The sequence below is a fragment of the Frankia alni ACN14a genome, from assembly GCF_000058485.1.
In the GTDB taxonomy this organism is placed as follows: Bacteria; Actinomycetota; Actinomycetes; order Frankiales; family Frankiaceae; genus Frankia; species Frankia alni.
The window spans coordinates 114722-171350 of sequence record NC_008278.1; the positions used below are offsets into that span (position 1 = coordinate 114722).

Genomic DNA, 56629 nt, shown 5'->3' on the forward strand with positions numbered 1-56629 from the left:
TAGCCGAGGCCGCCGCTGCCGTCGCCGAGCAGGCGCAGCGCGTAGGGCGTCTCGGCGTAGGTCGACAGGACGAGCACGGCGATCGTGCGGTGCTGGGCGCGGATCCGCTCGGCCGCGACCAGGCCCTCGTCGGTGTACGTGGGCGGCATCCGGATGTCCAGGATCACCGCGTCCGGCCGGCTGCGCCCGAGCCCCTGCAGGAGATCCTCGGCGGTGGAGGCCTGCGCCACGACCTCGGCGCCCGCGGCGGTCAGCAGCATCGCCAGCCCCTCGCGGAACAGGGTCGAGTCGTCCGCGATCGCTACCCGCACGGGTCCGTTCTCCTCGTCTCGCTGCTGGCTGGTCGGCCCGGTGCTGGTCGTCACGCTGTTGGTCGTCACGCTGTTGGTCGTCACGTTGTTGGTCGTCACGCTGTTGGTCGGCGGGACGGTGCCGGCCGAACGGTCAGCACGGGATGCTCGCCGTCAGCCGGGTTCCGCCGCCGGACGGGCTGACGATCACCAGTGCGCCGCCGAGCGCCCGGACGCGGTCGGTGAGGCCGGCCAGCCCCCCACCCTCGACCGCGGTGGCGCCGCCCTTGCCGTCGTCGCTGACGTCGATGCGCACGACGCTGCCGTCGTGGCGCACCGCGACCCGGGCCCGGCTGGCCCCGGCGTGCTTGACCGTGTTCGTGAGCGCCTCGCAGATCGTGTAGTAGGCGCCCGCCTCGAGGACCGCCTCGAACCGCGCCGCGGGCACGTCCAGCTCGACCTCCACCGGTAGCGCGGCCGTGACGACCTCCAGGGCCGGCAGCAGCCCACCCTGGCTGAGCACGGCCGGATGAATCCCCCGCGCGAGGCTGCGCAGGTCCGCGAGGGCGTGGCGCAGGTCCTCCCGGGCGGCCTCGATGGCGGAGATCGTATCGGGATCGGTGGCCTTCGTCCGGGCAAGCCCGAGTCTGGTGGCCAGCGCCAGCAGCCGCTGCTGGGCGCCGTCGTGCAGGTCGCGCTCCAGTCGGCGCCGCTCGTGCAGGCCGGCCTCGACCAGCCGGGCCCGGGAGGCCCGCACGGCGTCAAGCTGGGCGGCCACCGTGGCGTGCAGCTGGGCGTTCTCCAGGGCCATGGCGCTCGCGCGCACGGCCGCCTCGACCAGGTCGCGGTTGCGGCGCATGGCCGGTGCGGCGGCGATCACCGCCAGCGGCGCCCCGACCGCGGTCCGCACCGCCATGATCAGCTCCGGCGCGCCGGGTGGTGGTGGGGGCCGGACCGCCCCGTCGGCGTCGACGTGGTGGTCCTCCCCGGGCAGCCACAGGTGGATCTCGGCGGATCCGTCGTGCAGCGCCGCCCGCAGCGCCGCGCGGACCGCGCGCACGTCCGGCGGGGTGGGCAGCGTCGCGAGGAGCTGAGCGATGCGGGCCCGGACGAACACCCGGCGCAGCACCGCCGCCGCGAACGCCAGGGGGATCGTCAGCAGGGTGAGGGAGATGACGACGAACTCGGGCCCGACGTCGCCGTTGCTCGGGTTGTAGACGAAGAAGTTCACCGTCGCCGCGAGGACGAACGCCAGCAGCAACGCGAGCGCCACCGGCCGGAAGACCCGCCGGTCCAGCTCGGAGTACCGCCGCAGCCGCCCGCGGACGACGAGCAGGAAGGCGCCGGCGAGCACGAGGGTCAGGCCGTCGAGGATCCAGACCACCGTGTCGAACGCTCCGTGGCCGATCGGCTCGCCATACCACCAGACGTCGGGGTGCCCGGAGTAGCCGAACCACTCCGGCCGCCCGATGCCGATCAGCCCGAGGTTCGCCAGCGGAATGACGAGCACCGCGCTGCCCAGCAGCGCCCGTTCACCGTTGTTCTGCAGCCGCCCGGTCGGGTAGCGCAGCACGCCCCAGCCGAGGCAGACCCAGAAATGGGTGTAGGCGAACGTCGACACGAGCGCGGACGGGCCGGCGTCCCAGCTTGCCGTCCACGACAGCGGCCACAGCAGCCCGCCCAGGACCAGCGCCGCGGTGACGCTGCCCAGCGACTCCTCGCCGTTGAGCATGGCGGCGGTGAGCACGAACGCGAGCGCCACGAAGACGTTGAGGGTCGCGAAGAGCGGGCTGTGGCCGAAGGAGGGCCACTGGCACGCGATCGCACCAGCGGTGGTGGCGGAGCCGCCGATCGCCAGACACCACTGGCGGTGGCGGGCGGCGCACGCGGACAGTCGACCGGGCAGACGCGGATGCGGCACGTCAGTCGACGTTATGTAGCCAGGATCTCACCCGGCAAGCGTCGCACACGCCCATTGTCGGATTGCGGGTTACCCCCCACTCCCTGCCAGGAGATCCCCCGATGAACTGTGGAGATCTCCCCGAAGTCAGCGCGTGCGCGGCGGTGGAACCTGGTGGCACGGATCGGTGTCGTCGGTGATCGCATCCGGATGCAGGACACCGTGCCGTGCGGGGGTCGGCTGCCGCCGGGGGGCGGCCGGCCCCTTTTCGTCCTCTTGGCGACGCATCCCCCGAAATCACCCTTTCTTCGGTCCCCCGGACGAGTACCGTCAGAAGATGGAGACCGAGACGGCGAGCGACGCCGAACTCGCGTCCGCGCTGCGGCTGTCGGTGATGCGCCTTTCCCGACGAATGCGCCAGGAGCGGTCGAGTCAGCTCACCCCCACGCAGACCTCCGCGCTGGCATCGCTGGAGCGCCACGGCCCGATGACGCTCGGGGAGATCGCGGCGCACGAGCGCGTGCAGCCGCCGTCGATGACGCGTGTCATCGCGCATCTCGCGGTCGCCGGGCTGGTCGAGCGCCGCCCGCACCCCACCGACGGGCGGCAGGTGATCGCCGAGGTCACCGCGAAGGGGCGGTCGCTGCTCAGTGACGATCGCCGGCGCCGGGACGAGTGGCTGACCGACCGGCTCGCGGCGCTGTCGGCGGAGGAGATCGCCGCCCTGACCCGGGCTGCGCCGATCCTGGACGCCCTCGCCGGCTCGTAGCCGCGTCACGGTGGGACCCGGCTGCCTCACAGGTCGACCCGGCCACCTCACAGCTCGACCCAGCCGCCCCGCCGGCGGGAGGTGCCGGCCGCGGCGATGAGCCGGTTCGCGGTGAGCAGGTCGTGGAAGGTGGCGCCCCGCACCAGCCGCGCATCGTCGAGTTCGGTGGCCCGCACGACGTCGTAGGTGGCCTCCATCAGCCCGGGCCGGGCGGTCGGCGGGGTGGGCATCAGCAGGTCACGCACGCCGGCGTCGTCCTGGCGGCGGACGCGGCGGCCCTGGACGACGATGCGGCCGGCGTCTCCGCACACCGTGATGGTGGCGGTGTCCAGATTGCCGCCCATCCGTTCGTTGATCAGCACGGTGGCGCCGCTGGCGGAGAGCAGGGCCAGGGTCACGGGCGCGTCGGGCGTCAGCGTGGCGGCGGGCATCGCGGCGGGATCGGCGCAGACCGCGAGGATCTCCCCGCACCAGCGCATCGCGAGATCGATGATCTCGACTCGGCCGGTCGAGCCGGTCGGCGCGCCGACAACGGTCATCTGGGTGAGCCGGCCCAGCGACGCAACCGTGGCCGCGACGTGGGTCGCCGCCGGCCAGGCCCGCCCGTCCAGGGCCACCACGTGGGCGAGATCGCCCTCCTCGGCCAGGTCGGCGACGGCCCGCAGCGTCTCCGCCTCGGCGGTGGCGGGGCCGGCGAGCAGCACGTGCAGGCCGATCTCGGCCGCCCGCCGGGCGACGATGTCCGAGCCGGGCGGTGGGGTCTCCACGCAGACGGCCTCGATGTCGTCCGAGAGCAGGGCGAGCAGGTCGGCGTAGGCGCGGGGGACCCCCGCCTCGGCCGCCCAGGCCAGCGATTCCAGCGGCTCCGGGGCGAGCAGGCCGACGACCGCGACCCCGGCGTCGCGCAGGACCTCGGCCGTCGTGCTGTCGGAGCCGTCGGTGACCAGGGCCATCGCGAGCGGCAGGTCGGGCTGGCGGCGGCGGACGAGCCGCCGCAGTTCCCGCCAGCTCGCGGACAGTGCCGGATCACGCGGTGGCACCAGCTCGGGGAGCGTCGTCACGGCTCTGATAGTGCCCCCGGGCCGCCCGTGGTGGTCGGCGATGGCCGCGATTGCCGCGGAGAGCGGACAGCGTTGCCGCGTGTCAATCAGGGTTGACACCGCTTCATGTGTCAACGTAGGTTGACGGCCATGAACATGACCGCCACGAAGCTCGCCGGGGCGGCCTCCGACGACGACCCCCGGGTGGGTCTCGCCGCCGTCGCCTCGTTGCGAGCCCTGTTGGAGTCACTCGAGGAGCTCCAGGTCGCCAGCGCCCGGCACAAGGGCTGGTCCTGGCAGGAGATCGCCGACGTGCTCGGCGTGAGCCGGCAGGCCGCGCACAAGAAGTACGGGCGCCGATTCGGAAAGGGGAGGTAAGCGGTGTTCGAGAAGTTCACGCCGCAGTCCCGCGAGGTCGTGCGCGCCGCGACCCGGGTCGCGGCGGCCTTCGACCACGACCGGGTGCACAGCGGCCACCTGCTGTTCGCCATCGTCACCGAGGGCGGTGCCGTCGGGCGTGCCCTGACCGGCCTCGGGCTCGACGAACCGTCGCTGCGGACCGAGCTGCACGGATCCCGGGTGCTCTCCCGTGGCGGCCGGGAGGTGGACACCGACGCGCTCGCGGCGATCGGGGTGGACTACGAGGCCATCCGGGCCGCCGCCGACGAGCGGTTCGGCGCCGGCGTGCTGGGACTGACGATGGTCCGTAAGGTCCCCCGGCGGTCGTGGTGGCGGCGGCGCCCACGGGCGCGCGGTCCGCGCTTCTCCGCCGAGGCGGCGCGGGCGTTGGAACGCGCCGTGCGGTTCGCGGCTGCCCGCGGCGACGGGGATCTCACGCCGCTGCACCTGCTGCTGGGGATGCTCGCCGACCAGTTCTCGCTGGCCGCCGGGATCATCGTGCGCCGCGGGACGAGCCTGGACCAGGTCCGGTTCGCGGCGACGGAGGCGGCGGACGGCGCCGACCCGGGAGCGCGGGGCTGACCGCCCGGCTGTTCGTGGCCGCCGTGCCGCCGGCGGCGGTGACCGACGCGTTGTGCACCGCGGTGCACCGGGCCCGCGCGGCCGCCCCCGAGCTGCGCTGGTCGGCGCCCGACCGGTGGCACGTCACCCTCGCCTTCCTCGGCCAGGTGCCGGACGATCGGCGCGGCGACCTGGACGCCCGGCTCGCGCGGGTGGCCCGGCGGCACGGCCCGATCGCCGTCGAGACCGTCGGCGGCGGTCACTTCGGTGACCGGGTGCTGTGGACGGCGGTGCGGCCCCGATCCACGACGGCAGCTCCTGGTCCCACGACGGCAGCGCCCGGGCCCACGATGACCCGGTCTGGGCCCGCGACGGCGCCGGCCGGGGCGCTTGGGGCGCTTGCGGCCGGCGTGCGGCGGGCAGCCGAGCGGGCCGGCGCCGCCGCCGGGGCGGACGACCGGCCGCTGCGGGCGCACCTGACGCTCGCCCGGGTGCCCGACCGCAGCCACCGTGGGCTCGGTCCGCTGGTCGAGCTGCTGCGGGCCGACGTGGAGCCGCTGCCGTGGACCGTCGACCGGCTGGTGCTGATGCGCAGCGTCGACGGCGGCCCGGGCGCCGCCCCGGTCTACCGGGAGGAGGCGTCCTGGGCGCTCACCGGCCGATGAGGGCCGGCCTCAGGACGCCACGGCCGGGTCGAGCGGGCGGTAACGGTAGCCCACCCGGCGGACCGTCTCGATCCGGTACCGGTGCTCGGGGCCGAGCTTGCGCCGCAGCCGGGTCACGAGGACGTCGACCGTGCGCACGTCCGGGGAGGTCTCGTCGTCGGCCTGGTGTCCCCAGACCGACGACAGCAGCGCCTGCCGGCTGTGCGCCTGCCCGGGGTGGTGGACGAAGAAGTCCAGCACCTCGAACTCGAGGTAGGTCAGCTGCAGCGCCCGCCCGTCCACGGTCGCGAGCCAGGCGGTCCGGTCGATCCACACCCCCGAGCGGGGCGGGGCCTGGACGGGCGCGTGGTGGTCGGGCCGAGCCGGCGCCGCGCTCGCCCGGACGTGAACCGGGGCGGGCGCGGGCTGCCGGGGGAGGGTCGCCGCCGTCCCGACGGGCGTGCGCGGCGGCGTGGTCACCAGGCGCGGCCGGTACGGGAGGGTGGTCGTCTGCGGGGGCATCGCTGGCCTTTCGGTCAGTGGTTCTCCCGGTCGCCGGGAGCTGTGGGCGCGGGGCCGGGTGGGCTTGTGGAGCCGGGTGGGCCGTGGACCCTGGAGCCGTATCGGGCCTTGGAGTCGGGTCGGGCCTTGGAGCCGTATCGGGCCCTGGAGTCGGGTCGGGCCCTGGAGTCGGGTCGGGCCCTGGGCCGGGGCGGAAATCCTGAGCGGGCGGTGGCGGCGGGGCTGGTCCCGGCCTCGCTTTCGGCGGGCGCGGGCCAGGGGCCGGACAGCGCTCGGGCACCGCGACGATGGGGCGGCCGAGCTGGGGTGGACCGGGGCGCGACGTCGACGGTGCCGGGCGTCCTCGCCGGTGGCGTGAAGGGATGTGATGCCATCGCGACGACGGGTGCGCCTGATCGACTACGGGCCCGTGGCGAGGACGGCGGGCCCAGGCAGGCGGGGCCGGCGCACCGGGCCGGGAACCGGAGCCCTTGCGGCGCCGGCCGGCCCGCAGGCGCGGATGCCGGGTGGTGCGGCTGGTGGCTGCCTGTCAGACAGCCGGACAGGCAGCCGAGGCGACGCGGAGCAGATCGATATGGCTCCGGGTGACCAGGATCAGCCGCTTCAACACAAGAGCAACGGAAGCACACTGCTCCGGTCGCCGCCAAGAGAATAAAAGTGTGACTTGCTTCACATGGTGTTATGGGATGGATCGAACGGGTGGCAGCGAAGGCCTGGAACGGCGGGTCCGCGCGGATGCTCGGCGAGGGTCTCCGGGCGGGCGGCGGGGTCCGCGTCCATCCGATTCGGACCAGTTCGTCCGGAATCTGGCGCGTCGTGCCGCCGGCCCGAGCGAAGTCGATTTTTCCGGTGGGGAAGGCGGAATATACTGGTGGATCGTTCGGCATCCGCTGGTCGGGGACGCGACGCGGCCGAGAACAGGAGATCTCATGGCGCTGCCTGATTTCCTCGTGATCGGCGCGCCGGACGCGGGCATGGAGATCCTCCTCGCTGACCTGCGACGCTGCCCGGCCGTCTTCCTCCCCGCCACCGAGCTGACTCCGCCTACCGAGCTGACTCCGCCTACCGGGCTGACTCCGCCTACCGAGCCCACTCCGCCCGCCGAGCGAGCCTTGGGTACCGGGCTCACTGCGCCTGCCGCTCTCGCCCCGCCCGCCGAGCGAGCCTCGGGTGCCGCAACGCCACAGGGCGGTGCGGGGGCGTGGGGCCCGGAGGCGGCGCGGCGCCGGGCGCGGTTCGAGGCCCTGGTCGACCCGGCGCCCGCGGGCGTCCTACGCGGCGTCAGCGCTCCCTACCACCTGGCGGACTTCACGGCCCTGCGGCACCTGCACGAGGTGCTGCCCTACGTGCGGCTCATCGCCCTGCTGCGGGATCCGGCGGCGCGGGCCCACGCGCACTGGCTGCGCATGCGCGCGTCCGGCCTGGAGCCCATCGTCGACTTCGAGGCAGCCCTGGCGGCGGAGGCGGAGCGGGCCTGCACCCTCTCGTCCTGGCCGTGGCGGTATCTGGCCCTTGGCCGATACGGGGCCCAGGTGCAGCGCCTGTACACCCTCTTCGCACGCCAGCAGGTGCTGCTCGTGCCCTACCCCGAGCTGAGCACGGATCCGGCGAGGGCACTGGGTCACGTCCACCGCTTCCTCGGTCTCGGCCGCCACCGCGATCCCGCCGGTGTCGATCGTGCGTACCGTCCCGCCGAGGTCCCGGTCGAGAGGTGTGGCGACCTGGTCGCCCCGGGGTGCGCCGAGCCGGCGGTGGCGGCCGCTGCGCGGCGGCTCGATCCGGCCGTGGCCGCGCGGCTGCACGCCGGCTTCGGCGCCGATCTCGACCTGCTCGACCAGGTGACGGGACGGCGCTGGGCGCTCCGTCCGGCCCCGGACTGATCGCCGCACGGCTCTCTCGCCGGCCGAGTCGCCTGACGCCCAGCGCCGCCGGGTCAGCGGAAACCCTGGTGAGAGCGACCGAATCGGGCGCTCGGACGGCCTCGGGCACGGTGCGGGGGAGGACGCCCTGGATCTGCCCGGCCACGTGACTCGTGACTGGTGACTGGTATCCGTTTGTCGACTGGTGTCTGTTTGTGGGCTGGTGCCTTTTTGTGGGCTGGTGCCTGTTCGGCGACTGGTGGTCGTCGGTGGTCGTGACCCGGCCTGTCCCGTCCGCCGACCTGGGTCGGCCGACGGACGGGACCCGGCGTCACCCGGTGAAACTGAGGTCGATGACCTGGTAGAAGCCCTTGGGGGTGTCGGCGACCTCCCAGACGCTGAGCAGGACGTGATAGCCCTGCCGCTGCGGTAGCTCGATCGTGTGCCGGGTCGGGTTCGCCGGAACGAGGTCGTCGGCCGACCAGTAGGGCTGGCCGCTGTTCTGGACCTGATGGAAGGGGTTCGGCTCGAACTGGGCTCGGCTCAGCGGGGCGTTCGGATCCCAGCCCTCGCGGGTCAGGAAGTAGTTCCACCGTCGCGTCTTGTGCGGGGCGTGGAAGCTCCAGGTGATGGTGAGCTGCTGGCCGGCGGCGACGGAGTGCTTCTGCCAGTCCGATCCCGGCTTGTCCAGTTCGGCGGCAAAATCCTGGCCGGCGCTGGCAATCTTCCCGTCGGCGGGCGGGGAGTCGTTGCGGACATCGTCGGCCGCGAACGGATCGGCCAGCCCGGCCTGCGTGGCCGGGAAGAACTTCCCTGATTCCAGGCCTGCGGACTGCCATTCGGCCAGATAGATGTGCGCGCGGGAGGCCGGCTCGGAGACGGTACCGTGCCGCGGCGCCACTTTACTCTGAGTCATGGTGTAACGGTAGCGTCGGACCTCTTGTTTTGCATTCCTGGAACATGGGAAGCAGATGGCTTCCACGGTGATTTTCCTGGAAACTCGCCCGAGCCATTTCCGGCGTTTCCGCGGAATGCCCAGGACCGGGCTCGGGTGCCGCGTTCCGGTCGAGCGGGGGCGTCCCGGCGGTTCCGGCCCACGGGCGCCGGGTACCGTCGGGCGGGATGAGTGCGTCAGCGAACAGCGACCCCGCCGCGGGCATCGCCGCCGGGCCGGCCTCGACCGACCCGCCGGCGCCCCAGCCCCTGCCCTACGACGGCGTCGTCTCCGTCGCCGTCGGCACGGTGCTGTGGGCCGTCGCCGCGCTGGTCATGCTGGTGTTCCTCGGCGATCTGCGCGACGACGGCCATCTGTGGTGGCTGGCCACCGCGATCTGCGGCTTCGGGCTCGGGCTCGCCGGGCTGTGGATCGTGATCCGCCGCCGCAACCGGCTGCGGGGCCGGCAGGGATAGCCGGCCCTCGCCGCTCACGTCTCGTCGAGATCGTCCTCCGCCGCGCGGAAGGCCGCGCCCGCCGGGTCGCGCAGCTCCGCGGCGAGCGCGTGCCGCCGGTCCCACTGGCCGCCCCGCCAGGCCAACGCCCGGGCCAGCGCGTCCGGGCCGGCATCGGCATCGACGTGCACCTCGCCGCCGATCCCGCCGAGCACGCGCCACGGCACCCTCGTCGACCGGCCGGTCAGGTCCTCGACCAGCAGCGGGCGGTGCACGCGGTACGGGGTGCCGTCCGGCGCCCGCCGCGGCTCGCCGTCCGGTCCGTCCGGGCCCCACCCGGCCCCGTCGGCTCCAGCCCCGTCGGCTCCAGCTTCGTCGGCTCCAGCTTCGTCGGCGTCGGCCTCGTCGGCCGCGATCTCGCAGGGCGCGATCTCCGTGGCCAGCGGCACCCCGAGGACGTGGGCGACCTCGGCCGCACGGTCCAGCGGCAGCCGCAGCGCGCCCCGACCGGTACCCAGCAGGCCCAGCAGGTCGGGCGCGTCCACGACGACGGCCTGCCCACTCGGCACGACCCCCTCGGGGGTTCGCACGGTCAGCGGCGGGTCGAACCGCTCGCCGCCCGCGGACCGGTCCGGTGTCGCGAGCACCTGGGCCACGGCGTCGACCGCGGCGATGTAGAGCGTCCGCGCCGCCGGCCAGGGAACGTCCCGGTCGGCGTCGCCCAGCCGGTCGAGCAGGTCCATGACCGCGCCGAGGTCGCCGAGGACGTCGTCGAGGGTGAGCCGGGCGCCGAGGTGGCGCAGGAACTCGTCGTCGACGCCGGCCAGCGGGGCGGCGGGCGCGAACAGGCCGGCGAGCAGCGGATCTGCGGCGGGCAGCAGCAGCTCGCGCGGCGGCAGCACCCGGCCGGTGCCCGCCACGGGCAGCACCGCGTGGCGCGCCAGCCACCACCGGGTGTACGACGGTTCGGGGGCGAACACGGCCTCGCGCAGCGGCGGACGGGCCAGCTCGACGAGCGCCTCGGGCCAGGCCGCCGGGTCGACGAGTTCGAGGTCGCGCACCGCGACGAAAACGCCGATCATGGCTGGTGCGGGTGGCCCTCCCGCCGGTGGTCGGCGCAGGTTCGCCGATCCCCCCGGCGCGCCGCCGTGATCGTCCGCCGCGACGTCGTCGACCCAGACGTCGCTGTCGTCGAGATCGAGCAGGATCTGCTCGTCGGCGTCGAGCGGCAGGTCATAGGTGCGCAGCACGCCGAACGAGTGCAGCACGCCGACCCGCTCCAGCACCTGCGCGGGCCACGCGCGGGCGACCTCGGGCGACAGCGTCGAGAACGGAGCGTCCTGCGCCAGCACCCGGTCCAGCGGACCCCCCTCGACGAGCAGCTCCCCGGCGGGGGTGAACTCGCCGTCGGCGGCCGGCAGCAGCAGGTCCTCCAGCCAGCCGAGCTCCGCCGGATGCTCCTCACCCGCGTCGCGGACCAGGGCGAGCACGGCGGCGGCCAGCGCCAACAGGTCGTCGGGGTGGTCGTCCGGATCGGCGTCGAGTACCGCTTCGCGCACGGCCGGATCGCGCAGCACCCCGGCCGGCGTGCCCTCCAGGGCGCCCAGGGTGCGCAGCGCGTCGCGGGCGCTGCCGGCACAGGCGTCGGGATGGACCACCCGCAGCGGCAGCCCCGAGCGCACCAGGGCGACGATGTCCAGATCGGCGGTGGGCAGCAGGGTGCCGCGCGGGCCGGTGACCATGCGGGTCCGCAGGCCGTCGCCGGTCGGCCCCGCCGACGCGGGGGCGGCGAGCGCGTCGGCCGCGTCGGGCCCGTCCGTGCCGATCTCGGCAAGCGGCACCGGCAGTGCCCCCAGGGCGTCCCGGTCCGGTGCCGCGACCAGCAGCGGGTAGAGCCGTCCCCACCAGTCCGGCGGGCGGGTGACCCCGGACAGCAGCTCGACCAGCGCGGCGCTGTCCACTCGCCGGACGCCGAGCAGGTCCAGCGCGGTGCGCCACCGCCGGGCGGCGTAGGCCGCCGGAAGCAGGCCCGCCACCAGGTCAGCCCCGCCCGCAGCCGCATCTGTGCCCGCGGCCGCATCGCCCGCGGCGATCGCGTCGGCCGGGCTGGGGGGATCGAGCTGACCGGCGGGGTCGGCCGGGGGCCCGGGGGCGCGCAGCAGCTCGGTCACGGCGTCGGTGGCGGGGCCGAGGTCGGCCACCGAGCAGTCCCGGCCGCGCAGGGCACCGGGGAACAGCGCCGAGTCGGGCAGTAGCCGCAGCAGGGACTCGCGCAGCCGCCCGTCGACCTCGCCGAGGGGGAGCCCCGTCGGGACAAGGGTCAGGGCGGCCAGCGGATCGGGCGGCTGCCCGCCCGGCTCGCCCCGCCCGCCGGGCTCCAGCCCCGTGCCGAGGTACTCGGCCAGGAGCACGGCAGCCGCGGCCAGCTCCTCGGTCAGCCGATCACGCAGCGGGCCGCCGACGGTGTGCCGTCGGGACGGATCCAGCGGCAGCTCGACGCTGGCCAGCACCGGCAGCGAGAGGGGCTCGTCGGTGGGCTGCGGCGCCCGCAGCACCCGGGCCACGTCGTCCGGCCAGCCGCCGTCACGGACCATCACCCGGGCGGTGAAACCGGTCCGTCCCCGCTCCTCGACCGGACGATCGGCGAGCAGGGCGGCGGGAATCACGCCGCTGCGCGCGATCCCGCGCCACCGCTCGCCGTTCAGGTCGGCGATCTCGACGCGTTCGGTGACCGAAGTGTCCGCCGCCGGCCCGACGCTGCCCGCCGGTGTCGCACCCCGCCCGCCGTCCCGCCCGCCGCGCAGCCAGTGGCAGGTGACCGTCCGCACGGCGCCGTCCACGTCGACGACGATCTCGCCCGGGCCACCGAGCACCAGCGGCAGGGTGGGATCGAGTCCGGCCAGCAGCTCCTGCGCGAGCGCCGCCGCGGCGCCGTCGCGCAGCGGGAGCCTGACCACGGTGTCGTAGCCCTCCGGCGGCGGCCCGGTGGTGATCGTGAACGGCAGCCGAAGGATCGGCACGGCGCCCTCGCGCCGGGCGAGCTCCTCGCCCAGGCGCCCCGCCTGGCCGTCGCCGACACCGTCGCCGTCGCCGTCGCCGAGAGGGTCGAGGCCGAGGGGAACATCGAGAGGCGATCCGAGATTCGTTGCGTCGCGATTCGTTACGTCGCCGCTGGTTACGTCACCACCGTTCGGCGTGGTGACCGGTGCGGCGAGGGCCGTCACGGCCTCGATCACCCGGGTCCTCGACCAGGCCACGCCGGTCGCCGACGGGTCCGGACCGCCGCGGGAGACGATCGCGGGCTCGTCCGTCACCGCGAGGACCGCGGCGAAACCGGCGCCGAACCGGCCGACGGAGGCGCTGTCGCGTTTGGTCGAGGCCCGCAGGGTCGACAGCGCCTCGACACCGGCGGCCGACAGCGCCGCCCCGGTGTTGGCGATCTCCAGCAGGCCGCCGGGCCCGGCCTGCGGCGCGGTGGGATCGGTGCTCAGCCGCAGGAGCACCCGTGCCGGCACGCCGGCCTCGCCCGCGGCGTCGACTGCGTTCTGCAGCAGCTCCACCACGAGTCGGTCGTGGTAGGCGCCGAGGGCGGCGTCCTCCTCCGCGTTGGCGTCCTCCCGGAAGCGGGCCGGCGAGGCGATCCAGGCGTCGAGCACCCGCCGCCGGATCGCCGCGGTCCCGTACACATCTGCCGCAGCATGTGCGGCGGTCACTGACACCCGTCCATCCTCGTCTTCCCACGCCGCCCACGGCGGGAGCGGGTTGACCCGGATCGCGCGGCGGGCGTGGTCGGACCGTCACCGCTCGGACCGGGCCGACCGGGCAGGATGGGACGATGCCCGCCCGCACCCGCCGCCTGGACCCTTCGGCGGCGCTGCCCGAGCTCGCCGCGGCCGTCGTGCCCCAGTGGGAGCGTCTCGCCGGCGCCGTGGCCGATCTGACGGACGGCGCGCTCGCCGCACCGAGCGTCTTGCCCGGTTGGACGGTCGGAGAGCTGGTCATGCACGTCGGCCGGTCCGCGACCGCGCTGTCGACGGCCCTCGCCCCGGTGGCCGTGGACGGTCCGGCCACGATGCCCGCCACCGCGACGCGGCCGGTCGCGGCGGTCGACTACCTCACCGGCACCGGGGCGCGGGCGGAGGCGATCGCGGACACCGCCCGGGCCCTGGCGGCGCGGACCGGACCGGCCGAGATGCGCGCGGGGCTGGCGGGCGAGGTGGCGGCGGCCGCGGCCGCGCTGGCACGGGTCACCGACGGCGACCCGGTGGTCGCGACCCCGGGTGGCCCGATGCTGCTGACCGAGTTCCTGCGTACCCGGGCGGTGGAGGCGGTGGTGCACGGGCTCGACCTCGGCGTCGAGCCGCTGCGGCCCGCCTTGAAGGTGGTGACGAGGCTGTTCGCCGAGCTGTTCGTCCACCGGGTGCCCGGTCACACGGTGGAGCTGCGCGTGCCTCCCTTCGCCGCCGTCCAGGTGGTCGAGGGGCCCCGGCACACCCGCGGCACCCCGCCGAACGTCGTCGAGGCCGGGCCGGTCGCGTTCGTCCTGCTCTGCGCGGGGCGGTTGGCGTGGGCCGACGCCGTGGCCGACGGGCGCATCTCCGCCAGCGGCGAGCGGGCCGATCTGAGCGGCCACCTGCCGCTGTTGTGACGGAAGGGTGAGCTGCGGGGGAGGCTGCGGCGCCTGGGGCCGGCACGCGAGGCAAGGGCCGATGTGCGTCGTCGCTGCTAGCGTGGAGGGAGGTAGCTGCCGGTCGAGGCGGTGGCCGGAACCGGTCCGCCACGTCTCGTCACGAGTGAGGACGGGCCGGCGTGGACGCGGTCCCGCGCGTAACCCTCCGCATTTCTCCGGTGTCCCTGACCAGTCGAGGAGTCCTGGTGCCAGACGTCGCCGCCCGCTTTGGCGCCACCCCCGCAGCGGGGTCCGAGCTGTCCGATGATCCCGGTCCCCGGGATGCCTGCGGCGTCTTCGGCGTCTGGGCGCCCGGCGAGGACGTGGCGAACCTCGCCTACTACGGGTTGTACGCCCTGCAGCACCGCGGCCAGGAGGCAGCCGGCATCGCGGTCGGCGACGGCCGGACGGTCGTGGTGTTCAAGGAGCTCGGCCTCGTCGCGCAGGTCTTCGACGAGATCACCCTGTCCAGCCTGAGCGGCCACGTGGCGGTGGGGCACACCCGGTACTCGACGACCGGCTCCTCCACCTGGGAGAACGCCCAGCCGTCCTACCGCACGGCCCGCTTCGGCGGCCCGATCGCGCTCGGCCACAACGGCAACCTCACCAACATCGTGGAACTCGCGCGGGGGCTCGGCGCCGGGCGTGACCGGCTGCGCGCGACCACCGACTCCGACCTCATCACCGCGATGCTCGCCGACCATCCCGGGCCCACCCTCGCCGACGCGGCGATGGCCGTGCTGCCCCGGCTCGCCGGCGCCTTCTCGCTGGTCTTCTCGGACGCCTCGACCCTTTACGCGGCCCGCGACCCGCACGGCATCCATCCCCTCGTCCTCGGCCGTCTCGACGACCACCCGGACGGGGCGTGGATCGTCGCCAGCGAGACGGCCGCCCTCGACATCGTCGGCGCGACCTTCGTCCGCGAGGTCCAGCCCGGCGAGATGATCGTCATCGACGCGGACGGGGTGCGGTCGCGGAGCTTCGCCGAGGCGAATCCGCACGGCTGCCTGTTCGAGTACGTCTACCTCGCCCGCCCGGACACGGCGATCGCCGGCCGTTCGGTGCACGCCACGCGGGTCGACGTGGGCCGCCAGCTCGCCCGCGAGGCGCCCGTCGAGGCGGATCTCGTCATCCCCGTGCCGCAGTCCGGGGTGCCCGCCGCCGTCGGCTACGCGGAGCAGTCCGGCATCCCGTTCGGGGAGGGCCTGGTCAAGAACTCCTACGTGGGCCGCACCTTCATCCAGCCGTCGCAGACGATCCGCCAGCGCGGGATCCGGCTCAAGCTGAACCCGCTTCGTGACGTCATCGAGGGCCGCCGCCTGGTCGTCGTGGACGACTCGATCGTGCGCGGGAACACGCAGCGGGCGCTGGTCCGGATGCTGCGCGAGGCCGGCGCCGCCGAGGTCCACATCCGGATCTCCTCGCCCCCGGTGCGCTGGCCCTGCTTCTACGGCATCGACTTCGCCACCCGGGACGAGCTCATCGCCAGCGACGCCGGCGTCGAGGAGATCCGCGCCTCGCTGGGCGCGGACTCGCTGGCCTACGTCTCGTTGGAGGGCCTGGTCGCCGCGTCCCACCAGCCGGCCGGGTCCCTCTGCCGGGCCTGCTTCGACGGCGTCTACCCGGTGCCGCTGACCGAGTCCGACAAACTGGGCAAGCACCGCCTGGAGCCGATGGCCGGCGCGCAGACGACCGCGGACATGATCGCTGAGGCGATGCGTCGGGAGGTGACGCTCGGCATGAACGGGGGCGATCCGTCCCCGGACGACCATGACGACGCCGACCTGGTCGACGCCGACCTGGTCGACGCCGCCGGCCTCGCCGATGCCGCCGATCTGACCGACGCCGCCGACCTGACCGATGTTGCCGACCTGACCGATGCTGCCGACCTGACCGACGGCGTGGACCTGACCGGCAGCGCGCAGCGGCGCCAGCCGGCCGGGGCGAGGCCGGCATGAACGGCGCCGAACGGATCCCGGCCGAGGCTGCCATCCCGGCGTCGACGCCCTCGGGTGCCTCGTACCGAGCCGCGGGAGTCGACGTCGCCGCGGGGGACCGGGCCGTCGAGCTGATGCGCGGGCACGTCGCGCGGGCGACGCGCCCCGAGGTGGTCGGCTCGCTGGGCGGATTCGCCGGCCTGTTCGCCCTGGACACGGCGCGCTACCGGAAGCCGCTGCTCGCCTCGTCCACGGACGGCGTGGGCACCAAGATCGCCCTTGCCCGCGCCCTCGACACGCACGACACGGTCGGCATCGACCTGGTGGCGATGGTGGTCGACGATCTCGTCGTCTGCGGTGCCGAGCCGCTGTTCCTGCTCGACTACATCGCCTGCGGGGCCCTGGTGCCCGCACGGATCGCCGAGATCGTCTCGGGGATCGCGGCCGGGTGCGAGCAGGCCGGCGCCGCGCTGGTCGGCGGCGAGACCGCCGAGCACCCCGGGCTCATGGGTAGCGACGACTACGACCTGGCCGCGACGGGGGTCGGGGTCGTGGAGGCCGACGGCGTGCTCGGGCCGGAGCGGGTCCGGCCCGGGGACGTGGTGGTCGCGATGGCATCATCCGGCATCCACTCCAACGGCTTTTCGCTCGTACGGCACATCTTGTTCGGTCCTGTCGATTCTGGCCAGCCCGGTGGGGTCTCCGAAACCGCTGCGGCGGGTCTGAGGTCATACGTCCCCGCACTGGGGGACACACTCGGCCGGTCCCTGCTCACCCCGACCCGCATCTACGCGAGGGACTGTCTGGCCCTGGCGGCGGCGGTGGAGGTGCACGCCTTCGCCCACATCACCGGCGGCGGCCTCGCCGCGAACATCGCCCGGGTGATTCCCGCGGGCCTGGTGGCCACCCTCGACCGGGCGTCCTGGGCGGTCCCGGCGATCTTCGGCCTGCTCGCCGAGCGCGGCGCGGTGGCCCAGTCGGACATGGAGAGCACTTTCAACCAGGGCATCGGCATGGTTGCGGTGCTGCCGGCCGACGTCGTACCCGCGGCCCTCGCGCTGCTCGCGGAGCGGGAGGTGCCCTCGTGGGTCGTCGGCGAGATCGGGGCCGCAGCCGACGGGAACCATCCCGCCGGGGAGTCCGATGAGCGCGAGGGCGCCGGGGTGCGTCAGGCGGCGGCCACCGGCGGGCCGGGGGTGGACGCCGCGCCTCGGGCCCGGCTGATCGGGCGGCACCCGGCCTGAGCCGCTCGCCGGCGGGCGTCGCCGGCCTGCGCCGGTTCGCGGCGGCGGGCCGGCGTCCGGCCGGCGCCCGGCCCGGGCGACGCCCCCGCCGAAGCGGGGTCGCCGGCAGGGCGGGGCCGCGGTGGATGTCGCCCGGCCCGAGCCGCAGGCGCGTGTCGCTGCAGCGAGCCGCCCGCGCGAGTCTCGTTGCGGGTGCGCCGCCCGCGCATGTCGCGGCGGGCGAGGAGCTCGCCCAGCCGGGCCATCGGACTGCGCCTACACCGGCGCCAACGGTCCACGACACCGTCCGGCTGCTTCGGTCGGCAGCACTATCGGTCGTTGCGCGCCCGCGCGAGAGCGGCCGCGTGTCGACGGCCGCATGATCGGCGCGTATCGCAGCGGTGGTCCCGGGGGCACCCCACGACGTCGGGGCGCACGCGAGAGTAACGCTGCGCGTTTCGGCCGCGCACCGAGGACGGGCACGACGATCAGCGCCATCGCGCCTGCACGGAGGCAGCACGACATGGCGGTGGATGCCCGGACCGAAGCCCGGGCCGCCACCATCGGCGACGACCGCCGGGGTGAGCCTGCCGCGGCGGGACGGCTACCGACGTGACGCTATGTCAGCGGGAGGAACGGCGGTCGTCCTCGTCATCTGCGTAAGCGTCGTATCCGTAATCGTCATCTACGTACGCGTCGTCGCTGTTGTTCTCGCGCGTCGAGCCCGCGCCCAGATCCGCCTTCAATCGGTCGAGATCCATATTGGGCGAGTTGTACTTGAGCTCGCGGGCGACTTTCGTCTGCTTGGCCTTAGCTCGGCCGCGCCCCATGGCTCGACCCCCTCGAACATGACGACGGGGACCCGCCCCGGTGCTCTCACTGTCTCGTGCTTCCCGAGACTACAGGGACCGGAGGCTTCTCGGCACGCCAACCCGACAGTTGCCTGTCCTCGGACAAGATGTCCACGATCGGAAGCGCTCCGTGAGGCCTGCTGTCCGGCGGGTTCGAACGGGGAATCAGGGCCGCTCACCGGCTCGCATGCGGCGCGACCCGCCGTGCCGAGGTGTGCGCACCGTCACATTCCCTCGATCGTCCTGACCTGCGCGGACGTGCCGCGGCCCGGCCTCCGGGGCCGGCCGTGTCACCCGCCGCAGCCGCGGTCGACCCGGTGCGGCCGGTAGGAGTCAGCGCAGCAGCAGCCCCCGCAGTCGGCCCACCTCGGCCATCCGCCGCTCGGCGAGCCGCTCGGCCGCCCTCGTCGGCGTCACGCCCTCGTCCTCGGCGAGGCGGAGGACCTCGGCGGTGGTGTCGAAGATCCGGGCCGCCCGGGCCCGGGCCCGCTGCGGCGAATATCCCTCGATCTCGTCGGCGACCTGGATGAGTCCGCCGGCGTTGACCACGAAGTCGGGCGTGTAGAGCACCCCGGCTTCGGCGAGCCGCCCGCCGATCTCGGGCGTGGCGAGCTGGTTGTTGGCCCCGCCGCAGACGATCTCCGCACGCAGCCGGCCGACCGTCTCGGCGTCGAGCACCCCGCCGAGCGCGCACGGGGAGTAGACGTCGAGCTCGAGGTCGAACAGCTCGTCGGGGTCGGCCACGGTCTGCGCGGTCGGGAACTCGGCGCGCAGCCGGGCCAGGGCCGCCGGGTCGACGTCCGCGGCGATCACCGAGGCCCCGTCCTCCACCAGGTGCCCGACGAGGCGGCGGCCGACCTTCCCGACGCCGCTGATCCCCACCCGGCGCCCGGCGAGGTCCGCCGTCCCCCACCGGTGCCGGGCGGCGGCGCGCATGCCCTCGAAGACCCCGTAGGCGGTCAGCACGCCGGAGTCGCCCGACCCGCCGTGGGCCGGCGAGCGCCCGGTCACCCAGCGCGTCTCGCGGGCGATGACGTCCATGTCGTCGACGTAGGTGCCGACGTCGCAGGCGGTGATGTAGCGCCCGCCGAGGGAGGCGATGTGGCGGCCGAAGGCGCGCAGCAGCGGCTCGGACTTGTCGCGGGCCGGGTCGCCGATGATGACCGCCTTGCCGCCGCCGAGGTCCAGCCCCGCGCAGGCGGCCTTGTAGGCCATCGCCCGGGACAGCGCCAGGGCGTCGGCGAGCGCGTCGTCGTCGGCGGCGTAGGGGTGGAAGCGGGTGCCGCCGAGGGAGGGGCCCAGCGCGGTCGAGTAGACCGCGATGATCGCGCGTAGCCCGGCACGCCGGTCCGAGCACAGCAGCACCTGTTCGTGGTCGCGAACGGCGTCGAACAACGACGTCATGGTGCACCTCCTGGGGGACGGACCCGGCTTGGGACCCGGACCGTCGCGGCGCCGTCCGCCAGGCGGACCTGCGGGTCGGTGGCCGGCTGGGCGCGGGCGGCGGTGTCGGCCGGGTCCTGGCGAACCCTATGGCCCCGGTAGCGCGCACGGCTTGCGTGCGGACGTGCCAGGATCGAGGCATGCCAGGTTCCAGGGCATCCGCGTGGGTGTCGTCCGCGGTGCTGCGGCGCGCGACCGGGCTCGCCCCACGAGGTGGGCCGCCCACCGCCCGCGCGTGGCCGGGCCCGGGGCCGGACGCGGTCTGTGGGTGCTGAGATGGCCGTCGTCTCGCCCGCGGCGTACCTGCGCGTGTACGAGCCGCTCGCGGCGTTCCCGGCGGCGGAGCGGGGGCGCTGGCAGCGTTACGCGGCCGCGGGGCCGCCGTCCCGGCGGGCCGGCTCGCGCCGGGAGCGCGCCGTCGCCCTGGTCGCGACCATCCGGCCGACCCTCGACGTGGCCGACGAGTCGGCGTTCGTGCAGTGGATCGACGGGCTCATGTTCGTCTGCCCGTGGTCGACCCAGTTGCGGGTGTGGCAGGCGGCGTTGGAGTTTCGCGGCCTGATGCCCGAGCGGGTCGCCGAGGCGTTCCTGCCGCGGCGGATCACCGAGCCGGCCGAGATCGAGCTGGACCGCTGGAAGGCCCGCCGGCCGAGCCTGAAGGTCCACGTCCAGACGTGCACCTGGATGGTCCCGCCGCCGTGGTTCCTGCTGTTCGACCCGGCCGAGCGGTCGCTGGTGACCGGGGACACCGCCGAACGGTCGATGATCTACCGGACGACGATGAGCCTGGCCCGGCGCCGGGCGAGCCGCGCGGTGGAGGCGGTGGAGACGCTGCGGGGCGGTTCGAGCGAGGCCCCCGCGGTCGAGGGCATCGGCGATCTGGCCCGTTGGCTGGGGTCCTTCCATCCGCAGAGCAGGGTCGAACTGGACTACGACGGGCTAGTTGACCTGCTCGACGATGACATGCTTCGGCGCGACAGCTCGGTAGAGGACATCGTCGAGGCTGTCAGCGCGTTACGCCGTGGGCGAACAGACCTAGCGGTCGAAGCCTACGAACGGGTCCTGATGAGGTGGAGACCCTTGCAGGCGCGGGAATCCGCAAGCTGATCGACGCATTCCGTTAACTGAGAGTTGCCGTCCGCTTCGGACGAGCTGTGACTAGTCAGCAGATGGTCCTGACGTGCCATGTCCGAAATGCCCCCGAAGGATGCACGATCTGTATGGGACGGAGCGACGCTCTGTGACGGGAGGCCAACACAATGACGACACGAACGCCGGACGCCGAGCCGCTGCTGACGCCCGCCGAGGTAGCCACGATGTTTCGGGTTGATCCGAAGACCGTGACCCGGTGGGCGAAGGCCGGCAAGCTGACGTCGATTCGGACCCTTGGTGGGCACCGCCGGTACCGGGAGGCCGAGGTGCGTGCCCTGCTGAAGGGGGTCCCGAGCATCGGAGGCGACATCTAGATCGCGCCAACCCGGCGCGTAGCCGGAAGCACCTCCTTTCCCTCGTCCGGGCGGCAGTCGCTGCCCTTGCGAGGGTGTCGGTGGTCCGACCTCGTGGAACAGGGTCGAAGGTCCGAAAGGCTGTCCGTTCGGTTGAGAACCGGGCAAGCCGGCCGGTCCGGGCCCCCACCTTGGGGCCACGCGACGTAAAGGAAGTGTGAAGATCCGAATGCCGGGCTGCCCGGCCGGCGGGGAGGCCGTCGGGCGGGGTCCGGTTCGCGTCGACGTCCGCGTCAAGGGCCACCTGAGCACCGGGAGGGCGCAGGGTGGACCTGTTGGGGAACCGGCGGACGGCCCGATGGGCCGTCCGCCGGCCTCGGCGCACGCGGCGACGACGTCGGACGGGGCCGTTGCGGCCTGGCGGCGCGGTGCGCCGACTGCGGCGTTGCGCACCGCCTGCCGTGTACTGACCGCCGTGTACTGACCGCGCGTTCACCGAACGATGACCGGCACCCGGCGCCTGGTCTGGCCAGGTGGTGTGGGGTCGGGCGAGGGGCTGCACCATGGACCGTGACCGCCCCCAGAACTGGGTGGTTCGGTCTGCCGTGCCCGGGTTCCGGCCCGGCGTCAGCGCGTTCCGGTTCACGAACAGCTTCGACGTCCAGCCACTGCTGGCCCTGCGGCTGCCCGGCCTCCCCTGGGGCCTCGGGATCGGGGACGCCAGCCGCGGCCTGTGCGGCGGCATGATCTTCGCGGTGCGCGACCTGTTCGAGGCCGGCCTCGCCGCGCCGCCCGACGTCGAGTCGCCCCGGCGGGGCTCCCCGCTGTACGGCTACCTCGTGCGCCGCCTGGTGGCGAGCTTCGACCTGCCCCGCGGCGTCGCCCGGTACTACGGCCTCATGCGGGCCGCCGACACCTACCCCCAGCCGCGCCGCGGGGTCGCGTGGTGGCCCGGCACTGGCCGGCAGGACCGCCGCGGCTCCACCTCTGACCCTCGCGGCTCCACCTCTGACGGTCCCGGCTCTGTCCCCAACCGTTCCGGGTCTGTTCCGGGGCGGCCCGGCGGCGCGCTGGGCCGCCTCGGCGTCGGCCGCCGCAGCCTCGCCGACGAGTGGCCGCGGATCCGGCTCGATCTCGACTCCGGCCGGCTCGCCCCGATCGGCGTCATCACCGTCCACTCGGCGGATCCCCTGAAACTCGGCCTGAACCACCAGGTTCTCGCCTACGCCTACACCCAGGTCGACACGGCGGTGACCCTGCGTGTCTACGATCCGAACACCCCGCTGGAGCGGGCCGACGACGTCACGATGTCCTTCGACCTCGCCGACGCAGGCGGTGACGCCGGCAGGGTGCGCATCACCCACTCGATCGCGATCGGCGGCCGGCCGGTGCGCGCGTTCTTCCACTCCCGCTACCGCTGGGCCGACCCGCGCCCGGCGCTGCGCGCCCATGTCGCCGGCAGACCCTGACCGCACCCAGCGCGGACGGGTTTGTCGGCTGCCCTGGCCATCCCCTATGCTTGCAGTGCTTCAGACGATCGACGATGTGGCTGAGCGCCTGCTCCGCCCCGGCTGTGATCGTCACCGCGCCCCCATCGTCTAGCGGCCCAGGACGTCGCCCTTTCAAGGCGGTAGCACGGGTTCGAATCCCGTTGGGGGCACACCTCGTCGACCAGCCTCAAGTGCCCGCCTACCAGGCACTGTGGTCTGGTGTATCCCCTGGGACCGGCCGGCTGTGTCCGGCTCGGGCTGGTGAACTCCGGTGGTCCGCGCCGAACTGGCGCCGAAATTCGGCGGCTACGTCTGGTCGGGCTCGCCTGGCCCGCCCCTCTGCTCAAGGCCGGCCGGCTTCCAGCCGAGGGTCTTCTCGATCCGGCCTCTCATCCGCAGCTCCTCCCCGTCGAGGCACTTCACGTAGATCTTGTTGTCCTCCTGATCGCCGCCACATTCATCGGAATCGGCCAACTGATCACGTGTGATCAGATCCTGACGGGCTGAGGCCGAGGCTGCGTCGAGGGCCGGTCACCGATCCGGCGGCCACGTTGGGAAGTCGGGGCAAAAGGTCGAGAACGACCTGGCGGTGGCAGGCCGACTCGTCATGCTCGACACAGAGGACGGCGGTGGGGTGCTCGCGACCGCGGGACGCGAGGAGGTCGAGCGCCTGGGTGGCGTCTGGATGGTCGATCTGCTGTCGGTAGACGCGGCAGCCTTCATCGACGCGGCCGGTGCGAAACGGTTCGCGGTTGTGCTTGGGGTTGCCGAGCGCGCGTAGGTGCAGGTAGTCGATGCCGGCTTCATGGAGGGCATCGCGTAGGCGGGTCTTGCTGAAGCCAGGGCGACGGCTGACGGCGTTGAGGCGGATGTCCGCGACGGTGCCCGACCCGCCAGTCAAGGAGGTAGCTGACGAAAGCATCGAGGGTGCGGCCCTCATAGCCGACCGACACGAACTGACCCGCTCGGGGTGCCATGGCGGCCGCGAGGAGGTCGTCAAGGGTGGTGTCGAACGTGGCGGCAAGGGCGGCAACCGTGAACAGCCGGGGGTTGACAGTCCGCTGCTGCTCGATGCGTGCCAGGGTCACCGGAGAGATGCCGGCTGCTTCGGCAAGCGCGGCACGACTGAGGTTGAGCTCCTCGCGCCGTGTACGGATATGGGCACCCAGCCGACGGCCGGCATCGACGTTGGGCCGGTCTTCTTCGCGGGTTCGTCCAGGCACGCTCGGTAGCCTACCCTCGGTGATCAAAGTGGTAAAGGAAACTCTGCTCGGGTCAGAAGAGGGATAGCTGGGGTCTTGCTGGTGGCCACACGACTCCGAGGACCATGAACGAGTTGGGGAACTGGTGAGCATTTCCGATCATGAAGTAGGTGTCCCGCTTCGGACTGGCGAGCTCTTTGAACCACTTCTGGCGGATCTTGCCCAGGACCTGCTCGTCGCCGTATCGGGCCCGCCAGGAGCGGTATGCCTGCCCGATCTCCCAGTCGATGATCGAGTGGCGGTGGCCGCTACAGGTGCTCACCTGACAGTAGTACCGGTAGCGGAACTTGAACGGCAGCTCCTCCAGAGACTCCCGGCTGCGTTCGGGCTCACCGAGACGCATCTGGTCGATCACGCCACGTTGGCTCGCGGTCCAACCGGCCGCGGCTCCACGGAGAAGTCGAAGACCTCGCGCGGCTCGATGACGGCCAGTGAGGTGTTGTCGGCGCGACGACGCTCGTGGACGCCACCAGGGCCGCAGACGCTGGGCTGGAGGAACGGTTCGAGGTGCCAGCGGCGTTCCGCCCAGTCCTTCCCCGTCTCCATGAACCTCCCTCGCTGAATGGTGTCAAGGATCGGCCGATAGCTCTCGGGTCGTCGGTCTTCCGATCCGCGTCGGGCTTCGAGCTCGATGAACTCCCACTTCCGGAACTGCTGTTCGCGAGGAAGATCGCGAAAGTGCACCGGAAACAGCCGAACCCACTCGTGGGGGATCACATCCGTCCGGATCCCCGCCACACACACTGCCTCGCCGTACTTGTCCGAGACGGTCGGGTACGCCTTCACCGTCACGAGCACGGTCATCCGGATGCGACCATGATGCGCAATCCCGTCGTGACCCACATAGCGACGATCACATGCCGCACGCCTCTATGTAGTCCTTTCGTGTCGATCGGGTAGAAGTTGACGCTCGATCCCTTGGACTTGTTTGCTGGTCGTCACGTGGTGGCTGTGGGTCGGGGAATGCGCCGGTAGCGATGCTGCCCGGGGGCAACGGCGACGATCTCGGAGTCCGTCCGTTCCGCGAGCTGCTCGCTGAACACGGTGTCGGCGTCGATGGGGGTCAGGATCGGCGGCGGGGGGTGTGCCAGGAGCCGACGGCGATGCGGGCGGCCAGTCCGAACAGCCAGAACAGCGCTAGGCCGAACAGGGAGGACACTATGATCGCGGCAAACAGCGGTGCGGACTGGAGGCGCTGGGTGTAGTCGTCGATGAGGCTGCCGATGCCCGGCTGCCCCTGCCGGAAGAAGAAGTCGCCGACGATCGCGCCGATGACCGACAGCCCGGCGGAGATACGCAGCCCCGTGAACACCGCGGGCAGGGCGCTGGGGAACTCGAGGTGGACGAGCCTTGCCCACCGGCCGGCCTGGCGCAGCGTGAACAGGTCATGCTGCTCGGCGTCGGTCGACCGGAGCCCGAACAGGGTGTTGGTGATGATGGGGAACAAGGCGACCAGGACGCACACGACGGTACGGGACCAGAATCCGTATCCCAGCCAGAACCCGATCAGCGGCACGATCGCGAGGATCGGGATCGTCTGGAGCGCCACCGCCCAAGGGTAGAACGACCGCTCGACCCAGCCTGCCTGGCTCATCAGCACGGCGAAGACCATCCCGAGGGTGGCGGCGATGGCGAGCCCCACGAGCGCGACCTTCGCCGTCGCGCCCAGTCCCCTCAGGGTCTCGTGGAAGGTGGTCCAGTCCCCGAAGCCGTCGGTGACGACCTCGTGCGGCGGCGGCAGGAGGAAGCGGCGGCGGGGGGCCAGCGCGAGGTAGGTCACGGCGTACCAGACGCCGACGACGGCGGCCAGCACGACCAGCGGCGGCCCGGCCCCGCGGGCCGTGCGGTGCAGGCGGCCAGGGCGGCGAGGGCTCTCGGCCGCCGGGGCCGCGAGCGGTGCCCGGGCAGTCGCCGTCATGTGAACGACTCCTGCAGCGCCGCCGAGACGGTCCGGGCGACGTCGCCGAAGGCGGCGTCGAAGCGCAGGTCGGCGGGCCGCGGGTAGGCGAACGGGACGTCGACCTGCGCGAGGACCCGCCCCGGTCGGGCTGACAGGACGACGACCCGGTTGGCGAGCCAGACCGCCTCCACGACCGAGTGCGTGACGAACAGGCCCGCGAACCGCTCGCGGGCGTGGAGCCGCTGCACCTCCTCGCCGAGCCGCTGCCGGGTGATCTCGTCGAGCGCGCCGAACGGCTCGTCGAAAAGGAACAGCGACGGCCGCACCGTGAGCGCCCGGGCGAGCGAGACCCGCATCCGCATGCCGCCGGACAGCGCCGTGGGCCGGTGCCGCTCGAATCCCTCGAGCTCGGTGAGGGAGATTGCCGCGGCCACGAGTTCGCGCCGCCGTTTCTTCGGCACGCGGTCGAGTTGGGCGAACAGGCCGACATTGCCCTCAACGGTGCGCCACGGCAGTAGCGTGGGATCTTGAAAAACGTAGCCAGGGGCGTTGGGCCCAACGGCAATCGTCCCACTGGAGGGCTCGGTCAACCCCGACGCGATCCGCAAGAGCGTGGATTTCCCCGAACCCGAAGGCCCGACCACCGTCACGAATTCGCCGTCGGCGATTTTAAGTGACACTCCCCGCAACGCGTCAGTGCCATCGGGGAAGGTCTTTCCCACGTCGTCGAATGCCAATGCGATCCCCGGCGTAATGGGCATCGGCTCTCCCTTCCTGGCCCGGAGCCGGGCCGTCGGCGACCTGTCGGCGTCCTTTCTGACCGAATCGTAGCCCGCTGGCACGGGGCGTTACCGGGCGCACCCTGACGTCGTCCCGGTGTCAGGGCCGGGAAACAGTCCCGGAGCGAGGGCCGCCAGCTCGGTTGTCCCGGCGCTGTGTGGTGAACCCGGCTACCTGACTTCCATCATCATCCGGTACGCTGAAGAGAACGTGGCCGGATGAAGGCGGGGGAATGACGCTGCAACGGGCAGGCGGGCCGATAGTGCGCCGCATTGTACTGGGCACGCAGTTGCGGAGACTCCGCGAAGCGAAAGGCATTAGCCGGGTGGATGCTGGCTACAGCATCCGGGCATCCGATTCGAAGATCAGCCGGTTGGAGTTGGGTCGGGTCAGTTTCAAGGAACGCGATGTGGCCGACTTGCTGACACTGTATGGAGTCACGGACGAGAGGGACCGCTCGCCGCTGCTCGAACTCACCCGTCAGGCTAACGAGCCCGGTTGGTGGCAGGGTTTCACCGACGTGGTGCCGGGGTGGTTTCAGCCATACCTGGGCCTGGAGGAAGCGGCGGTCCTGATCCGGACCTACGAGCTTCAATTCATCCCCGGCCTCCTCCAGACCAAGGATTACGCCCGCGCCGTCATGGCCGGAGCTCGCCAGGTGGACGGCGCCGACGCCGTCGAACGTCGGGTCCAGGCGCGGATAAGTAGGCAGGCCATTCTCGACCGGCCAGATCCGCCCCGGGTATGGGCGATCATTGACGAGGCGGCACTGTGGCGCTCGGTCGCCGGGCCGGCCGTCATGCAAGGCCAGCTCGAACACCTGATCGCCCTGAACGCGAACCCGAACATCACCATCCAGGTGATTCCATTCAACGTCGGCCCCCACCCCGCCGAAGGGGGCGCGTTCAGCATTCTGCGGTTCGGTGAGCCGGACATCACCGATGTCGTTTACCTGGAGCACCTCACGGGCGCCGTATATCTCGACAAGCCGGACGACGTCACCCGCTACACGCTCGCCATGGACAATCTGGTGCTCAAGAGCACGACGCCCGACGACACGGCAAAGGTCATCGAAAAAATCGCCTCGCAGCACGTCGCGTGACGCCCGCTTCCGACCGAAAGGCGGAAGTCAGGGCTTCCGGCCGACGCCACACAGGTCGTCGATCGCCCGGGGCGGTTCGGCCGAGGGGCCTGGCCGCCACAACGGCGTCGAGACCAGACCCGGCTCGACGAGTTCGAAACCGTCGAGAAAACGGGCCACCTGCTCGGGGGTGCGCATGTGGTACGGAAAGCTCTCGTGCTCGTGGAGATCGTGGATGGCGTCGGCACGGTCCTCGCCCATCACGGCGTAGGTGCCGTCCTTGAACACAAGATAGCTGCCGGCGGGCAGGGATTCGCACAGCTCGCGCACGATCGCGTATGCCTCGTCGAGGTCGGCCACGTTTCCCATGATCCCGAGCATGATCAATCCGATCGGCTGGGTGAAGTCCAGGGTCTCGCGGGCGGCCTGGAGGATCTTCTTCGGCTCGCGGACGTCGGCATCGACGTAGTTGGTAGCCCCCTCGGGCGTGCCGACCAGCAGGGCCCGCGCGTGCGCCAAGACCAGCGGATCGTGGTCGACGTAGACGATCCGCGAGTCGGGGACGATCCGCTGCGCTACCTCATGGGTGTTGTCGGCCGTCGGCAGGCCGGTACCGATGTCGAGGAACTGCCGGATACCCACCTCACCGGCCAGGTAGGTGACCGCGCGGCCGAGAAAGGCCCGAGCCTGCCGGGCGATCTGCACAATCTCGGGGAGCAACTCGTAGAGCCGGTCGCCGAACTCGCGGTCCACCGGATAGTGGTCCTTCCCGCCCAGCCAATAATTCCACACCCGCGCCGAGTGCGGCACGGTGATGTCGACAACGGGTGTCGAAGCGTCGCTCATGAGTAACGTTCCCTTCGCCGCGTGGTCACAAGGACCCGATGCTCATCATAGGGACCGTCCGGGGCGGCCCCGCCCCGGACGGCGCCCTTCTTCCGTCGCCGCTGGCGTCCCCTACTTCAACGCCACCGTCTTGTCGAGGAACTCGTTGGTCACCAGGTCCGAAGGAACCAGCCCCGCCTTCGGCGTACTGCCCTTCGCAGTGAAGACCGGGACCAGCCGGCCGATCAGCTTCCCTACCCGGGCCGTGTCGAAGCTGCCCAGCACTCCGTCACTACCGTCAGCGATCAACCCGAGTTGCTTCTGCGTGGCGTTGCCGTACGCGAGCAGCCCCGACGAGAGGGTGAATCCGCCCGTGTGCAGCGTACTGACGACCTTCAGCAGGAGCTGGTTCACCGGCGCCGGATTAGCGACGTAGTCCCGCTGCGCCCGCTGCAACAGCGGCACCAGCTTGGCCAGGCAGGCGCGCTGGGTCGACAGCTTGTCCGGCCGAACGGCCAACGCGGATATGTACGCAGGGTATTCGTCCTGCAGAAGTAGGTGCTTCACCGGCTTGCCCCACGCCTTGACGTCGTGCTGGAGCAGGTAGGGCTCGTTGGTGACGAAAGCCTGCTGCACGATCTTGCCGTCGGCGGCGACGAACCGGTCCGGGGACCCCTGATAGGAGGTGTCGACCTGGGACTTGGTCAGCGACCCCTCCCGGACGAAGACATCGGGAAAAGACGTCCCGCTCGCGCTGGCCAACACCGTCGCGCCCGACTGGCGGATCTCGGCGACGTTGGTGAAGTTCCACGCCGGGTTGCCCCAGATTAGCGCCAGCGGAGACTTCTCGTAGGGCGCGAAGACGGCGACCGGCGGCCGCCCCCCGGAGGCCTGCACAGCCTCGTCCGTTCCCACATAGCCGGCCAGGATGCTATCGTCCTGAGCCAGCAGCGAGGTCACCGGCTGGAAACCCGTCGCCGGCCCGCCGGCGCGCACTTGGAGCCTCACACCGGTAGCACCCAGCGGTCCCTCAACTCGGTTCTTGCTCACGTCGATCGTCGGGTTAGGGCCTAGAAGCTGGTACAGGTACCCGTCGGGAAGGCCAGGCCACCAGTTCGCCTGAATGACGACCGTGGACGGGCAGATCCCCTTCAGCGGCGTCGCGTAACTCGACTCGGCAGCGGACCCCGTGGCCGATGGGCTCACCCCATCGGACCCTCCGGACGAGCCGGAACACGCGGTCAGGCTGAACGCCAGCACCGCGGCGCACCCCGCCGCCCAGCGGCGGCAAAATATTGAAACTCGCACCAGTCCAGATCTCCTCAACACTGCGAAAGATGCGGGCACCCACGGTGAGAACGTCGGGCTTGCGATGCTCCTGACATCACGGCGGGCAGTCTCCGCCCATCGTCAGGATTCCACACCGCTGAGGGTGGGATGGCACGAGGTGCCAATTCCCCGTACAGCTTCAACCCCCGGCAGAATCGAGAGTTCGACGCGCAGTAACCGTAGCCGGAGCCGGCCAGCTCCACGTGCCGCACCGTCGGCCGCGACATTCCGCCCGGCACGGTGGTCGCATCGCTGCTCCAGTGGTTGTCGAACCAGAATTCACTGTCCGCCGCGACCAGCCCAGTCATGCCCTTGACCAGCGGTATCGCTGGCCGTAGTAGCTTGTTGTAGCCGGCCTGGCCCGGCAGGTGAGAGAACGCCCTGAAGACGCTGGGTGCCCGATGTCTGCCGGTGTGCGCGATCAGGCGACGGTTTCGGCTGACTACAGCCGGTCACAGTCCGCGACCTAGACGCTGCCATAGACTGGTCCTGGTCCTGGTCCTGGTCCTGGTCCTGGTCCGACTCCGACGAGGAGCTCGACGAGTTCCTCGCGTTCACCCACGCCGAGCGTCGTCGCGACGTCGCCTGAGCCGCCGCCGTGCAAGATCCCGGCGCGCCCGGTCGTGCTCCTCGCCCCACTCTCGGACCCGTCGGAACCCGTCGAGGATGTCGACGAGGCTGCTTTTCTGGGCCGATGCGGAGGTCTGCAACAGGTGCGCAAGCTTACGTGGCCTGATGGTAAGCCCGTTCCGGACGGTTTTCAGTATCCAGCTTTTGGCATCTCGTAGAGAACAGTCCAGTTCTCGGTGTCGCGGCCTGCGGCGATGGCCTGGTCGTAGTGTGCTTTGACGGCTTTGGGAAGTCGTATGCCCCGGGGCCGCCCACGGTGGGAGCGGGCACCATCACGCCTCCTGTCACGAGGCTCGCTCTGTGCCTGGCTTGCCCAGTCCGATGCCTCCCGGGAGGCATCGGGTGTGTCCGAACTGAGACTGACCAGGACCTTGCTGGCAAGCGCACCGGGTTGCGACGAACTCCCAGTGGCCGGGTCGAAGATGTCGTACATCGCCTGGTAGTCAGTGAGGCTGAGGATGGTCAGCTCGCTGGCGGCAACGGCGGCTGTCGGCGTGGGCGTCAGCGTGGCGCCCCCCGGCGACCAGGTCGTCGGCGGCGATCTGCCGGCGGACGATGTCAAGGACAGGCCGCAGCACCTCGACGTTGACGCCCTGGTCGAGGCTGGCTGTCACGAGGGAAGCCGACGCGGCTTCGGTGAACTCCAGGCTCTGCTGGCCCGTCCCGGTGCTGACGGGTAGGGCTCGCCGCCGAGGGCGCGCTCGAATCCGCGTCATCAGTCGCGCTTCACTGAGGCCGCATTGGTCCCCCGACAGCAGGACCTCGGCTAAGGACCTGCGCCTCCTCATCGAACGGTTCGACGTCGGCACCTGCACGGCCTGACTGTGCCGTACTCGCGGTCGGTGCGGGCGGAGTCCCCATCAACCCCGGGGGGCGCGCACGACGCACCGGTTCTCCCGGCAGGAACCGACCGGGTCTCCTGGCTGCGGTGTGCGACCGGTGGTACATGATGAGCGATATGGGTGCTGACGAGCAGGCGCAGAGCGCATGGTCGCGGGTGGACACGAGCGTGCCGCATTCCGCTCGGGTCTGGAACTACTGGCTGGGGGGCAAGGACAACTTCCCCGCCGACCGGGAGCTGGGCGACAAGGTCTTCGAGGTCTACCCGGACATCGTGCACGTCGCCCGCGCGCAACGGGAGTTCCTGGTCCGAGCGATCACCTTTCTCGCGGGCGAGGTGGGTATCCGCCAGTTCCTGGACATCGGCACCGGCCTGCCGACCGCCGACAACACCCATGAGGTCGCGCAGCGGATCGCGGCGGACTCCCGCATCGTCTACGTCGACAACGACCCGCTGGTGCTGGTGCACGCCCGCGCGCTGCTGACCAGCGCACCCGGCGGCGCGACCGCCTACGTCGACGCCGATGTGCGCGACCCCGACACGATTCTCGCGCAGGCCGCCGAGCTGCTGGACTTCAGCCAGCCGATCGCCCTCGTGATGTTCGGGATCGTCGGGAACGTGGCCGACAACGACGAGGCGAGTGCGATCGTGAAGCGGCTGCTCGACGGGGTGCAGCCGGGAAGCTACCTCGCCCTCAACGACGGCACCCACGGCGAGGACGTGGACAAGGCCATCGAGATCACCCAGGCGGACGGGCACCCCTACAACCTGCGCACCCCCGAGCAGGTCACGTCCTTCTTCGACGGCCTCGAGCTCGCCGAGCCCGGCGTGGTCTCGACCCCCCTCTGGCGGCCCGCGCCCGGCCCGGCGCCGCAGCCGCTCCACATCTTCGGCGGAGTCGGCCGAAAGCCGTAACCGTCCTGCCGGCTGCCGGCTGCCGGCTGCGGCCAGCACGTCGCGTCGCGTTGCGTCGTCGGCTCACACTTGGGCCGGGTGAGGCGTTCTCCTGGCATGGGGCGAGAACCGTTCGAGGTCGTCGTCGAACGCTACGGGCCGATGGTGCTGCGGGTCTGCTGGGCCGTCGTCGGGCCGATGCTGGCCGAGGACGCCTGGTCAGAGACGTTTCTCGCTGCGCTGCGGGCCTACCCGGAGCTGGCGCCGGGCAGCAACGTCGAGGCGTGGCTGGTGACGATCGCCCGGAACAAGGCGATCGATCAGCTTCGTGCCCAGTCGCGGCGTCCCGCGCCGACGGAGCGTCTCCCGGAGACGATCAGGTGGGAGGAACGCGACGCCGGCCTGGACCTCTGGGACGCCCTGCGGCGACTTCCTCGCAAGCAACGGGAGACCGTCGCCTACCACTTCCTGGCCGGCCTCCCGTACACCGAGGTCGCCCGACTGCTCGGCGGCAACCCGGCGTCCGCGCGGCGAGCCGGCGCCGACGGCATCGCGTCGCTGCGGAGCATGCTGCTCGGCCCTTCGGCGCAGGAGGAACGGTCACGATGACTGGTCAGGACAGTCCGGAGTTCGACCCGTTGGCCACTGTGCTCGGCGCCGAGGTGGATCTGAGCCGGCTGCGTCTGCGGCTGCTGGCCGAGGCGGAGCGAGACGGCCTGCTCGACGTGGTGTACCGCACCGTGGATGCGCCGGTCGGGCGGCTCCTGCTCGTCGCGACCCGCCGGGGCCTGGTGCGGGTGGCGTACGAGGTGGAGGGCCACGACACCGTCCTGGCGACCCTCGCCGAGCGGATCAGTCCTCGCCTGCTGAAGGCAGGTGGCCGGCTTGACGCCGTCGCCGGGCAGCTCGACGACTATTTCTCCCGGGTCCGGTACCGCTTCGACGTGGATCTCGACCTGCGGCTTGCCTCCAGGTTCCGGCTCACGGTGTTGGAGCACCTGCGGGAGATCCCGTACGGCGGCACGGCCAGCTACGCGGCGGTGGCCGCGCTGGCCGGAAGCCCGCGTGCGGTCCGGGCTGTCGGCACGGCCTGCGCGACGAATCCGCTGCCCGTCGTCATCCCCTGCCATCGCGTGGTGCGCAGCGACGGTGGGATCGGCAGGTACGTCGGGGGTGACGACGCCAAGCGGACCCTCCTGCGGCTCGAAGGAGCGATCTGACGACGGCGAGCCGCCGGCCGAGGATCCCCGGATCCCTGGAGTGCCGGAGTCCGGGGTGCGACCAACACCTCACGTTCTGGCCGGTGCCGGCGTCTTCCGGGTGAGCGACGCACCGGCGCTCTCGCCGCCGACGCCACGGCGGCGTGCCGACCCTCGGAGGGGACACGTATGTCTGTCGCACTCGTCACGGGAAGCAACCGCGGGCTGGGCTTCGCCACCGCGCAGGCCCTCGGCCGCCTCGGCCATCGGGTCATCGTCACCGCACGCGACCAGGCCTCGGCCGACAAGGTTGCGGCCGACCTGAGGACGACGGGATACGACGCCGAGGGGCTGATGCTCGACGTCACATCGCCCGACAGCGTCGAGGCGGCCGCGAACCGGGTCCTGGAACTGGACGGTCGGCTGGACATCCTGGTCAACAACGCCGGAGTCCTGCCCGAGGCCACCGACGGAGAGCAGCACGAGTTCGCCTCCCTGAGGCTGTTCAAGGAGACGTACGCGACCAACGTCTTCGGCCCGGTCGCGGTCACTGAGGCGTTCCTGCCCCTGCTGCGCAGGAGCCAGGCCGGACGGATCGTCAACGTCTCCACGACGATGGGTTCGCTCCACGACCAGGCCGATTCCGCATCGCCGTACTACTCGATGGTCGTGCCGGCCTACCAGAGTTCCAAGGCGGCGCTCAACAGCGTCACGATCGCCTTGGCCAAGAAGCTCGCCGACACACCGATCAAGGTCACCTCTGTCTGCCCCGGTTTCGTGCAGACCGACCTGACGCCCGTCAACAGGGAGCAGGCCCCGCTGACCGCGGAGCAGGCGTCGGAGGTTGTCGTCCGGGCCGCGACCCTGCCCGCGGACGCGGCCTCGGGCACGTTCTTCGACCGACGCGGCGCGGTGGCCTGGTAGACGGGCGAGTTCCCGCTGGGCGCCTTCCGCGATGGCGAATCATCACGCTTCGAGTGGGCACAGTAGCAGTGAGTTGTTATTCGTGTGGTCGATCCGTGGCCGTCAGGGAGATGCGATGAGCGCCTCGATCGGATCAGCGGGCGGAGCGGCCGGAGTGGGCGGAGCGGACAGCGCCCCCGCGTCGGGCCGTCCTGCCGCGGCCGACGAGGCGCGCGCCGCCCTGGCCACGCAGGGCGCGCCGGGGTTGGCGGTGCGGCGGGTCGACGGCAGCTGCCCGCTTGCACTGTGGCTCGCCTGGCGCGGCGCCGGCCCGCCGCTGGCCGACGTCGTCCCGATGCTCGCCAATCTCGGCCTGCGGGCCGAGGACCAACATCCTCTTGAGTCAGCCGGCCTCGGCGATGGGTGCATAACCGGCGAAACCGTCAGCGTCGACGAGTATCGGATTCTCGGCCCCCCCGAGCTGGCAACCCAGGCGCTCGCCCAGGTCGGCGAGCTGGGCGAGACGCTGAGGGCGATCTGGGCGGGGCGGGCCGACAGCGACCCACTCGACCGGCTGGTGCTGACCGCGGGGCTGGCCGCCGGCGAGGTTGCGCTGCTACGCGCCCTGCTGCGGTACCTGCTGCACGCCGGGCTGCCCCTGAGCGAGGCGTACGCGCATCGGATGCTGACCGCGCGCGCGTCCATCGCGCGGGACCTCGTCGCGCTGTTCCACGCTCGGATGCGTCCCGGTGCCGAAGGCCCGGCCGGCGCCGCGGACCTGGCGGCCAGCCTTGACCGCGATCTGGACACGGTTGCCGGCGTCGATGAGGACCTGCTGCTCACCCGCCTGCGCGACGTCGTGCTCGCCGTCGTGCGCACCACCTACTACCTGCCGGGCGAGGCGCTCGCGGTGAAGCTCGACCCAGGCCGGCTGCGGTGGCTGCCGCGTCCCCTTCCCGCGGCCGAGGTCTTCGTGAGCACGGCGCGCTTCGACGCCCTGCACCTGCGCGCCGGGCTGGTCGCCCGCGGCGGGATCCGCTGGTCCGACCGTACTGAGGACCTGCGTGCCGAGATCGCCGGGCTGATGAAGGCACAGCGGGTCAAGAACGCGCTGATCGTGCCCGACGGGGCCAAGGGCGGCTACGTCCTGCGGCGCCCCCCGGACGACCCGCGGCAGCGGGAGGCCGAGGGCCGAGCCTGCTACACGGCCTTCATCCGCGCGTTGCTGGCACTGACCGACAACCGGGCCGACGGGGTCACCGTCCGCCGGCCCGGGCTGGTGTGTCATGACGGCGAGGACAGCTATCTCGTCGTCGCGGCGGACAAGGGCACGGCCCGGTTCTCCGACCTCGCGAACGCGATCGCCGTCGAGTCCGGCTACTGGCTCGGCGACGCGTTCGCCTCCGGCGGCCGGACCGGCTACGACCACAAGGCGCTGGGGATCACCGCCCGGGGCGTCTGGGAGTCGGTGCGGCGCCACTTTGCCGAGCTGGGGGTGGACGCCGACGGTGAACCGATCACCGTCGTCGGGATCGGGGACATGTCGGGGGACGTGTTCGGCAACGGGCTGCTGCAGTCGGACCAGCTGCGCCTCGTCGCCGCGTTCGACCACCGACACCTCTTCCTCGACCCCGACCCCGACCCCGGCCGCTCGTACGCGCAGCGGCGGCGGCTTGCGGCGCTGCCCACCAGCAGCTGGGACGACTACGACCGGTCGGCGCTGTCCGCCGGTGGCGGAGTGTTTCCGCTGTCGGCCCGACGGGTCCCGCTGTCCCCGCAGATCCGGGCCCGACTGCGGGTGGACGCCGAATGCCTGACCGTGGACGAGCTGATCCGGTCGATCCTGCGGGCGCCGGTCGACCTGCTGTGGAACGGCGGAATCGGCACCTGGGTCAAGGCCTCGCGCGAGGACCACCACGCGGTCGGCGACAAGGCACGCGACCGCTGCCGGGTCGACGCGTCCGAACTGCGTGCGAGAGTCGTGGCCGAGGGTGGCAACCTCGGCCTGACGGAGCCGGCGAGGGTCGAGTACTGCCTGGCGGGCGGCCGGTGCAACACCGACTTCATCGACAACTCGGCCGGCGTCGACTGCTCGGACCGCGAGGTGAACCTCAAGATCGGTCTTGCTGCCGCCGGCCGCGTGCCCGGGCCGATCGGTGGGAGCTCGCCGGGTGCTGGCCCGGTGGACCCGTCTGGGCGGGACGATCTGCTGGCGGCCGCCACGGACGAGGTCGTGCAGCTGGTCCTCGCCGACTCTGCCCGGCAGGTGCTGTCGCTGAGCGTCTCCGAACGGCAGGCCGCCGAGTCGGTCGAGGGCATGGCTCGGCTCACCGGTCACCTCGTCTCCGCGGGCATCCTCGACCCGTCCGTCGACCCCGTCCCGGACCAGGAGGTGATGCGCGCGCGGATGGGCAGGGGCCCGGTGCTGACCCGTCCCGAGATCGCCATTCTGCACGCCTACGGCAAACGCGAGGTCGTCGGCGAGCTCGTCGGGTCGGACCTGCTGGCCGAGCCGGCGACCGCCGAGGCGCTGGACGCCTACCTGCCGGCCACGCTCCGTCCCCTGATCGGTCCGCGGTTTGACCGGCATCCGCTGTGGCGGGCGATCGCCGCCTCCCAGCTCGCCAACGACCTCGTCGACCGGGTCGGCGCCGGCTTCCTGTTCCGGCTGGAGGAACTGACCGGTGCGCTGCCGGTTGACGGTGTCCGTGCCTTCCTCATCACCCGGGACCTGTTCGGGCTGGCCTGGGTCTGGGAGGCGGTCGACGGCCATCACCAGCCGGCCGCCGGAACGCCGTCGCGGGCACGCCGCCGTGGCGACGTGCCCGGCGGCGACCGGGTCGACGCCGCCGTCGAGGCCCTGCTGCAGTGCCGCATGCTGCAGGAGTACGCGGCCCAGTGGCTGTTGCGGCGGCGGCCGAGGCCGCTGGACCTGACCGCCGAGACCATGCGGTACTACGACGGCGTCAGCGAGGTGGCGATGGCACTGCCGGAGACGCTGCGCCGCCTGGGCGCCCGGGAGGAACTCGACGCCATCGAGACCGTGCGGCGCCGCCTGCTCGGCGCGGGTCTGCCGCTGCGCGCGGCGGAGCAGGTCGCGAGGCTGAAGGTGATGGTCAACGCCCTCGACATCGTCGACGTGGCGCTGCAGCACGACATCGCGGTGACCGAGGTGCTGACCGAGTACTTCGACCTCGGCGTTCGGCTCGGGCTGGGCCGGCTGACCACCCGCATCGTCGACCGACCCGGGGACTCCTACTGGGAGACGATGGCGAAGGCGTCGCTGCGGTCGAAGCTTGCCAGCAGCCATGCCCGGCTGGTCGAGGCGCTGCTGGCGAGGGCGGGCGGCGATCTGGACACGGCGGTCAGGCGGGCCGCCCGCAGCGGCGGCGTCGGCCGGGTCCGCGCGGTGGTGGACGAGGTGGAGGAGGCGTCGGAGGTCACCAGTGCCATGGTGGCCGCGGTCGTGCTCCGGCTCGACGACCTGGCGGACCTCGTCTCCTGAGGGACCTCGTCTCCTGAGGGATCGCGGTCTCCTGAGGGATCGCGGTCCCCTGAGGGAGCGCGCCCTAGGCTGAGTGGGTGTTCGTGGCGTATCTGTCGGCTTTCGCGTGCGCCGTCTGCTATGGGGTCGGTTCGATCCTGCAGAGCGTCGGCGCCCGCCGGACCGCGACGACCGCCGGCGCCCTGGATCCCCGCCTGCTGGTGCGGCTTGCGACGCAGGCTCCCTACCTCGCCGGGATGGGGCTGGACCTGATCGGCTGGCTGCTCTCGCTGGTCGCGGTGCGGGCCCTGCCGCTGTTCGCCGTCCAGGCGATCCTGGTGGCCAGCGTCGGCGTGACGGCCGTGCTGGCGAGGGTCTTCCTGGGGCTCCGGCTGCGCCGGGCCCAGGTGGGCACTCTGGTGGTCCTCGGGCTCGGGGTGGTGCTGCTCGCGGTCACCGCCGCGCCGGGGAAGCCGCGACCGGTGGGGTCGACGGCCGCCGTCCTGATCGCGCTCGGCATCCTGCCGACGGCCCTGGGCTGTCTCTGGGCTGGCCGGGCGCTGTCCGAGGGGCGCGCCGTCCTCGCCCTCGGCGGCCTGTCCGGCCTGGCGTTCGGCGGGACGGCGCTGTGCGCCCGCGCGTTGGAGGCCGACCACACCCTCGTCGACGTCGTCGCGGATCCGCTGTCCTGGGCGCTGCTGGTCTACGGGGTGGTCGGCATGGTCGCGTTCGCCGCGGCGCTGCAGCGGGGCTCGGTCACGATCGCCATGGCGGGGCAGGCCACGGCGGAGACCGTCGCTCCCGCGCTCATCGGACTGACCCTGCTGGGCGACCACGCCAGGTCGGGCAGCGGTAGTGTCGCGGCGACCGGGTTCGTGCTCACGGTCCTCGCGGCGGCCTGGCTCGCCGCCCACAGCCACGTCGAGCCCGCCGAGGTCGCCGCAGGGCTTCCTTCGGAAGCTGTGGGTCCGGACGTCCCGACGGCTCCGGCTGCGGCTCCGGCTGCGGCTCCGGCTCCGGCTGCGGCTCAGAGCCAGACCTGGCGTCGGACCGATCGGCGTCGGTGACCGCTCGCGGGGCAGGTATCCGCCGTGGCAGTCGAGCGGCGCGGGCGAGGTGGCGGGCATGGGTGATGTCCTGATCGGGACGGCGTCCTGGACGGATCCGACGTTGCTGCGGTCGGGGTGGTATCCGCCGGAGGTCACCACCGCCGAGCAGCGGTTGCGCTACTACGCCCGGCAGTTCCCGCTCGTCGAGGTCGACGCCACCTACTATGCCCCGCCCGCGGAACAGACCGTGCGGATGTGGGCGGCCCGGACCCCGCCCGGGTTCACCTTCAACATCAAGGCGTTTTCGCTGCTGACGGGGCATCCGACCCGTCCCGGCGCGCTGTACTCCGATCTGCGGGGCCTGGTCCCGGCGGACCGGAAGAACCTGTACCTGAAGGACGTCGACACCGGGGTCGTCGATCAGGTGTGGGAGCGGTTCCTCGCCGCGCTGGATCCGCTGGCCGAGGCGGGCAAACTCGGCGCCGTGCTGTTCCAGTTTCCCCAGTGGTTCCCGATCAGCGCCGCGAACAAGCGGTACATCCTGGAATGCCAGCAGCGGTGCCGGCCGCTGCGGATCTGCGTCGAGTTCCGGAACCACACCTGGATGGACGGGCGCAACCGCGACGAGACCCTCGACTTCCTCACCTCCTACGCGCTTCCCTACGTCTGCGTCGACATGCCCCAGGGCCACCCGAGCTCGGTCCCGCCGGTGCTCGCCGCGACCGCGGATCTCGCGGTCGTCCGCTTCCACGGGCACAGCGAGAAGTGGACGAGCCGCGACATCCACGAGCGCTTCGGATACCGCTACAGCGAGGAGGAGCTGCAGGACTGGGCGCCGAAACTGCGCCGGCTGGCGGACGCCGCCGCCCGCACCCAGGTGCTCATGAACAACTGCTGCGCCGACTACGCGCAGCGTAACGCCCGCCAGCTCGCCGACCTGCTGGCCGCACTCGACGGCGCGAACCCGGTCGTGGCCGAGGGGCGTTGAGCCCGGCTGCGGCCGGGAGCGCGGCCGCCTCAGCGTTCGGGCGTGGCGAGGATCTTGAACAGCATGGTGTTGGCGCTGGTCAGCGCCTGGGTGTCGACCGAGCGCAGGCAGGCGACGAGACCGGCCTTCGCGACGAACGTGACCAGGCCCATCACGGCCCACAGGCCGCCGCCGAGGTCGACGCAGAACCCCTCGCCGGTCGCGTGCTCCACGACCAGGGCAACCAGCACGGTCGGTTCGTCGACGATCTCGTTGTAGACGGTGGAACTGAGCACCAGCACGGCCTGGGGCGTCGGGCCGGTGTTCGCGGTCCAGATCTCCCCGCGCCGTGGTGCTCTCACGGGGCGGTGTCGGTCAGGCCGGGATGTCCGGTCGCCGCGAGGTCCTGCTGGTTGGCCTCCCCGAAGGCCAGGGCCGCCTGCGCCACGGCCGGGTCGGCCCGCAGCCAGGCCCCGTGCGCGGCGCAGCGCCGGCGCATGTCCTCTGCGTCGAGCACGCCCTCGATCCACGCGTTCATCGAGGTCTGGTCGGCCTCGGCGTAGCGCCGGACCGACTCGTAGGCCTCGTCCGAGAGACGCAGTGTGATCGTCCGGCTCATGCGACTCATGCTAGCAAGATCTGCTGTCATGGCATGGCGCATGAGCGATGCGGGACACGTGCCAGTTCGCTGACCAGCCGTGCTGTGCCTCCGTACGCTGAAGGTCTGTTTCATGGCGGCAAGTTCATGAGGACAAGGAGCACGAACCAGTGTCGACCGCGTCTGCTTCCTCCCCGCTCGAGTCCGCCGCCGGCGGCGTGCGCATGCCCGCGATCTACGCCACCCAGGGCGCCCCGCCGCTGATCGACCATCCGCACTGGACCGCCGAGCTCGCGGCGTGGGGCCGGGCGCTGCCGCGCCCCCGGGCGATCCTGGTGATCTCCGCGCACTGGGAGCAGAACCCGATCGCGTACGGCGCGACGACCACGCCCGTCCCGCTGTACTACGACTTCTACGGCTTCCCCGAGCGCTTCTACCAGCTGCGCTACCCGGCTCCGGGGGCTCCCGACCTCGTGGCCGAGGTCGCCCGTCTGCTCGGTCCCGGCCAGCCGCTCGTCGCGCAGCCCGACCGCGGGCTCGACCACGGGGCCTTCATCCCGCTGATCTACATGTATCCGGACGCGGACGTTCCCGTGCTGCAGATCTCCCTGCCCACGGAGGATCCGGTGGGCCTGCTGGAGCTCGGCCGGCGGCTGGCGCCGCTGCGGGACGACGGCGTGCTGATCTTCGCCACCGGCCTGCTCACCCACTCCACCGGCCACGCCGACCTGTCGAACCCGGACAGCAGCCCCCACCCCGACGTGGCCGCCTTCGACGCCTGGGTGGCCGACGCGCTCGGCCGAGGCGACCTCGATGCCCTGGTGCACTACCGCGACCGCGCTCCCGGGGTGCGCCGGGCGCTGCCGAGCCAGGAACACTTCGTCCCGCTGTTCGTGGCTCTGGGCGCCGCTCTCGACACCCCCGGGCCGGTGATCTTCCCGCATCACGGCTTCTGGTACGGCAACTCGATGCGTTCGGTCCAGTTCGGCGCGGCGGCGACGGCCGACGTCCCGGCCTGACCGGCCGCCCCGCTGTTCCGAGCCCCGGCCACGATACAGTTACGTAAGGGGCGATTGGTCTCGCGTGGCGGCCTTGACGGCTACTCCATACCTGCCCAATGGAGTCACTCGTACTGGTGGAGTGGGGGGTGGCTACCTCGGACCGGTCGCCTCGGCGTGGGCGCCGCCGGCGGTGCGGACCTGGCGGTGCAGGTAGTAGAGCCAGGGCGGTATCGTCGCCCAGAACACGATGATGTTGCCGATGACCACCCCTCTGGCGCCGCCGACCAGCAGGCCGGTGACCGGGCAGGCCAGCAGGAACGGCACGAAGAACAGGTTGATCCAGAAGGTGAGCCGGGTCTTGCCGAAGGCATAGAGCACCGCGGCGGGGCCGACCGCGAGTCCCGGGCCCACCTGCGCGACGACGGCGAGCAGCAGCAGGTCGTGGGTCTGTCCCCAGGTGTCGCCGAGCAGGGCCGCGCCGAAGTCGGCGGGCAGCAGCATGAACGCCAGCCCCCACAGCGAGCTGGAGACGACCACGAGCCCGGAGACCAGGTAGGCGCCGCGGATGACCTGGCCGGGGGGCATGTGCTTGCGCCGCGCGAACTCGGGGATGGCGAAGCTCATCAGCGCGACGGCCAGGTTCGTCGTGGGGGCCAGCAGAGTCTGCAGCCCGCGCAGGGCCCCGACGAGCGACGTGGAACCGACGGCCCCGATGACCAGGGTGGACGTCTGCTGGGCGCCCTGCAGCGAGATGAACTCCGCGGTCATGAAGCCGGTTGTCTCGCGGTGGCCGGTGAACCAGGCCAGCGCGCGCCGCGGATCGGGCCAGGCATGGTGCTGCGCGACGCCGACCAGCGCGGCGAGGGCGGCCGCCGCCCCCCAGACCAGCACCATCGCCGCCGCCCCGCCGCCGGTGTCCGAACCGGCGGCGAGCAGGCCGACCCCCACGGCCAGCCCCGCCGCCCAGACAAGGTCATTACCGACGGCGAGCAGGGGACGGCCCTGGGCGAACGAGGCGTAACGCCAGGCGTCCTGCACGAGCAGCGCTGGCATGATCACGCCCATCGCGACGAGGTTCAACCCCACCGCGCCGCGCAGGGCGGCTCCGACGACGAGCAGACCCACGCCGACGACGACGCCGAGCGCCAGCGCCGTGCCGGCCGCGGCCCGCACCGCCGAGCGGAACGTCGTCGCCGGGACGTCGGCGTAGCTGATCCCCAGCGGCGCCGTCCCGGCCGCTCGGGCCAACCCGACGATCATCGCGAAGATCGTGTAGGCGATCGCGAACGCGCCGAACTCGCTGGAATCCACCCGGCGGGCGATGATGAAGTTGATCGCCGCGTTGGTGCCGCTCGACACCACCTGGTCGCCGACCGTCCACAGCGCGGTGACCCGGCTGCTCGACCGCGGGGGCGCGGGCGCGGGCTCCGCCGGGATGTCCACGTGAGCCAGATCACGGTAGGTGACCGCGTCGCCGAGTCGGACCGGGTGGTCGGGGTGCCGAGGCTGCGGCACCCACTCGCCCCTGCCGGTTGCGCGGTCCGCGCTGAGCCTCACGTCGTCATCCACGTCGATTCCCTCGCGCCCGTCCGGGGTCTCCGCGGGACAGGCGGGCGCCGGCGAACGGCCCGAAGTCCTGGTCGGACGGGTCTTCTGCGCGCCGGCGGCCGCGCCTTGCCGCGCTCGGCCCCCGGCCTCGTCCGATCACGTCGCCGCGGCTCCGCCCATGCCGGTCCCGACTCTACCGTGACGTAACTGTCATCTTTGGGTAAGCGGGCGGGCACGGTGGCGGCTCAGCGCAGCGCGGCAACGATCACGCGGGTGTTGTGCTCCTCCATCTGCAGGTAGGTGGACCCGTCGGAGCCGGCGGGGCCGAGGGAGTCGCCGTAGAGCGAGTCCTCCCCGGCCTCGACCCGCACGCCGGCCTCGGTCGCGATGGTCCGCGCGGTCCGCGGCGGCAGCGACGACTCGGAGAAGACGGCCTTGGTCCCGGTCCTGCGGATCCTGTCGACGATCGTCCGGATGTTGCTGCCGGACAGCTCCGCGGCGGTGTCGAAGCTCGGGATGATCGAGCCGACGAAGGTCAGGCCGTAGCGCTCGATGTAGTAGCCGAAGGCGTCGTGGTTGGTGACCAGCTTGCGGTCGGCCGGCGGGATCGTGGCGATCTGACGCCGGATGTCGCCGTCGAGCACGTCGAGCTTCTTGTCGTAGATGATCCGGTTGGCGTGGAAGTAGCCGGCGTTCGCGGGATCGGCCTGGGCGAGCCCGCGTTCGATGTCCGCGACCATGATCTTGGCGTTGAGCGGGTTGTGCCAGATGTGCGGGTCGCCGGCCTTCTCCTCGTCCCCGCTGCCGGCCCGGATGGTCACGCCGCGGCTCGCGTCGACCCGGATGCCGTCGAAGCCGGCGGCGCCGACGGCGTCGTCGAGCCAGCTCTCCAGCCCGACGCCGTTCTCGACCAGCACCTTGGCGTCGGCGACCGCCTCGATGTCGGCCGGGGTGGGCTCGTAGTCGTGCGGGTCGACGTTGGGCTTCAGCAACTGGGCGACGCGGACCCGGTCCCCGCCGACGACCCGGGTGAAGTCGGCGACCTGGCTGGTCGTGGCGACGACCGGCAGCCGCCCGCCGGCGCCGGCGTTGCCGCTTCCGGCGGAGGACGAGCCGCAGCCGGCCAGGAGGGCCGCGAGCAGGGCCAGGCCGGCGACCCCGGCGGCGAGCCGGGTGGGGGTGGGGATGACGGGCACGGGATCCTCACTTCGCAGAGCGGACACCCCTGATGAAAACGATTCCGAAAACGGATGTCAATAAGAGGGGTCGGGTCGTCCGCGCCGCGGGTGGCTCGGCGGTCGGGTCAGCGCAGGACCTGGGGTTGCTGCTGGGTGATGCAGTGGATTCCGCCGCCGTGGCCGAAGATCACCCGCGCGTCCACGGGTTCGACCCGGCGGGTCGGGTACAGCCGGGCGAGCAGGTCGAGGGCGTCGGCGTCGCGGGGGTCGTCGAAGACTCCGGCGACGACCAGGCCGTTGGCGACGTAGTAGTTGAGGTAGGAGTAGCCGGCCGGGCCCCCGTCGACCTCCAGCACGGTGGGCGCCGCGATCTCGACGACCTCCAGCGGGCGGCCGGCGGCGTCGTGGCTGGCCCGCAGCAGCGCGGCCAGCTCCCGGGTCGTGGCATGGTCGGGATGCGCCGGGTCGGGCTGGCTGTGCACGGCGACGAGGCCGGGCCGGACGAACGCGGCGACGACGTCGACGTGCCCGCGGGTGCCGAACCGGTCATAGTCGCGGGCGAGGCCCCGCGGCAGCCAGATCGCGCGGGTCGTGCCGAGCTGGGCGTGCAGCTCCGCCTCCACCCGGGCGCGGTCCCAGCCGGGGTTGCGGTGCGGGTCGAGCTGGACCGTCTCGGTCAGCAGCACGGTGCCGGCACCGTCCACGGCGATCCCGCCGCCCTCGTTCGTCAGCGCCGAGTGGCGTGCCACCGCGCCGGCCCGCGCGGCGACGGCCGTGGCCAGCAGCCGGTCCGCGTCCCAACGCGCCCAGTCCTGGGCGCCCCAGCCGTTGAAGACCCAGTCGACGGCGCCCAGGTGCCCGTCGCCGTCGATCGTGAACGTCGGGCCGCTGTCGCGCATCCAGGCGTCGTCCAGCGCAAGCTCGATCACGGTGACGGCGGGGGGGACCAGCCGGGCCGCCGTCGCGCCCTGATCCGGGCCGGCGATCAGGGTGACCGGCTCGTGGCGGCTGATCGTCGTCGCCACGCGGGCCCAGGCGGAGCGCGCCGCGGCGAGGCCGGGGGAGCCCTGCGCGCCGAAGGTGTCGTTCGGGGGCGGGAACGCCATCCAGGTCCTGGCATGCGGCTCCCACTCGGCCGGCATCCGACGGGCGGCGGGAGCGGGGGGCACGGCGGTCATCATCGCAGGCGCGACGTCCGCGACCCGCCGGCCGCCGACCGGCGGCGGGGCGCGGCCGGGGCGCAGCCGAGACGGGGCGGGGCACGGCGTGGTGCCGCGCGGGCCGGCGAGGCCGGCGGGGTGCGGCGAGGCCGGCGGGGGCCGGCGGGGCGTGCCGGGCGTGAGAGCATCGGGGGATGCTGACGATCACCAGCATCGGGGTGCCCGGTTCGCCGGCCCGGGTGGCGCCGCCGACGCGCGCGCCGCTGCGGATCGCCGCGGTGCAGCACCGCTGGCATCCCGACCCGGCCGAGCACGCCGCCGCGCTGCGGGCGGGCGCGGTCGCCGCGGCCGAGCTCGGCGCCCGGCTCGTCTGCTTCCAGGAACTGACGCTGTCGCGCTACTTCGCCGACGTGCCGCCGGAGGGCCAGCCGCCGACAGACCGAGGGCCGGACGTACGGGTGCCGGACGGGCGCCTCCCGGCGGTCGGCGCCCGGCCCGCGGGAGGCGGTACCTGGCCCGCGGCGCTGGCCGAGAGCGTCGACGACGGGCCGACGCGCACCCTCGCCGCCGGTCTCGCCGCCGAGCTCGGCGTGGCCGTGCACATGTCGCTCTACGAGCGGGCGGACGGGCCCGACGGGCTGGGTTTCAACACCGCCATCGTCGTCGGGCCGGACGGCGCGCTGCTCGCCCGCACCCGCAAGATGCACATCCCGGTCACCGCCGGCTACCACGAGGACCGGTACTTCCGGCCCGGGCCGGCCGGGGCGGACAGCTTCCCGGTCGTCGAGCTGCAGCAGGGGCGCTTCGGCTTTCCCACCTGCTGGGACCAGTGGTTCCCGGAGCTGGCCCGGGCGTACTCGCTCGCCGGCGCCGACGTCCTGGTGTACCCGACCGCGATCGGCTCCGAGCCCGATCATCCCGGCTTCGACACCGAACCGCTGTGGCACAACGTCATCGTCGGTAATGGGATCGCCAACGGCACGTTCATGGTGACGATCAACCGGGTCGGCACGGAGGGCGCCCTGACCTTCTACGGCAGCTCGTTCATCAGCGACCCGTACGGACGGGTGCTGGTCCGGGCGCCGCGGGACGTCCCGGCGGTGCTGGTCGCCGACCTCGACCTGGACCAGCGCCGCGACTGGCTGGCGCTGTTCCCGTTCCTCGCCACCCGCCGTCCCGACGCCTACGCCGGCCTGGCCGAGCCCGGCGCGGGCGGCGTCGACGGCCGCTGATCGGCGCCCGGACTCACCTCACGTCGCGCACCGATCTTCGACGGGTCGTAGAACCCAGGGCGGGGATCACCTAGACTGTCACGGCGTGGAGGCATCCGCCGGACCGGTCGCGCGAGGCCTGCGGGCCGGCGTGTTCGGCGCGGTGTGCGTCGCCCTCGGCGTGGTCGCGCACGTTGCCGCCCACGGAGCGGCCCCAGCACCGTGGGCGCTGCTCGCCGGCCTGGTCGCCGTGACGGTGGTCAGCGGCGTCTGCGCCGGTCCGGCCCCGTCGTTGCCGCTCGTCGTCGGCCTGATGGCGGCCACCCAGGCAGGGCTGCACGCCGCCTTCGGTGCGTGGCCGGGCGCCGCCTCGGGTCCGGACCTGTCCCGGCTGCTGTGCGCGGCGCCCGGCGCGCACGCCACGGCGGCCACGGCGCTGCTGCGCCGCGAGGGCCTGCTCGCGACCGTCGGTGGTGCGGCGCCTCATCCGGCGCTGATGCCCGCGATGGCGCACGGCGGTGGGCTGCTGGCGATGTCCGGTGCGCACCTGCTGGTGGCGGGGCTGACCGCCTGGTGGCTGCGACGCCTCGACGCGGCCGTGGGCGTCACCGGTGCCCTGGTGGGAGTGCTCGCCCGTGGCCTGTGCAGGCTGCTCGGATCGCCGGCCGCCCCCGCTCCGGTCGGCATCGCCCGCCGCCGGCCACGCCCGGCGATGCCGCCCGCCGGCTGGCCGCGCCCGGCCGGGCTGCGCCACAGCGTCGTCCGCCGAGGCCCTCCGCAGGTCTGCTGACGCGGCCCGGACCCACCGTCCGCCTCACCCCGGCGATCCTGAGCCAGGACGAGTGGCTCCGAACCTCGCGTGACCCTGGGTAACCGGCCTGCCAGCCGTGTCCGCGCCGCCCGACCACTGCCGCCAGCCCGCCAGCCGCCGCCGTTTCCGGCCAGATCGAGGCCAGATCGAGGCCAGATCGTGCCGAGGTTTCGGCACGGTTCTGCGGCCCAGAAGCGTACCTACCCCTCGGCATGATTCTGCGCACAGATGATCACAGAATGTGACGAAGGGGGCGGTGCGGCCAGTGGGCATCCCGAGCGCCGAGGCGACCCCGGCGCCCCCGAGGCATCCCCGCACCTGCGTCCCGGACCGTGCCGACGGCGCGGGTACCGGCCGCCACGCCCTCACACCTGGAGTTCCCATGCCCGACGGAGTTCCCCTCCGCGACAACCTCCGCGACAACGCCCACGACCTGCCGCTGCTGTTGGGGAGCGCTGCGTGAACGGCGGGGAGACGTCGGACCGGCCGGCGCCGGGTTCGTCGCCCGCCGACCCGGCCGCTCCGCCCGCCGACCCGGCCGCTCCGCCCGCCGTCCCGGCCGCTCCGGCCGTGGATCGCCGACCCGGGCTGCACCGGCGTCGGGTGCTCGCCGGCGCAGGGCTGTTCGGCCTGGGTGCCGGGGCCGGCACCGGCGTGACCGTGGGGACGCAGCGGCTGGTCCCCGAGCGGGCCGATCCGGTCGGAGCGGTCCGCCGGGCGGTGCTGGCCCCCGTGGCGGGCGACGGTGTCCACCAGCCGGGCATCGCCGCGCGCGCGCCCGCCCACCTGGTGTTCACCGCCTACGACCTGACGGCGACCGATCCGGTGGCGGCCCGGGCGGCCCTCGGCGCGGTGCTGCGGGCCTGGACCGACGGAGGCCAGACGCTGATGCGAGGTGCGTCTCAGGGCGGTCTGCCTCAGGGCGGTCTGCCTCAGGGCGGCGTGTCCCAGGGCGGTGTGGTCGGGAGCGGTGTGGTCCGGAGCGGTGCCGCGGGGATGGGTCGGGAGGCGGCGGGCCTGGGGCCGGCGGGGCTGACGGTGACGGTGGGGATCGGGGCGGCGGGGCTGCGCCGGGCGGGCCTCGACGCGCGCATCCCCGGGCCGCTCGCGGACATCCCGGCCCTGCCCGGCGACCGGCTGGAGGCGGCCCGCGGCGGCGGGGACCTCGCCGTCCAGGTCTGCGCCGAGGATCCGATGGTCGCGTTCGCCGCGGCGCGGCAGCTCGGTCGGCTCGCCGCCGGCCTGGTCCGGCCCCGCTGGGTGCAGCGCGGCTTCCAGCGCACCGCGGCGGCGGCCGCCGACCCGACGGCCACCCCGCGCAACCTGATGGGGCAGCTCGACGGCACGAACAATCCGCGGCCGGGCTCAGCCCAGTTCGACCTCGCCGTGTGGGCCGCCGGGGGCCCGGCCTGGATGCGCGGCGGGACCTACCTGGTGTGCCGGCGGATCCGGATGCTGCTGGAGAGCTGGGAACGGCTGACCGAGGACGCCCGCGGCGAGGTCGTCGGGCGCCGGATCGACGACGGGGCGCCGCTGTCCGCACCGCCCGCGGCCGCCGGCGGCGGCGAGGACACGGCTTCGGACTTCGCCGCCCGCGGCCCGGACGGCCGGCCCCTGATCGCCGACAATGCCCACATCCGCCTGTCCAACCCGCAGTTCCACGGCGGTGTCGCCATGTTCCGCCGCGGCTACTCCTACGACGACGGCCTCGACGCCGCCGGCGAGCCGGACGCCGGGCTGTTCTTCCTGGCGTTCCAGGCCGATCCGCGCACGTCGTTCGTGCCGGTGCAGCGCACCCTCGCGGCCTCCGACGCGCTGAACACGTTCATCCGGCACACGGCCAGCGCGCTGTTCGCCGTCCCGCCGGCACCGCCGGCCGGCGGCTACCTCGGCCAGAGCCTGCTGGAGGAGGCCTGAGCCGGCACGGTGCCGGCGGACGGTTCGGTGCCGGCGGACGGTTCGGTGTCGCGGACGGCTCAGTGCCCGGCGGCCAGGGAGACCAGCGCCCGGGCGTAGCGCTGCGCGCAGTACGGCGCGGGATGGACGAAGTCCACGATGCACCGGTGGCCGTTGAGCTCGGTGTTGAAGGCCATCGCCGGATGGATCGCCCGCGCGGCCCGTTCCGAGTAGTGGACCCGGCCCGGGAACTCGTCGGCGAGCTCGCGGTACAGGTCGTTGAGGCGTGCGCTGCCCAGCATCCAGCCGTGCAGGCGGGAGGCCGGCGTCGTCCAGTCGACCTGGCCGGACGTGCTGTTGAACGAGGACGGCACGGCCGCCGCCAGCACGATCCGCCGCACCCCGTGGCGCAGGTACCAGCGGATCTGGTCGGTCAGCTCGGTGCGGTAGGTGGCGACGAGCTGGGTGCCGTCGAGGTTGCCGGGATTGTTGCCGTTCCAGTTCAGGACCACGGTGCGCGGCCGGCCCGCCGCCGCCAGGTCATCGGAGATCAACGGCGAGGTGGCGTCGGCGTAGACGCCGGGGGTGAGTCCCGAGTAGCCGACGAGACGGACCGGGGCCGTGTCGGTGGACCTGGCGGCGACGGTGACCATGGAGTCGCCGACCACCAGGGCGGGCTGCCGGGACCCGCCGCCGCCCGACCGGCCGCCGAGGATCACCGCGATCGCGAGCGCGGCCAGCACGGCGAGGGTCAGCCAGGACCTGGCCGTACCGCGAGCGCTTCCAGGCGCCGCGGGCGACGTGGGCCGATGCGTCCGGGTATCCACCTCCGCCCGTGGCGTCGCCGGGTCGCCGTGCGCGGATCGGCGTGGGGTCGGCGAGATCTCGGGACCTTCTTTCCGTCCGGGGCGCCGTTGGCCGTGGTCGGCGAGACTTTCCGTTCCCGGATACCCGGGAGCGTCGCGATAAACCGGTTGACCGGGTACGCACCACCGCCCGCCGTCGTCCATTGGGAAAAAGATGGCGACTCCCCGGAAACCGTTGATAAATGCGCTCTCGGAGGATCCGGCGGAAAAGGGGCGGGTCAGCGGGGGGATTGGCTGCGCCGGGCATTCAGCGCGGCCACCGTCGGGACGAGATCGCCGATGGTGGTGAAGTCGGTCGCGACGAACGTCGGGGTCAGGCCAGCCCGTTCACAGCGGCGCAGGTGGGCGAGCAGGGCGGGTTCCCGGTTCACCGAGTCGGCGTAGGTCCGGCCCGGATCGTCGCCCTCCACCCAGTGGTTGACGAGGAGCATCGGCGCGGTGCGAGAACCACGCCCGACGCGGCAGGTGAACCCCGCCGGGGAGGGCACGTCGAACGGCGTGTCCGCCCCGTACCGGAAGAACCGCCGATACCAGGTCTTCGGCACGTCGGCGTTCTCCGCGAAGACCACCAGCCGGCGGTCGGTCGCGACCAGGTGCCCCAGCGTCGGCCAGCGCCCGTGCGGGTCCGCGGGGGGCGTCACGATCCGGTGCAGCAGCCCGACCCGGCGGAAGGCGGCGATCACCTCCCCGGGTGGCACCGAGTCCTGCAGGATCAGCGTCACGACCTCGGACGGGTTGCGTGCCAGCCAGTCGTCGACCGAGCGCAGGGCGTCCTCGAGGTTCACCGAGCCGAACTGGCACACGCTGTGACACAGCCACAGGCCGGGCCGGGCCGAGCGGGCCCCCCGGGCCAGCGGCGCCAGCGCGTCGCGTTCCCGCGGGCGCAGGCCCGCCAGGAAGGTCTCCACCTGCGTCGGCGTCGTCCAGTGCTGCACGTCGAGCAGCAGCGCCCGCACGCCGGTGTCGAGCTGGCCGACGAGGTCCGGATCCTGCGTCGCACCGACGAAGTCGGCGGCGCTGGAGGCCATGGCGTTGTGGCTGGCGGCGTAGACCGCCTCGTCGTAGCGCAGCCCGCACAGCCCCCGGCCACCGTTGCAGCTCGCCGCCTCCCCGCCGAACCGCGCCGGTGTCACCAGCCACGAGCAGCTCAGCAGCACCGCCGCGGACGCCGCCATGACCACCGACCGGCGCCGGGTGAACGGCCGGCGCCGGCGCCGCACGAACAGGCCGACGAGACCGAGCAGGCACCCCGCCAGCGCCACTCCCGCGGCCACCTGGCTCCACACCGTGCGGATGCTGCCGATCATGTTTGCCTGCAGGTCGTGCAGCAGATCCCGCGCCCGCAGAGGCAGCGTCGGGTTGGCGCCGACCACGCCGGCCGTCGGGTCGCCGACCAGGGTGGGCAGCAGCAGGCCGAGCAGCAGCGCGGCGGCCCCGCCGACCACCATCCCCCCGGCAACCAGCAGGATCGTGTCGCCGCGCCGGCAGCGGGCGCGGCGGGCGGCGAGCAGGACCGCCAGCACGGCCACGGCCGCGAACAGCGCTCCCACGGTGACCGTGCCGTAGCGGCCCAGGTCGTGCAGCACGTGCAGCAGGCCCACGCCGGCCGACTCGTGCGCACGGGCCAGCGGCGTGCCCAGGTCGAGCTGGTCGCCGGCCAGCCGCCGGCGCAGGTCGGCCAGCGCCGCCTCGTCGCCCTGGAACAGCAGGGGCCCGACCACGGCAAGCGCGGCCGGCACCTTCCCCTGTCTCAGCAGGCCGACGACCTGGCCGCCGACCCGGGCCCGCTCGGCGTCGGGGAGCCGGGCCAGCAGCACCGAGCCGATCTGGTCGGCCTGCTCGCCCGTCAGGTCCATCGTGGGGATTCCGGCGGGTCGGCGTCCCTGTGCCATCTGGTCGAGGCCGCCGACCAGCACCTGCGTGACGGCGGCGACGTCGTGGGCCTGGAAGGTCGGCGTGCCCGACACCTGCCCGGCCAGGTAGATGGTGGCGAGCTTCGCGATCGCCGCGAACGTCGGGCGCAGGTCGACGCTGAGCGTCAGCGCCGGGCGCTGGCCGGCGAGATAACCCGAGATCTGGGCGCTGAGGGAGTCCACGGCGCCGCGCACCGCCGCCGCCGGCGCGACCAGCCGCAGGTTGTCGACGACGACGTCCGGCGGGACGGGCAGCCCGGCGAGCAGGTCCCGGGTGACGCCGGCCAGCGCCGGGTCGGCCAGCACCTCGTCGTAGAGCCGGCGGTAGAGGTCGGTCTCGTCGACGGCCTGCCGGTAGTAGGCGGCGCGCTGGACGGTGAGGTTCGTCGTCAGCGCCACGACCGCCACCGGCCAGCACACCATCGCCACGGCCAGCGCCAGGGCTGTCCACGCCCGCACGCGCCGCACGGCTGCGGCGGAGACGTCGAGGCGGCGCACCGTGGGGACATGCCCGGTCGGGATGGCCCCGATGCCGCCACGGCACCGGGGTCACACTTTCCCCTGATCGGTGGGCCGCCCGGTGGCGGGCGGTGACCTACCGCTCGACGGCCTACCGCTCGACCTGGGTCTTCAGGTCATACAGGGCGGACTCGACCAGCTTGTCCTCCGCCTTGCGGCGCAGCAGGCCGGGGATCGGCACCTTCAGCTCGACCGTCAGGTCGTAGGTCACCTCGGTGCTGCCGTCGCCGAGATCGGTCAGCGTGTAGCTGCCGTCCAGCGTGCGCACCCGGTCCGACTCGAGCATCGTCCAGGTGACGGAGTTCGGACCGACCCAGTCGTAGACGAGGGCGTAGTCCTCCTTGCCGAAGGTCGTCTTCGCCTGGAAACGGGCCTTCGCCGGCAGGCCGGCCGGCGTGGTCTCGATGACCTCCGCGGACTTCACCGGCTCCGACCAGTCGGGATACCGGCTGATGTCGGCGATGACGGCCAGAATCGCCGCGGGCTGGGCCTTGATGACGATCGTGGACGAGACGTGATCGGCCATAATGGCAGGTCCTCCACATATTCCGGGTACGTACTGGATTCGGCGGCGACCAATCGTGGCAGCACTGCCGATCTTTCCTGACGCGAAACGGAACGTATAAGAACCTGGGCGTATCGTAAACATAAAACACCCGAACGTGTGAAAACGCGGTTCGGTCACGGGTGTTCGACCGGTCACGCGCGTAAGGGCGGCTCCGCCGACGGCTGCCGCAGCGGCCGCGCCCGACCGTGGATAAACCGCCGCGGATATGCACCCTCGGCCCGGCGATGTCGTTCCGCCGAGCCGAGGGGCCGATTGTGCGGCCGATTACGGCCGGTCGTCCCTTGGTGTCGTCGCTGTTGTTGCCGTTGTTAGGCGGGGTCGTAGGCGAGGTTGGGGCGCAGCCAGCGCTCGACGTCGCCGACGCCGAGTCCGCGCCGGCGGGCGTAGTCCTCGACCTGGTCCCGGCCGATGCGCCCCACGGTGAAGTACTTCGACTCGGGATGGGCGAAGATGATCCCGCTGACGGCCGACGCCGGGGTCATCGCGAACGACTCGGTCAGGCCCAGGCCGGCCTGGCCGGCGTCGAGCAGGTCGAACAGCGCCTGCTTCTCGCTGTGGTCGGGGCTGGCCGGGTAGCCGAGCGCCGGGCGGATGCCACGGAAGCGCTCCGCGTGCAGGTCCGCGAGGCTCGGCTCGGCGTCCGGTTCGAACCACTCGCGGCGCGCGGCCAGGTGGATGTACTCGGCGAACGCCTCCGCGAGCCGGTCCGCGAGCGCCTTCACCATGATCGACCGGTAGTCGTCCTGGCGCGCCTCGAACTCGGCGGCGAGCGTGTCCGCGCCGTGGACGGCCACGGCGAAGCCGCCGAGGTGGTCACCGGCGGGCGCGACGTAGTCGGCGAGGCTGCGGTTGGGCCGGCCGGTGGGCTTCGTCGTCTGCTGGCGCAGCATCGGCAGCCGCAGCACCCCGTCGCGGGCGCCCGCCACCTCGCCGGCCTCGATCACCAGGTCGTCGCCGTCGGCGAAGGCGGGCCAGAAGCCGTAGACGCCCTTCGCCTGCAGGCTGCCATCCTTGATGATCTGGTCGAGCAGCACGTTCGCCTCGTCGAACAGCTCGCGGGCGACCGGCTCGTCGAGGATCGCGGGGAACTTGCCCTTCAGCTCCCAGGCGAGGAAGAAGAACTGCCAGTCGATCATCTCGCGCAGCGCGGTGAGGTCCGGCGTGACGATGCGGCGTCCGGTGAAGGCGGGGACGGGCAGCTCGTCGAAGGACACCTGCTCGCGGTTGGCCCGCGCCTGCTCCAGACCGAGCAGCGGCTGCGCCCGGCGGTTCTCGTGCTGCTCGCGCAGCCGCGCCTGCTCGGCCCGGTTGCGCACGTCGAGCTGCTCGGCCCGCTCGGCGTCGAGCAGGTCCGAGACCACCCCGACGACGCGGGAGGCGTCGAGCACGTGGACGGTGGTGGCCTCGTAGACCGGGGCGATGCGCACCGCGGTGTGCTGGCGGGAGGTGGTGGCGCCGCCGATGAGCAGCGGCAGCCTCAGCCCGCGGCGCTGCATCTCGGCGCCGACCGCGACCATCTCGTCCAGCGACGGCGTGATCAGGCCGGACAGGCCGACCGCGTCCGCCCCCTCGGCGACGGCGGTGTCGAGGATGACCTTGGCGGGGACCATCACGCCGAGGTCGATGACCTCGTAGTTGTTGCAGCCGAGCACGACGCCGACGATGTTCTTGCCGATGTCGTGGACGTCGCCCTTGACGGTGGCGAGCACAACCTTCCCGTTGCCGCGCCGGGCAGCCGGCCGGCCCGCGGCGCTGTCGTCGAGGGCGGCCTGCGCCTTCTCGGCCTCCATGAACGGCTCCAGGTAGGCCACCGACCGCTTCATCACCCGCGCGCTCTTCACGACCTGCGGCAGGAACATCTTCCCCGAACCGAACAGGTCGCCGACGATCTTCATGCCGTCCATCAGCGGGCCCTCGATCACGTCGAGGGGGCGCGCCGCGGCGGCCCGCGCCTCCTCCGTGTCGGCCTCGATGAAGTCGACGATGCCGTGCACGAGCGCGTGCGAGAGCCGCGCCGCGACCGGCGCCTCGCGCCAGGACAGGTCGACGACCCGCTGCGTGCCCTTGCCACTGACCGTCTCGGCGAAGGCGACGAGCCGGTCGGTGGCGTCCTCGCGCCGGTCGAACAGCACGTCCTCGACGAGTTCGAGCAGCTCGGCGGGGATGTCGGCGTAGACGGCGAGCTGGCCGGCGTTCACGATGCCCATGTCGAGCCCGGCGCGCACCGCGTGCAGCAGGAACGCCGAGTGCATCGCCTCGCGGACGACGTCGTTGCCGCGGAAGGAGAACGACAGGTTCGAGATCCCGCCGCTGATCCGCACCCCCGGGCAGCGCTGCTTGATCAGCGGAAGGGCGTCGATGAACGCCTTGGCGTAGCCGTTGTGCTCGGGAATGCCGGTGGCCACGGCGAGTACGTTCGGGTCGAAGATGATGTCCGTGGCCGGGAAACCAAGCTTGCCGGTGAGCAGGTCGTAGGCACGCCCGCAGATCGCCACCTTGCGCTCGGTGGTGTCCGCCTGGCCCTGCTCGTCGAAGGCCATGACGACGACGCCGGCGCCGAAGTCGCGGATGCGCCGGGCGTGGTCGAGGAAGACCTCCTCGCCCTCCTTGAGGCTGATCGAGTTGACCACGCCCTTGCCCTGCACGCAGCGCAGCCCGGCCTCCAGCACGCTCCACCGCGAACTGTCGATCATGATCGGCAGGCGGGCGGCCTCCGGCTCGGTGGCCAGCAGGTTCAGGAACGTCGTCATCGCCTGCTCGCTGTCGAGCAGGTCGGCGTCCATGTTGACGTCGAGCAGGTTCGCCCCGCCGCGGACCTGCTCCAGGGCGACGTCGACGGCGGCCTGGTAGTCGTCGGCCTCGACGAGGCGGCGGAACCGCGCCGAGCCGGTGACGTTGGTCCGTTCGCCGATCATGACGAAGCCGGTGTCCTCGCCGATCTCGAACGGTTCCAGGCCGCTGAACCTGGTCCGCGGCGTCGGCGTGGGCACCTGGCGGGGCGCGGTCCCGTCGACGGCGGCGGCGATCCGGGCGATGTGCGCCGGCGTCGTCCCGCAGCAGCCGCCGACGATGTTGACCATGCCGGCGGCGGCGAACTCGCCGATCAGCCGGCCGGCCTCCTCCGGCGTCTGGTCGTAGCCGCCGAAGGCGTTGGGCAGCCCGGCGTTCGGGTGGCAGGCGGTGTAGGTGCCGGCGATGCGGGCCAGCGCCTCGACGTGGGGGCGCATCTCCTCGGCGCCCAGCGAGCAGTTCACGCCGACGACCAGCGGGTTCGCGTGGGCGATGGAGTCCCAGAACGCCTCGACCGTCTGCCCCGACAGGGTCCGCCCGGACAGGTCGACGATCGTCACCGAGATCCACAGCGGCAGCTGCGGCGCGACCTCGCGGGCCGCGGCGATCGCGGCCTTCGCGTTCAGCGTGTCGAAGATCGTCTCGATGAGCAGCAGGTCCACCCCGCCGTCGGCGAGGGCCTGGATCTGCTCGGCGTAGGCGGCGCGGACCTGGTCGAAGGTCACCGCCCGGTACGCCGGGTCCTCCACCCGCGGGGACAGCGACAGGGTGACGTTGAGTGGGCCGATGGAGCCGGCGACGAACCGCCCGCCCGCCTCGTCCGCGGCCTGCCGGGCCAGCTGCGCCCCGCGCAGGTTCATCTCCCGCACCAGCGACTCCAGGCCGTAGTCGGCCTGGCCGATGCTCGTCGCGGTGAAGGTGTTCGTGGTGGTGATGTCCGCGCCCGCCGCCAGGTACTGCCGGTGCACGTCGAGGATGATGTCCGGCCGGGTCAG

At 72.7% G+C, this 56629-nt stretch carries 53 protein-coding genes and 1 tRNA gene (2 of these 54 cut by a window edge); 27 read left to right on the forward strand and 27 right to left on the reverse strand.

What is annotated here, in order from left to right; translation table 11 throughout:
* Together FRAAL_RS00535 and FRAAL_RS00540 are read right to left on the reverse strand one after the other, a co-directional pair.
* Window positions 1-311: the start of a response regulator transcription factor gene (locus FRAAL_RS00535; RefSeq protein ID WP_011601378.1), read on the reverse strand. Its footprint begins 460 nt before the window's first position; the window shows 311 of its 771 coding nt (coding positions 1-311); it begins with the start codon at window positions 309-311; its stop codon lies off the left edge, out of view.
* Window positions 312-444: 133 nt separating this feature from the next.
* Window positions 445-2211 (reverse strand): sensor histidine kinase, encoded by a 1767-nt coding sequence (locus FRAAL_RS00540; protein WP_011601379.1) that lies wholly within the window; start codon window positions 2209-2211, stop codon window positions 445-447.
* A 316-nt stretch (window positions 2212-2527) separates the two neighbouring features.
* On the opposite strand from FRAAL_RS00540, the gene FRAAL_RS00545 reads away from it, so the two are divergent.
* The gene (locus FRAAL_RS00545) at window positions 2528-2959 is read left to right on the forward strand and encodes a MarR family winged helix-turn-helix transcriptional regulator (protein ID WP_041938614.1); all 432 of its coding nucleotides are present in this window, start codon (window positions 2528-2530) and stop codon (window positions 2957-2959) included.
* Between the two features lie 47 nt (window positions 2960-3006).
* On the opposite strand, the gene FRAAL_RS00550 is transcribed toward FRAAL_RS00545, so the two are convergent.
* Window positions 3007-4020, reverse strand: a complete 1014-nt coding sequence (locus FRAAL_RS00550; RefSeq protein ID WP_041938615.1) for a Gfo/Idh/MocA family oxidoreductase — start codon at window positions 4018-4020, stop codon at window positions 3007-3009.
* Between the two features lie 129 nt (window positions 4021-4149).
* Here FRAAL_RS00550 and FRAAL_RS00555 point away from each other — a divergent pair, with 129 nt between their 5' ends.
* From FRAAL_RS00555 to FRAAL_RS00565, 3 genes are read left to right on the forward strand one after another with little or no spacing between them, the layout of a single operon-like run.
* The gene (locus tag FRAAL_RS00555; RefSeq protein WP_009741358.1) at window positions 4150-4377 is read left to right on the forward strand and encodes a helix-turn-helix transcriptional regulator; all 228 of its coding nucleotides are present in this window, start codon (window positions 4150-4152) and stop codon (window positions 4375-4377) included.
* A gap of 3 nt (window positions 4378-4380) precedes the next feature.
* Window positions 4381-4980, forward strand: coding sequence for a Clp protease N-terminal domain-containing protein (locus tag FRAAL_RS00560; RefSeq protein ID WP_011601383.1), 600 nt, complete (start codon window positions 4381-4383; stop codon window positions 4978-4980).
* A gap of 14 nt (window positions 4981-4994) precedes the next feature.
* Complete coding sequence (locus FRAAL_RS00565) at window positions 4995-5624, forward strand: 2'-5' RNA ligase family protein (protein WP_011601384.1); 630 nt, start codon at window positions 4995-4997, stop codon at window positions 5622-5624.
* 9 nt (window positions 5625-5633) lie between these two features.
* On the opposite strand, the gene FRAAL_RS00570 is transcribed toward FRAAL_RS00565, so the two are convergent.
* Complete coding sequence (locus FRAAL_RS00570) at window positions 5634-6125, reverse strand: winged helix-turn-helix domain-containing protein (protein ID WP_041938616.1); 492 nt, start codon at window positions 6123-6125, stop codon at window positions 5634-5636.
* 529 nt (window positions 6126-6654) lie between these two features.
* Entirely contained in the window at window positions 6655-6798 is a 144-nt protein-coding gene (locus FRAAL_RS35935; protein WP_372666233.1) for a putative leader peptide, read from the reverse strand.
* A gap of 256 nt (window positions 6799-7054) precedes the next feature.
* On the opposite strand from FRAAL_RS35935, the gene FRAAL_RS00575 reads away from it, so the two are divergent.
* Window positions 7055-8005, forward strand: a complete 951-nt coding sequence (locus FRAAL_RS00575; RefSeq protein WP_041938617.1) for a sulfotransferase domain-containing protein — start codon at window positions 7055-7057, stop codon at window positions 8003-8005.
* 310 nt (window positions 8006-8315) lie between these two features.
* Here the strand turns inward: FRAAL_RS00575 and FRAAL_RS00580 are convergent, their stop codons facing one another.
* Window positions 8316-8900 (reverse strand): lytic polysaccharide monooxygenase auxiliary activity family 9 protein, encoded by a 585-nt coding sequence (locus FRAAL_RS00580; RefSeq protein ID WP_011601388.1) that lies wholly within the window; start codon window positions 8898-8900, stop codon window positions 8316-8318.
* A 206-nt stretch (window positions 8901-9106) separates the two neighbouring features.
* Here FRAAL_RS00580 and FRAAL_RS00585 point away from each other — a divergent pair, with 206 nt between their 5' ends.
* Entirely contained in the window at window positions 9107-9394 is a 288-nt protein-coding gene (locus tag FRAAL_RS00585; protein WP_011601389.1) for a DUF2530 domain-containing protein, read from the forward strand.
* 14 nt (window positions 9395-9408) lie between these two features.
* On the opposite strand, the gene FRAAL_RS00590 is transcribed toward FRAAL_RS00585, so the two are convergent.
* Window positions 9409-13092, reverse strand: a complete 3684-nt coding sequence (locus FRAAL_RS00590; RefSeq protein ID WP_011601390.1) for a sacsin N-terminal ATP-binding-like domain-containing protein — start codon at window positions 13090-13092, stop codon at window positions 9409-9411.
* A gap of 116 nt (window positions 13093-13208) precedes the next feature.
* On the opposite strand from FRAAL_RS00590, the gene FRAAL_RS00595 reads away from it, so the two are divergent.
* The 3 genes from FRAAL_RS00595 (at window position 13209) to purM (ending at window position 17223) form a co-directional block, all read left to right on the forward strand.
* Window positions 13209-14021 (forward strand): sterol carrier family protein, encoded by an 813-nt coding sequence (locus FRAAL_RS00595; RefSeq protein ID WP_011601391.1) that lies wholly within the window; start codon window positions 13209-13211, stop codon window positions 14019-14021.
* 227 nt (window positions 14022-14248) lie between these two features.
* Window positions 14249-16000 carry an amidophosphoribosyltransferase gene (gene purF, locus FRAAL_RS00600; RefSeq protein WP_041938619.1) on the forward strand — a complete coding sequence of 584 codons (1752 nt, stop codon included), beginning with the start codon at window positions 14249-14251 and terminating at the stop codon, window positions 15998-16000.
* Window positions 15997-17223: a phosphoribosylformylglycinamidine cyclo-ligase gene (gene purM, locus FRAAL_RS00605; protein ID WP_011601393.1), complete on the forward strand. Its 1227-nt coding sequence runs from the start codon at window positions 15997-15999 to the stop codon at window positions 17221-17223. Before purF ends, purM begins: the two co-directional genes overlap by 4 nt.
* Window positions 17224-17825: 602 nt before the next feature.
* On the opposite strand, the gene FRAAL_RS00615 is transcribed toward purM, so the two are convergent.
* Window positions 17826-18032, reverse strand: a complete 207-nt coding sequence (locus tag FRAAL_RS00615; RefSeq protein WP_011601395.1) for a DUF3073 domain-containing protein — start codon at window positions 18030-18032, stop codon at window positions 17826-17828.
* A gap of 354 nt (window positions 18033-18386) precedes the next feature.
* A complete protein-coding gene (locus FRAAL_RS00620; protein ID WP_011601396.1) occupies window positions 18387-19457 on the reverse strand; it encodes a Leu/Phe/Val dehydrogenase in 1071 nt (356 codons plus the stop codon).
* Window positions 19458-19772: 315 nt separating this feature from the next.
* Between FRAAL_RS00620 and FRAAL_RS00625 the strand changes: the two genes are divergently transcribed.
* The 4 genes from FRAAL_RS00625 (at window position 19773) to FRAAL_RS00645 (ending at window position 22601) form a co-directional block, all read left to right on the forward strand.
* Window positions 19773-20603 (forward strand): DUF8083 family protein, encoded by an 831-nt coding sequence (locus FRAAL_RS00625; RefSeq protein WP_041938621.1) that lies wholly within the window; start codon window positions 19773-19775, stop codon window positions 20601-20603.
* A gap of 152 nt (window positions 20604-20755) precedes the next feature.
* Window positions 20756-20962, forward strand: coding sequence for a developmental transcriptional regulator BldC (gene bldC / locus FRAAL_RS00630; RefSeq protein ID WP_009741343.1), 207 nt, complete (start codon window positions 20756-20758; stop codon window positions 20960-20962).
* A 542-nt stretch (window positions 20963-21504) separates the two neighbouring features.
* Complete coding sequence (locus FRAAL_RS00640) at window positions 21505-22410, forward strand: hypothetical protein (RefSeq protein ID WP_041938623.1); 906 nt, start codon at window positions 21505-21507, stop codon at window positions 22408-22410.
* Window positions 22411-22528: 118 nt separating this feature from the next.
* Window positions 22529-22601: transfer RNA gene (locus FRAAL_RS00645), tRNA-Glu, on the forward strand.
* Window positions 22602-22737: 136 nt separating this feature from the next.
* On the opposite strand, the gene FRAAL_RS30095 is transcribed toward FRAAL_RS00645, so the two are convergent.
* From FRAAL_RS30095 to FRAAL_RS00670, 7 genes are all read right to left on the reverse strand, one after another.
* Window positions 22738-22905 (reverse strand): hypothetical protein, encoded by a 168-nt coding sequence (locus FRAAL_RS30095; RefSeq protein ID WP_011601400.1) that lies wholly within the window; start codon window positions 22903-22905, stop codon window positions 22738-22740.
* Window positions 22906-22909: 4 nt separating this feature from the next.
* A complete protein-coding gene (locus FRAAL_RS35940; protein ID WP_372666238.1) occupies window positions 22910-23353 on the reverse strand; it encodes a DUF488 domain-containing protein in 444 nt (147 codons plus the stop codon).
* A complete protein-coding gene (locus tag FRAAL_RS31100) occupies window positions 23235-23654 on the reverse strand; it encodes a helix-turn-helix domain-containing protein (RefSeq protein ID WP_011601402.1) in 420 nt (139 codons plus the stop codon). The genes FRAAL_RS35940 and FRAAL_RS31100 overlap by 119 nt, the downstream gene beginning before the upstream one ends.
* A 52-nt stretch (window positions 23655-23706) precedes the next feature.
* Complete coding sequence (locus FRAAL_RS32590; protein ID WP_157891937.1) at window positions 23707-24036, reverse strand: DUF8757 domain-containing protein; 330 nt, start codon at window positions 24034-24036, stop codon at window positions 23707-23709.
* A gap of 8 nt (window positions 24037-24044) precedes the next feature.
* Window positions 24045-24497, reverse strand: a complete 453-nt coding sequence (locus tag FRAAL_RS00660; protein ID WP_050996954.1) for a DUF8758 domain-containing protein — start codon at window positions 24495-24497, stop codon at window positions 24045-24047.
* Window positions 24498-24756: 259 nt separating this feature from the next.
* Window positions 24757-25611 carry an ABC transporter permease gene (locus tag FRAAL_RS00665; protein WP_157891938.1) on the reverse strand — a complete coding sequence of 285 codons (855 nt, stop codon included), beginning with the start codon at window positions 25609-25611 and terminating at the stop codon, window positions 24757-24759.
* Window positions 25608-26354 (reverse strand): ABC transporter ATP-binding protein, encoded by a 747-nt coding sequence (locus FRAAL_RS00670; protein WP_041940019.1) that lies wholly within the window; start codon window positions 26352-26354, stop codon window positions 25608-25610. The genes FRAAL_RS00665 and FRAAL_RS00670 overlap by 4 nt, the downstream gene beginning before the upstream one ends.
* Before the next feature lie 251 nt (window positions 26355-26605).
* Here FRAAL_RS00670 and FRAAL_RS00675 point away from each other — a divergent pair, with 251 nt between their 5' ends.
* A complete protein-coding gene (locus tag FRAAL_RS00675; protein ID WP_041938625.1) occupies window positions 26606-27475 on the forward strand; it encodes a Sco1979 family transcriptional regulator in 870 nt (289 codons plus the stop codon).
* Window positions 27476-27502: 27 nt separating this feature from the next.
* Here FRAAL_RS00675 and FRAAL_RS00680 read toward each other — a convergent pair whose 3' ends face one another.
* Both FRAAL_RS00680 and FRAAL_RS00685 read right to left on the reverse strand, forming a co-directional pair.
* On the reverse strand, window positions 27503-28300 hold the full coding sequence (locus FRAAL_RS00680) for an SAM-dependent methyltransferase (protein WP_011601408.1): 798 nt from the start codon (window positions 28298-28300) through the stop codon (window positions 27503-27505).
* Between the two features lie 111 nt (window positions 28301-28411).
* Window positions 28412-29539: a substrate-binding domain-containing protein gene (locus tag FRAAL_RS00685; protein ID WP_231861443.1), complete on the reverse strand. Its 1128-nt coding sequence runs from the start codon at window positions 29537-29539 to the stop codon at window positions 28412-28414.
* A 1157-nt stretch (window positions 29540-30696) separates the two neighbouring features.
* Between FRAAL_RS00685 and FRAAL_RS36300 the strand changes: the two genes are divergently transcribed.
* The 8 genes from FRAAL_RS36300 to FRAAL_RS00725 all read left to right on the forward strand — a co-directional run bounded on the left by FRAAL_RS36300 (window position 30697) and on the right by FRAAL_RS00725 (window position 39596).
* A complete protein-coding gene (locus tag FRAAL_RS36300; RefSeq protein WP_157891939.1) occupies window positions 30697-30918 on the forward strand; it encodes a hypothetical protein in 222 nt (73 codons plus the stop codon).
* A gap of 269 nt (window positions 30919-31187) precedes the next feature.
* Entirely contained in the window at window positions 31188-31994 is an 807-nt protein-coding gene (locus FRAAL_RS00695) for an SAM-dependent methyltransferase (RefSeq protein ID WP_231861770.1), read from the forward strand.
* 96 nt (window positions 31995-32090) lie between these two features.
* Window positions 32091-32582 (forward strand): RNA polymerase sigma factor, encoded by a 492-nt coding sequence (locus FRAAL_RS00700; protein WP_041938627.1) that lies wholly within the window; start codon window positions 32091-32093, stop codon window positions 32580-32582.
* Window positions 32579-33193 (forward strand): methylated-DNA--[protein]-cysteine S-methyltransferase, encoded by a 615-nt coding sequence (locus FRAAL_RS00705; RefSeq protein ID WP_011601415.1) that lies wholly within the window; start codon window positions 32579-32581, stop codon window positions 33191-33193. Before FRAAL_RS00700 ends, FRAAL_RS00705 begins: the two co-directional genes overlap by 4 nt.
* A gap of 168 nt (window positions 33194-33361) precedes the next feature.
* Window positions 33362-34096: an SDR family oxidoreductase gene (locus FRAAL_RS00710; protein WP_011601416.1), complete on the forward strand. Its 735-nt coding sequence runs from the start codon at window positions 33362-33364 to the stop codon at window positions 34094-34096.
* Window positions 34097-34211: 115 nt separating this feature from the next.
* Window positions 34212-37580, forward strand: coding sequence for an NAD-glutamate dehydrogenase domain-containing protein (locus FRAAL_RS00715; RefSeq protein WP_157891940.1), 3369 nt, complete (start codon window positions 34212-34214; stop codon window positions 37578-37580).
* Window positions 37581-37657: 77 nt separating this feature from the next.
* The gene (locus FRAAL_RS00720; RefSeq protein WP_011601418.1) at window positions 37658-38626 is read left to right on the forward strand and encodes a hypothetical protein; all 969 of its coding nucleotides are present in this window, start codon (window positions 37658-37660) and stop codon (window positions 38624-38626) included.
* A 58-nt stretch (window positions 38627-38684) separates the two neighbouring features.
* Window positions 38685-39596: a DUF72 domain-containing protein gene (locus FRAAL_RS00725; protein WP_050996956.1), complete on the forward strand. Its 912-nt coding sequence runs from the start codon at window positions 38685-38687 to the stop codon at window positions 39594-39596.
* 29 nt (window positions 39597-39625) lie between these two features.
* Here FRAAL_RS00725 and FRAAL_RS00730 read toward each other — a convergent pair whose 3' ends face one another.
* Together FRAAL_RS00730 and FRAAL_RS00735 are read right to left on the reverse strand one after the other, a co-directional pair.
* Window positions 39626-39937 carry a MazF family transcriptional regulator gene (locus FRAAL_RS00730; RefSeq protein ID WP_041938628.1) on the reverse strand — a complete coding sequence of 104 codons (312 nt, stop codon included), beginning with the start codon at window positions 39935-39937 and terminating at the stop codon, window positions 39626-39628.
* The gene (locus FRAAL_RS00735) at window positions 39934-40194 is read right to left on the reverse strand and encodes a YlcI/YnfO family protein (RefSeq protein ID WP_011601421.1); all 261 of its coding nucleotides are present in this window, start codon (window positions 40192-40194) and stop codon (window positions 39934-39936) included. The genes FRAAL_RS00730 and FRAAL_RS00735 overlap by 4 nt, the downstream gene beginning before the upstream one ends.
* A gap of 149 nt (window positions 40195-40343) precedes the next feature.
* Between FRAAL_RS00735 and FRAAL_RS00740 the strand changes: the two genes are divergently transcribed.
* Window positions 40344-41192, forward strand: coding sequence for a dioxygenase family protein (locus tag FRAAL_RS00740; protein ID WP_157734255.1), 849 nt, complete (start codon window positions 40344-40346; stop codon window positions 41190-41192).
* Between the two features lie 132 nt (window positions 41193-41324).
* Here the strand turns inward: FRAAL_RS00740 and FRAAL_RS00745 are convergent, their stop codons facing one another.
* From FRAAL_RS00745 to FRAAL_RS00755, 3 genes are all read right to left on the reverse strand, one after another.
* On the reverse strand, window positions 41325-42743 hold the full coding sequence (locus FRAAL_RS00745; RefSeq protein WP_063822584.1) for an MATE family efflux transporter: 1419 nt from the start codon (window positions 42741-42743) through the stop codon (window positions 41325-41327).
* 224 nt (window positions 42744-42967) lie between these two features.
* Window positions 42968-43918 (reverse strand): metal ABC transporter solute-binding protein, Zn/Mn family, encoded by a 951-nt coding sequence (locus tag FRAAL_RS00750; protein ID WP_041938629.1) that lies wholly within the window; start codon window positions 43916-43918, stop codon window positions 42968-42970.
* 107 nt (window positions 43919-44025) lie between these two features.
* On the reverse strand, window positions 44026-45078 hold the full coding sequence (locus tag FRAAL_RS00755) for an agmatine deiminase family protein (protein WP_041940025.1): 1053 nt from the start codon (window positions 45076-45078) through the stop codon (window positions 44026-44028).
* Between the two features lie 176 nt (window positions 45079-45254).
* On the opposite strand from FRAAL_RS00755, the gene FRAAL_RS00760 reads away from it, so the two are divergent.
* The 4 genes from FRAAL_RS00760 (at window position 45255) to FRAAL_RS00775 (ending at window position 48999) form a co-directional block, all read left to right on the forward strand.
* Window positions 45255-46292 (forward strand): nitrilase-related carbon-nitrogen hydrolase, encoded by a 1038-nt coding sequence (locus FRAAL_RS00760; RefSeq protein ID WP_011601426.1) that lies wholly within the window; start codon window positions 45255-45257, stop codon window positions 46290-46292.
* Window positions 46293-46377: 85 nt separating this feature from the next.
* Complete coding sequence (locus FRAAL_RS00765; protein WP_011601427.1) at window positions 46378-47061, forward strand: hypothetical protein; 684 nt, start codon at window positions 46378-46380, stop codon at window positions 47059-47061.
* A gap of 262 nt (window positions 47062-47323) precedes the next feature.
* Window positions 47324-47545, forward strand: a complete 222-nt coding sequence (locus FRAAL_RS33415; RefSeq protein ID WP_011601428.1) for a hypothetical protein — start codon at window positions 47324-47326, stop codon at window positions 47543-47545.
* A complete protein-coding gene (locus tag FRAAL_RS00775) occupies window positions 47542-48999 on the forward strand; it encodes a Dyp-type peroxidase (RefSeq protein WP_083866666.1) in 1458 nt (485 codons plus the stop codon). Before FRAAL_RS33415 ends, FRAAL_RS00775 begins: the two co-directional genes overlap by 4 nt.
* Before the next feature lie 59 nt (window positions 49000-49058).
* Here FRAAL_RS00775 and FRAAL_RS00780 read toward each other — a convergent pair whose 3' ends face one another.
* The 4 genes from FRAAL_RS00780 to metH all read right to left on the reverse strand — a co-directional run.
* Window positions 49059-49721, reverse strand: a complete 663-nt coding sequence (locus tag FRAAL_RS00780; RefSeq protein WP_231861444.1) for a hypothetical protein — start codon at window positions 49719-49721, stop codon at window positions 49059-49061.
* Window positions 49722-50062: 341 nt separating this feature from the next.
* Window positions 50063-52255, reverse strand: a complete 2193-nt coding sequence (locus FRAAL_RS00785; protein ID WP_011601431.1) for a PI-PLC domain-containing protein — start codon at window positions 52253-52255, stop codon at window positions 50063-50065.
* Window positions 52256-52367: 112 nt separating this feature from the next.
* Window positions 52368-52802, reverse strand: a complete 435-nt coding sequence (locus tag FRAAL_RS00790; protein WP_011601432.1) for an SRPBCC family protein — start codon at window positions 52800-52802, stop codon at window positions 52368-52370.
* A 350-nt stretch (window positions 52803-53152) separates the two neighbouring features.
* Window positions 53153-56629, reverse strand: the 3' portion of a protein-coding gene (gene metH / locus FRAAL_RS00795) for a methionine synthase (protein WP_041938631.1). It continues 216 nt past the right edge of the window; only the last 3477 of its 3693 coding nucleotides appear in the window; the start codon falls outside the window, past its right edge; it ends in the stop codon at window positions 53153-53155.

Excerpts from the sequence above, each read along its gene's own strand:
- FRAAL_RS00570 (WP_041938616.1), bottom strand. The coding sequence starts at position 6,125 with ATGCCCCCGCAGACGACCACCCTCCCGTACCGGCCGCGCCTGGTGACC.
- FRAAL_RS00575 (WP_041938617.1), top strand. The coding sequence starts at position 7,055 with ATGGCGCTGCCTGATTTCCTCGTGATCGGCGCGCCGGACGCGGGCATG.
- FRAAL_RS35940 (WP_372666238.1), bottom strand. The coding sequence starts at position 23,353 with ATGCTTTCGTCAGCTACCTCCTTGACTGGCGGGTCGGGCACCGTCGCG.
- FRAAL_RS00680 (WP_011601408.1), bottom strand. The coding sequence starts at position 28,300 with ATGAGCGACGCTTCGACACCCGTTGTCGACATCACCGTGCCGCACTCG.
- FRAAL_RS00715 (WP_157891940.1), top strand. The coding sequence starts at position 34,212 with ATGAGCGCCTCGATCGGATCAGCGGGCGGAGCGGCCGGAGTGGGCGGA.
- FRAAL_RS00695 (WP_231861770.1), top strand. The coding sequence starts at position 31,188 with ATGAGCGATATGGGTGCTGACGAGCAGGCGCAGAGCGCATGGTCGCGG.
- FRAAL_RS00700 (WP_041938627.1), top strand. The coding sequence starts at position 32,091 with ATGGGGCGAGAACCGTTCGAGGTCGTCGTCGAACGCTACGGGCCGATG.
- FRAAL_RS00675 (WP_041938625.1), top strand. The coding sequence starts at position 26,606 with ATGACGCTGCAACGGGCAGGCGGGCCGATAGTGCGCCGCATTGTACTG.
- FRAAL_RS00710 (WP_011601416.1), top strand. The coding sequence starts at position 33,362 with ATGTCTGTCGCACTCGTCACGGGAAGCAACCGCGGGCTGGGCTTCGCC.
- FRAAL_RS00665 (WP_157891938.1), bottom strand. The coding sequence starts at position 25,611 with ATGACGGCGACTGCCCGGGCACCGCTCGCGGCCCCGGCGGCCGAGAGC.
- FRAAL_RS32590 (WP_157891937.1), bottom strand. The coding sequence starts at position 24,036 with ATGCGTCTCGGTGAGCCCGAACGCAGCCGGGAGTCTCTGGAGGAGCTG.
- FRAAL_RS00620 (WP_011601396.1), bottom strand. The coding sequence starts at position 19,457 with ATGACGTCGTTGTTCGACGCCGTTCGCGACCACGAACAGGTGCTGCTG.
- bldC (WP_009741343.1), top strand. The coding sequence starts at position 20,756 with ATGACGACACGAACGCCGGACGCCGAGCCGCTGCTGACGCCCGCCGAG.
- FRAAL_RS00545 (WP_041938614.1), top strand. The coding sequence starts at position 2,528 with ATGGAGACCGAGACGGCGAGCGACGCCGAACTCGCGTCCGCGCTGCGG.
- FRAAL_RS00790 (WP_011601432.1), bottom strand. The coding sequence starts at position 52,802 with ATGGCCGATCACGTCTCGTCCACGATCGTCATCAAGGCCCAGCCCGCG.
- FRAAL_RS00625 (WP_041938621.1), top strand. The coding sequence starts at position 19,773 with ATGGCCGTCGTCTCGCCCGCGGCGTACCTGCGCGTGTACGAGCCGCTC.
- FRAAL_RS00735 (WP_011601421.1), bottom strand. The coding sequence starts at position 40,194 with ATGAGCCGGACGATCACACTGCGTCTCTCGGACGAGGCCTACGAGTCG.
- FRAAL_RS00580 (WP_011601388.1), bottom strand. The coding sequence starts at position 8,900 with ATGACTCAGAGTAAAGTGGCGCCGCGGCACGGTACCGTCTCCGAGCCG.
- FRAAL_RS00725 (WP_050996956.1), top strand. The coding sequence starts at position 38,685 with ATGGGTGATGTCCTGATCGGGACGGCGTCCTGGACGGATCCGACGTTG.
- FRAAL_RS00555 (WP_009741358.1), top strand. The coding sequence starts at position 4,150 with ATGAACATGACCGCCACGAAGCTCGCCGGGGCGGCCTCCGACGACGAC.
- FRAAL_RS00640 (WP_041938623.1), top strand. The coding sequence starts at position 21,505 with ATGGACCGTGACCGCCCCCAGAACTGGGTGGTTCGGTCTGCCGTGCCC.
- FRAAL_RS00670 (WP_041940019.1), bottom strand. The coding sequence starts at position 26,354 with ATGCCCATTACGCCGGGGATCGCATTGGCATTCGACGACGTGGGAAAG.
- FRAAL_RS00705 (WP_011601415.1), top strand. The coding sequence starts at position 32,579 with ATGACTGGTCAGGACAGTCCGGAGTTCGACCCGTTGGCCACTGTGCTC.
- FRAAL_RS00755 (WP_041940025.1), bottom strand. The coding sequence starts at position 45,078 with ATGACCGCCGTGCCCCCCGCTCCCGCCGCCCGTCGGATGCCGGCCGAG.
- purM (WP_011601393.1), top strand. The coding sequence starts at position 15,997 with ATGAACGGCGCCGAACGGATCCCGGCCGAGGCTGCCATCCCGGCGTCG.
- FRAAL_RS00660 (WP_050996954.1), bottom strand. The coding sequence starts at position 24,497 with ATGACCGTGCTCGTGACGGTGAAGGCGTACCCGACCGTCTCGGACAAG.
- FRAAL_RS00595 (WP_011601391.1), top strand. The coding sequence starts at position 13,209 with ATGCCCGCCCGCACCCGCCGCCTGGACCCTTCGGCGGCGCTGCCCGAG.
- FRAAL_RS00760 (WP_011601426.1), top strand. The coding sequence starts at position 45,255 with ATGCTGACGATCACCAGCATCGGGGTGCCCGGTTCGCCGGCCCGGGTG.
- FRAAL_RS00615 (WP_011601395.1), bottom strand. The coding sequence starts at position 18,032 with ATGGGGCGCGGCCGAGCTAAGGCCAAGCAGACGAAAGTCGCCCGCGAG.
- FRAAL_RS36300 (WP_157891939.1), top strand. The coding sequence starts at position 30,697 with ATGGTCAGCTCGCTGGCGGCAACGGCGGCTGTCGGCGTGGGCGTCAGC.
- FRAAL_RS00585 (WP_011601389.1), top strand. The coding sequence starts at position 9,107 with ATGAGTGCGTCAGCGAACAGCGACCCCGCCGCGGGCATCGCCGCCGGG.